Genomic DNA, 55,138 nt, shown 5'->3' with positions numbered 1-55,138 from the left:
AAGCTGTGGCTCGTACCGACCGCCCTCAGTGCACTGGTCGCGCTGATGCTGTCGCTTCTCTACATGGGCGGCATCCTCAGCCCGAACGACAACCTGCACCGGCTGCCCATCGCCCTCGTCGACCAGGACCGCGGCCGCCCACTGCCCGGGCAGCAGGAGAATCTCGGGAAGCAGCTCACCGACTCGATCGCCTCGGGCGGGCCGTCGAACAGCGTCCAATGGCGGCGCCTCGGTCGCGCGGAGGCTCAGGACGCACTGGCCTCGGGCAAGGTCTTCGGTGCGCTGGTCGTACCGAAGGACTTCACCTCGGCCGTCGGGGCCCTGACCACCGAGCGGGCGACGGTGCGGCCGACGCTCACCGTGCTCACCAATCCGGGTGTCGGCAGCCTGGGTTCGTCCATGGCGGCACAGATCAACCAGAGGGCGGCCGCCCAGGCCTCCCGGACCATCGGCAAGCAGCTCGCGGCCTCCACGGACGTCCCGACGACGCGCCTGCTCCTCACCGACCCCGTCACCGTCACCACCCGCGTCGGCCATCCGATCGGCCGGCACAGCGGTCTCGGGCTCACCGCCTTCTACTACGCGCTGCTGCTGGTCCTCAGCGGTTTCATCGGAGGCAACCTCATCCACACCGGCGTCGACACGGCGCTCGGCTATACCGACAGCGAGATGGGTCCCTGGCATGCCCGCCTGCCGACGGTTCCCATCAGCCGCACCCAGACGCTCGTACTGAAGATGCTCATGACGGCCGGAATCTCGGTGCTGACCACCACCCTCGTCATGGTGGCGACGGTCGCGATCCTGGGCATGGACGCCGCGCACCTGCCCCTGTTGTGGGTCTTCTCCTACTGCGCGACGGCCACCATCGGCCTGGGTGTCCAAGCCATCAACGCCGCCTTCGGCGGAATCGGGCAGCTCGTGTCCATGTTCGTCTTCATCGCGCTGGCCCTCCCCTCCTCCGGCGCGACCGTCCCGCTGGAGGCCACACCCGGCTTCTACCGCTTCCTCGGCATCTTCGAGCCGATGCACCAACTCAGCGCCGGCGTACGGTCCATCCTGTACTTCGACGCCCGCGCCGACGCCGGTCTGGCCCGGGCCTGGACCATGATCGCGATCGGCGTCGTCGTCGCCCTGGCGTTCGGATTCGCCATGACCCACTACTACGACCGCAGGGGCCTGCGCCGCCTCACCCCGCAACCCGAGTGAGCGCGGGACGGCCATCGTGTCGCCGGCCGCCGCGCGGAAGACGGGTGTGTTTCAGTAAGCGCCATGCAGGACGCGCAGGCAGACGGCAGCCGTTCCGAGACCGGCCACAGTGAGGAACGGACCAGGGAGGCCGACCGCAAGGGTGGACCCGGGCACACCGTCCTGATAGCGCTGGCCCTCGCCGTCCCGGTCACCAAGGTCGCCTACACGGTCGGAGGCGGCGACGCCGCCCGCGACGTGTTCACCGGCATGGAACTCGGGAACTGGCCGGACGTCCTGATCGGCATGCTGCTGACCGACCCGCTCCTCGGTTCCGTCCTCGGCATCGTCATCTCGCGCGCGGTCTTCGCCCTGTTCGCCGCACGAGGCGCTGTCCCGTTGGGCGGCGGTGCGGGGCGGGCCGCCCAACGGGTGGCGCTGACCGTCGTCAATCCGCTGGCGATCGCGGTGATCGACGCGTGTTTCTTCGGACCGTGGTGGGGGCTCGCCACCGGTCTCGTGGCCTACGCGCTGCGGCAGGGCGTGGTGGTCGAGTACCGAACGGGCAGGCGCCGCCCCCATCACCACCGGCACCACGACACCGGCTACCGGCCACCGTCCTGGTTGCGCCGGGCGGCCGCCGTCGAACAGTGGGTGGCCCTCGCCCTGGCCGTGGTCGTCCTGCCCGGGCTGGCCTTCGCGTCGGCACTGGACGGACAGGCCTGGGCGGCGATCGTCGACTGCCAGGTCACGACCGGCACACGGTCGGAGACCAATCGCCTGATCGAACTGGGCCGCAAGGGCAACGGAGTCGTGGGCTGGAACCTGGACTCCGAGCAGGTCTCCAACGGCGTCGGATGTACGAGCGACGAGAGCCTCTTTGTACGCGAGCCGTGGTGGCGCACCTGACGCACGGCCGTTCCGCGGCGGCTCGGCGACGACGACGCGCGCTGAGCGGCAGGCTGCTGCCCCTGCCGCATGACGCGTCCTGACCTGCCGCCCGCCCGGCGCCCCCGGCAGCGTGCTCAGGCGCCACGGCAGAGGGCATGGTCGACCAGGCCGCGAAGGGCGTCCTCCTGGCGGGCCGCCGTCGCCGGATCCCCTGGCCGGCTGTGCGCGGAGACGGTGACGGCGCGTCGGCCGTCCGTCGTGGTGGCAGCCCGGATGACGTAGCCGAATCCGCTTCCGCCGTGGCCGAGGTAGCCGCCGCCGCAGGAGAGCGGGGTGAAGAACAGCCCCGAGCCGTCGCGTGTACCCGCGGGGTGGCCGCTGCCCTCCGGGACGGGGACGGCGGTGCGCATGGCGGCGAGTGCGGCGGGCGTCAGGAGCCGTCCGCCGGCCAGGGCGGTGAAGAAGTCGTTCACCTCGTCGGCCGTGCCGGTCATCGAGCCGTCCGCACCGCTGTCGAACGGACGGTAGGGGATCGTGGTGTCGATCAGGGGGCCGTCCACGGTGAACTGCTGGTAGTTGGCCGCGTGCGGGTGCGGAAGGTAGGGCGACGTGCCGGGCGTCTCCGTCCGCCGCAGGCCGAGTGGGCGCAGGACGCGGTCGTGGACCTGCTGTTCCCAGGTGCGGCCTGTGACCTTTTCGATGATCATGCCGGCGAGCACGTAATTGGTGTTGGAGTACGCCCAGTCCGTCCCCGGCGGGAAGTCCGGTGCGTGGCGCATGGCCATGGCGACGAGCTGCGCGGGCCGGTAGGCCTGCCATCGGTTGGTGAAATAGGTGCGGGCGCCGGGGTCGGGAAACACGTCGGCCGTGTAGTCGTACAGGCCACTGGTGTGCCGGAGCAGATCGCGGATGGTGACGGCCCGGCCGTCATTGCCCGCGCCGGTGACGACACCGGGCAGCACCTGCTCCACCGGCTGGTCGAGCGTCAGTTGGCCCTCGTCCACCAGTTGCAGCATGACGGTGGCGACGTACGTCTTGGTGATGCTGCCCAGACGCAGATAACCGTTCTCGGGGACGGGACGGCGACTGCCCAGTTCGCTGACACCGGAACGGGCCGTGACGGTCCCGCTCGGGGTCGTCAGACGGACCGATACCCCTGTGACGCCGGTGTCCCGCAGCAGGTCGGCGTCATGCTGCACGGATCGCTCCCCGGCCGAGGGGCGCGGAGTGAGCTCCGAGGCCACGACGGCCGACGAAGCCGACACGGTCAGCGTCAGCACTGCGGCCGTTACCCACAAAGAACGAAGTCTCATGGCCCGAGGCTAGGGAGAACGGCAGCAGCCGTACGACCCGGACGACCCCCCAAAACATCGGGGGCCAACCGGATGGACACGTACGAGCGCGGAGCTGGAGGTCGAGCCCACGTACCTCCATGTGGGCAGGCACACGTGCATGCTCCCGGCGATCGGCTGCGTCAGCCCTCCGAGCGGACCCGTACGAATCGCGCGGTCTCGTGGCGCCCCGCCGCTTGGCGCAGCTCCACGGGAAGTGGCTGGTCCAGCATCCTCACGGGTCCGTGGTCGGCGTGGTCCGTCAGCTCCCCCAGGCGACCCCGCACCAGCTCGCCGACCTCTCGTGACTGTGGCGCGGACAGGCGGGGTGACGTCTTCACGGTTCGGTCGTCGGGAAGCCGTACGAGGAGTGCCTGCGGGCGCTCCGCGGGGCCGAACACGCCGATCAGCAGGCCGTCCGCCGTATCCGCATGCCGGATCTTCCGCCAGCTCCACGTCCCGCCCGCCCGGTAGGGCGAGTTCAGCGCCTTCGCCACGATCCCCTCGACACCCACCGCTCTCAGGTCCACGAACCAGCCACGGGCCGTCTCCTCGTCCTCCGTGGCCAGTACGCGTTGCACGGGCGGGCCGACATCCCGCAACGCGGCCCCGAGCAACTCCCAGCGCTCGCGCAGGGGCCGTCCCCTGACATCCTGACCGGGCACGGCCAGGACATCGAAGGCGATGTACGACACGGGTACGCCCAGTCGCTCACGATCGCGGTGGGACCGGAGCAGATCGGTGAAACTCAAACGCCCTTCGCGGTAGGCGCAGAGTTCACCGTCCAGCACGAGTCCGGGTGGCAGATGCTCCGACACGTACGCGCTGATGTCCGGGAACTCCCTGGAGAGGTCCCGCCGCGAACGCGACTGCAGAACCGCCTTTCCGTCGAGGACGAAGACGAGAGCGCGGAACCCGTCGAGCTTGAGGGAGTACTGCAGCCCCCCGCGCACACTGCCCCGCCCCGGGATCTCGTCCGCGGGCCGGGGGCGCATGACATCGACCGGTGGGCGCAGAACCACTGCCGACGAGCTCTCATCCATGCGGTCAGGTTCGGCCCATCGGGACGCCGGGCCGGGCAGGCGCGCAGTCGGCGGTGTTCTGTCACCGGGACAGCCGCAGGCGCCCCGGTGCCCGGCGTTCATCGGCCCGGGCTGGGAGTCCAACCCCGCTCTGCACGAGCAGGTGGCCGCGATCACGGCCGCTCCGGCATGGGTCTTCGACTCCTTCGGGACCGACCGGCTCCGAAGGGACCACCCGGTGTGGTGGGCGTGGTCGCGCACGCTGTAGCCGGACGTGGGACGAACCGCTGCCGCGTCGCCGTTTCGGCCCGGGCCGAGATGCCGGATCGCTCTCCGGCGCATAGCTTCCAGGTGTGCTGCTCACCCGGCTCGTGCAGGCGTTCTGTCGCTCGGTGGTCCGTGCCGTTCTGGTCTGCGTACTCGGTACGGCGCTCGTGCTCGCCGTGCTGCCACCGCCCTCGTCCGCCGGAAGCCGCACAGCCGCACCGGCCGCGCGCGAGGGTGACCTGGCGTCGAACGGCCTCTACCGGTACAGCTACTCGCTGGGTCTCCACCCCTTCACCAGCCCCCATGCCGTACGTGAACAGCTCACCGGCAACTTCTGGCTGTTCCCGGTGAGCGGTGGCTGCCCGGCCCGTATCCGTACGCGGGACGAGTGCGATCTGCTGGGCACGAATCCGGTGCGGGTGGAGAACATCGCCCACGATCACCTGCAGATCGCCACCCTGCCCGGGCACGATCTCGGCGACGGCCTGCACATCCGCTTCACGTTCACCCGGATCCTGGGCTTCCACTACCTGGTCGTCACCGCCTGGCAGAACAAGCCGACCACATGCACCGAGAAGCGGCTCTGCGACATCGCGAGTCGTGTGGGCGCCTGGGGACTGTGGCGTGTCCTCGCCGAAACGCTCACCGTGTCCGCGTACGCCGCCTGAGCTGACCTCGAGGGCGCGTTCCGCGTACTCCCCTCCGGCTTCGAGTTGCTGGAGCCGGTCGGGGAACGTGCGAAGTACGCGGCAGTCCGGTGGTTCGACGTGCGGGACCACCCCCTCGTGGGAGACGGTGGATCCGGCCCCGTGCCGGCGGTCGCGCTCCGCGCGTCCTTCGGCTTCGTCGGGGCGTTCCGTCCTGCCAGGCCCCTGGCTTTTCTGAGGAGACTCGTCATGAACTGGACTCTTGAGGTCATCCCGGTCCCCGTGACCGACATGGACCGCGCGAAGGAGTTCTACGCGGACAAGGCCGGCTTCAAGGTGGATCTCGACGACGAGGTAGCCCCGGGCATGCGCATCATCCAGGTGACGCCGCCCGGTTCACGGTGTTCCATCGCGATGCTTGAGGGGATGCCCGCGGCCCCCGGGATGAAGGAGATGGTCCCCGGCACCTTGCAGGGCCTCCAGCTCTGTGTCACCGACATCGAGGCGGCCCGCGCGGAACTGGTGAGCCGCGGTGTGGAGGTCTCCCCCGTCCGCCACGTCGGCGCCTCGGGCTGGGAGGACGGCAAGGGCGAGACCTGGAACTCGTTCATGTCGTTCGAGGACCCCGACGGCAACGGCTGGGTGGTCCAGGAGGCCCCGTCGGAACTGTCGGAACGCTGAGCGGACACCGCTCCGTCCCGCCCCGCCGATCGTGCGGGGCAATCACGCCCCGTGGAATCATGCCGCCCCGCTCCCTGCGGCGCGGCATGATCGGGGCATGCTGATCACTCATGAGGGCTGCTCGCCGACGGTCCACCCCACCGCCTATGTCGCTCCGACCGCCACCCTGTGCGGCGACGTACACATCGGGGCCGGGTGCCGCGTGCTGTTCGGAGCGGTTCTCACCGCCGAAGGCGGGCCGGTGGAGGTGGGCGAGGGCAGCATCGTGATGGAGAACGCGGTCCTGCGCGGCACCCCGCGCGATCCGCTGACCCTGGGACGGCAGGTCCTCGTCGGCCCCACGTCCTATCTGACCGGCTGCCGGATCGAGAACGAGGTCTTCCTCGCCACCGGCAGCCGCGTGTTCAACGGAGCACGGATCGGGGCCCGTTCCGAGGTACGGATCAACGGCATCGTGCACCTTCGCACCGTCCTGCCCGCCGATTCGACGGTCCCGATCGGATGGGTCGCCGTGGGCGATCCGGTACGCATCCTTCCGCCGGAGGACCATGACGGGATCTGGGCGGTGCAGAAGGAACTGGACTTCCCCGGTTACGTGTTCGGACTGGACCGCCCCGCCGACGGCGAAAGTCTGATGCCGGCCATCTCCGAACGCTTCGGCCGCGCCCTCGGGCGCCACGGCGGCGACCAGCAGATCTGAGCCCCGTCCGCACGGACGAAGGGCAGCACCTTCCGGGTGATCCCGAGCCGGGCCGCAAACGACGCCGCCGCCTGGTTCAAGGCGACGGCGACGCATCTCCTCGACCGTGTCGACGGATATCTGGACGTGCTCCGTGCCCATGGCGTCGCGTACGAGACGCTGAGGTCGGCCGCACCGGGGCGCGTGGTGCACGAGGACGACGTCCAAGTCGTCGTCGTACCGCACCAGTTGTGACCGCGCGTGCCCCCGGACGTGCCGCGCGTGAAGCTCACCGAGCCCGTGGAAGGACGTCTTCTCGCCGCCCAGACCATGGCCACGCTGACGCATGGTGTGGTCAGCGTCGAGGACGCACCTCCCCCGAGCCGTATCTCGCGATGCTCCGGCAGACCCGGCCCTGCGGGCGCGTAACCGCCGCCGTGCGGACACAGTGGACATGAGCCGAAGCGGAGGCGCTATGGAAGGCAACGACACCGGGACCGGGCTGCACTGTCTGGTGACGGGGGCGACCGGGTACATCGGCGGCCGTCTCGTGCCCGAGCTGCTGGACGCGGGGCACAGCGTGCGCTGTCTGGCGCGCACCCCCGAGAAGCTCCGCGACCACCCCTGGGCGGGCAGGGCGGAGGTGGTGAAGGGCGATGTGACCGACGCGGTGTCGCTCGGCGCGGCGCTGCGGGACATCGATGTCGCCTACTACCTGGTGCACGCGCTGGGCACGGGCCCCGGCTTCGAGGAGACGGATCGCGAGGCCGCTCGCACCTTCGGCCGGGAGGCGCGGGCCGCAGGCGTACGGCGCATCGTCTACCTGGGCGGCCTCACTCCGTCGGATGTACCGGAGGCGGAACTGTCGCCGCATCTCCGCTCCAGGGCCGAGGTCGGCCGAGTCCTCCTCGCCTCGGGGGTTCCGACCACCGCGCTGCGGGCCGCCGTCATCATCGGATCGGGGTCGGCGTCCTTCGAGATGCTGCGCTACCTCACGGAGCGGCTGCCGGTCATGGTCACCCCCAGCTGGGTGTCGACGAAGATCCAGCCGATCGCCGTCCGCGACGTGCTGCGCTACCTCGTGGGCAGTGCGCGGATGCCGGACGAGGTGAGCCGCACCTTCGACATCGGCGGCCCCGACGTCACGACGTACCGCGACATGATGCAGCAGTACGCACAGGTCGCGGGGTTGCCGCACCGGCTGATCCTGCCGGTGCCGATGCTGACGCCGGGTCTCTCCAGTCACTGGGTCGGGCTGGTCACCCCGGTCCCCCGGTCGATCGCCCGCCCGCTCGCGGAGTCGCTGCGCCACGAGGTGGTGTGCCACGAGCACGACATCGCCCGGTACGTCCCCGACGGTCCCGGGCAGCCCTTTCCGTTCGCCACCGCGCTCTCCCTCGCGCTCCAGAGGATCCGCGAGGCCAGGGTGACGACCCGCTGGTCCTCGGCCTCGGTCCCGGGCATCCCCAGTGATCCGCTGCCCACCGACCCCGGCTGGGCGGGCGGGAGCCTCTACAGCGATGTGCGGGAGCGCTACGTGGACGCCACGCCCGAGGCGCTCTGGCGCGTCATCGAGGGGGTCGGCGGCGAACACGGCTGGTACTCGTTCCCCCTGGCCTGGGCCGTACGGGGCCGGCTCGACCGGCTGGTCGGCGGTGTGGGGCTGCGCCGGGGCAGGCGGGACGCCGAACGGCTCAGGGTCGGGGACTCGCTGGATTTCTGGCGGGTCGAGGAGATCGAACCCGGGCACCTGCTGCGGCTGCGCGCGGAGATGCGCCTGCCGGGCAAGGCCTGGCTGGAGATGTACTGCGAGAGCGACGCCGACGGACGGGTCCGATACCGGCAGCGGGCGCTCTTCCATCCGCACGGGCTGCTGGGCCACGCCTACTGGTGGAGCGTCTCCCCGTTCCACGCCGTCGTCTTCGGCGGCATGGCGCGCAACATCGCGCTCGCGGCCACCAGGGACACCACACCCGGACGGGTGAAATCCCCGGCACTCGACTGAACCCCGCGGCCGAGGAGAGCGTCAGGGCGGAAGGTGTCAGCGTTCCGCTTCGACTCCTCCCAGGGGTGCCATCATGACCGTCGCAGTCGTCCTGTTCACCTCCAATCTGCGGCTGCACGACAATCCGCCCCTGCACGCGGCCCTCGCGGCGGCGGACGAGGTGGTCCCGCTGTTCGTCCTCGACGAGCACATCGCGGACGTGGGTTTCGGGGTGCCCAACCGGCGCGCCTTCCTCGCCGACTGTCTCGGTGATCTCGACGCCGGTCTCCGTGACCGCGGCGGACGTCTGGTGATCCGCTCGGGCCGGCCGGCCGAGGAAGTGTGCCGCGTCGCCGACGAGGTGGCGGCCCACGACGTGTACATGGCCGCAGGTGTGACCGCGTACGCGCACCTGCGGGAGGAGCGACTGCGCACCGCTCTGGAGTCGCAGGGCCGTCGGCTGCACGTCCATGACGCCGTGGTCACCGCCGTCGCCCCGGGCGCGGTGACCCCGGCGGGCCGGGGTTCCGACCACTTCGCGGTGTTCACGCCGTACTTCCGGCGGTGGTCGGGTGAGCCCGTGCGAGAGGCGTTCCCGGCCCCGCGCGCGGTACGCGTGCCGCCCGGGCCCGGTTCGGATGCCGTCCCCTCGCGTTCGGCTGTGCCGGGTGTCGCAGAGGGGCTGGCCCGGGGCGGCGAGACCGAGGCGCGCAAGCGGCTCTCCGCGTGGTGCCGCCATGGGATCGCGGAGTACGAGGACCGCCATGACGACCTGGCGGGCGACGCCACCTCGCGGCTCTCCCCCGACCTGCACTTCGGGACCCTCTCCCCCGTCGAGCTGATCCGCCGGGCCCGCGCGGCGGGCGGGCCGGGCGCCGACGCCTTCGTGCGGCAGTTGTGCTGGCGCGACTTCCACCATCAGGTCCTGGCCGCGCGTCCGGCGGCCGCGCACGCCGACTACCGGACGCGTCGGGACCGGTGGCGCACCGAGCGGTCGGCGGCCGACGAGATCGCGGCGTGGAAGGAGGGCCGGACCGGCTGTCCGGTCGTGGACGCCGCGATGCGCCAACTGCGCCACGAGGGATGGATGCACAACCGCGGACGCCTGCTCACCGCGAGTTACCTGGCCAAGACCCTCTACGTCGACTGGCGCATCGGCGCCCGGCACTTCCTGGACCTGCTCGTGGACGGCGATGTCGCCAACAACCAGCTCAACTGGCAGTGGGTGGCGGGTACGGGTACGGACAGCCGCCCCAATCGCGTGCTCAACCCCGTGCTTCAGGGCAAGCGGTACGACCCCGATGGGGCGTACGTACGCCGCTGGGTGCCCGAGCTGAGCGGCATCGAGGGCAGCGCGGTGCACGAGCCGTGGAAACTGCGCGGGCCCGACCGTGCCCGGTACGACTACCCGGAGCCCCTCGTGGACCTGGCGGAGGGGCTCACCCGGTTCAAGGAGGCCCGTGGTCTGTCGTGAGGCACCGCGCAGCGGGCCCCCGTACCCGTAATCCACCGCTCGTACCGCTTCCCTTTCGTACGACTGGGGCCGTGATGTTGTCCTCGGCGGCGCACGACGGCCCGCCGCCGGGGCTCTAGCGTCTCCGGAACCACCCCGAGGCGAGGAGCGGCACGTGAACTGGCTCATCCATGACTATCGCGAGGACGATCTGGCGGCGGTCGTCCATCTCATCGATACGACCGCGGACCTCGGCCAGGAGTCCGTCTTCTCGCTCGCCGAGTGCATCAGCGCACTGACGTCCCGCCAGCCGGCGGTCGTCGCCGTGCACCGCGGCCGGCCCATCGGCGCGGCACTGGCCCATGTGTCGGGTGGCCGGGCGTGGGTGATGCGGATCGCCATCGAACCCGCCTGGCGCGGCCGGGGTCTGGCCAGTGCGCTGCTGGTGGAGCTCGAACGCCGGCTGATCGAGGCGCGGGTGCGGCGCATCGCCTATGTGCTGGCGGAGGAGGAACAGCTCGGCGAGGGGCTGCGGAAGGCCGGATACACGCGGCGGCCCGCCGTCGCCTACTTCGAGAAGGCCGAACCGGCGACGGGCACCCCGGCCGACCTCCTGGAGGAGCTGGGCGGCCGGGTGCTGTCCGGCGATCTGTGGGACAAGGTGGCCGGCATGGAGGCGGAGAAGAGCCTCATCGAGCGCCGTGTCGTGATGCCGCTGGCCGAGCCCGAGCGTGCGGCCCGGCACGGCGTCGTCCCGCCGCGCGCCATCACCCTGTTCGGCCCGCCGGGGACCGGAAAGACCACGTTCGCGCGGGCCATCGCCTCCCGCCTCGGCTGGCCTTTCGTCGAGCTGCTGCCGTCCCGGCTGGCCGACGAGGGCAATCTCGCCGCCGCGCTGCGCACGGCCTTCGCCCGGATCGCGGAGCTGGAACGGGTGCTGGTCTTCATCGACGAGGTCGAGGAGATAGCTCCCGTACGCGGGGAGCGCCCGGAGCCCGGCATGCACGGCGTCACCAATGAACTGCTCAAACTCATCCCCGGCTTCCGCGAGCGGGACGAGCGGCTGCTGGTCTGCGCCACGAACTCCATCCGCTCGCTGGACCCGGCCTTCCTCCGTCCGGGACGCTTCGACTACCTGGTCCCGATCGGCACCCCGGACGAGGCGGCCCGGGCGGCGATCTGGTCGCGCCATTCGGCCCGGCGGGACGACGTCGACGTGGACGCGCTGGTCGCGGCGAGCGAGCTGTTCACCCCGGCCGACATCGAGCACGCGGCCCGGACCGCCGCCCAGGCCGCCTTCGAACGCGACGTCCCCGAGGCCGGCGCGGACACCGACGACTATCTCGCCGCCCTCGGTCAGTGCCGGCCGACCGTCACCCCGGCCGTCATCGCCGAGTTCGCCGCCGACATCACGACGCACGCGCGGACCTGAGCCGTCAGGGCCTGCCCCTCGCCTCCCCTGTGATGCCGTGCCGTCGGCGCGTCACGGAGGGGCGGGGCAGCTCTCCGGGCAGACTTTCCCCATGGCCAACGTAACGAAAGCAGTCCTCGAAGGCGGCCCCGACGATCTTCCCGAGCGGATCGTTTCCGTCGCCGGCCCCGGGCTCGACGTCAAGATCCCGTTCCGCGGTGGGTACGAGCACTTCAAGGCGACGAGCCGTCAGGCGGCGACGCCGGAGGGCCAGTTGCCCGTCTACGAATGGTGGGAGCGCACGGAAGTACCCGGCTAGCACCGTGGGGGGCGGATGCCCCTCAGCGCTCCAGAACGCACCCCGTGGCCGCCCGCGCATAGGAGTGCAGCGCGGTGATGACCTCGGGCCGCGAGCGGCGGCCGGCGAGCACGTCCATCTGGTAGCCGTCCTCCATCGCCACGAAGTTCGAGGCGGTCATGCGCGCGGTGTCCGTCAGCGCGAAGTGGCCCTGGGACTCACCGAGCACCAGGATCCCCTGGTAGACCCCGATCTGGCGTTCCGTGAGGACGCTGTCGAGGGCTGCCGCCTTCGGGTCGCGCAGCGTGCGGGGCCAGTACTCGAAGAGAAGCCGTGGCAGCCGGTCCTGCGGGCCGGCTGCCACGCCTGACGCGATACAGGTGCGCAGCCGCTCCCGCGCGTCCGTGTGCTGCTCGGCCGCAGTGTCGCGGTCCCGGCAGAACCGCTCGATGGCCTGCTGGAAGGTCTCGTACATCAGGGCGTCGAGGTCGTCGTAGTAGTAGAGGACCGCCGCGGGCGTGACGCCCGCCTCCTCGGCCACGTCCCGCAGCCGCAGCCCTTCGAGGCCCCGGTTCAGCAGCGCCCGTCCGGCCGCCTCGCCCAGCTGGGCCCGCCGCGCTTCCTGGTCCTTGTGCCGTGCCATCGTGCCCACTCCCGCTCATTCACTGAAGACGATCAAAAAGATACCGTTCCAGCTCTTGACCGCGCCAGACGCATTTCGTTAAATCAGCGTTTAACGAATCGAGGTGGCCCAGGGCCGCCTCTTGCTGGAAGGCAGCCATGACCACAGACGCCATCGGGGCCGAGCCCGAGCCCTCACCCGCGCCACCCCTCACCGCGAAGGGCCTGCGGGGCGATTCCGTGGGTCTGGTCGCCACGGTCGCCCTCGGACTCGCCTCCGTGGCGCCCGCGTACAGCATCGCCGTCACGCTGGGTCTGGTGACCCTGGTGGTCGGCGACCTCGCCCCGGCCGCCCTGCTCCTCGGCTTCATACCGATCCTGCTCACCGCGTTCGCCTTCCGGGAGCTGAACCGGGAGATGCCGGACTGCGGAACCACCTTCGTATGGAACACGCGGGTGTTCGGCCCGGCCTTCGGCTGGCTCGCCGGCGGCTGGACGGTCCTGGTCGCCACCGTCATCGCGATGACCGCGCTCGCCCAGGTCGGCGCCACCGCCCTCCTCGGCTTCCTGGGCCTCGACGCGGCCTCGGGGAGCACCCCGGTCGTCACAGCCGTCGCCGTTCTGCTGCTCGCCGTGGCGGTCGCGGTCGCCTACCGGGGCGTCCAGCTCGCCGCGTACGTCCAGTACGCGATGCTGGGACTCCAGCTCGTCGCGCTCCTCGCGTTCGGCGTCACCGCGTTCGCCCGCGAAGGCGCGGCCACCCCGTCCCTGAGCTGGCTCAACCCCTTCGGCTTCGACAGTTTCGCCTCGTTCTCGGAGGCGGTCCTGCTGTGCCTCTTCATCTACTGGGGCTGGGACGCGCTGATCACCTTCAACGAGGAAACGGTCGACAGCGCGCGCACGCCCGGCAGGGCCGCCGTGACGTCCACTCTGATCCTCGTCGTCACCTATCTGTTCACCGCCTTCGCCGCGGTCTCCTTCGCCGGCACCGGAAGCTCGGGGCTCGGACTGGGGAACGAGGAGACCGCCGCCGACGTCCTGACCGGCCTGGCGCCCGCGGTGCTCGGTGACACCCTGGCCAAGGTCGTACAACTCGCCATCGGCGTCTCGGCCGTGGGCGCCCTGCTGACGTGCACCGTCTCCACCCCGCGCGCCACCCTGTCGATGAGCGCGCACGGCGCCCTGCCCGCCGCCTTCGGCCGCATACACCCCCGGTTCCGGACACCGGCGTTCGGCACGGTGTTCTTCGGCGCCGCGGCGGCCGTGACGCTGTCCCTCCTCACGCTGGTCTCGGCCGACTTCCTCGGCGACGCCGTCCTCTCGGTGGGGCTGCTGATCGCCTTCTACTACGGCGTCACAGGATTCGCCTGCGCCTGGTACTTCCGCGGACATCTGCGGCGCTCTCCGCGTGACCTGCTGGTCAAGGGAGTCATGCCCGTCGCCGGCGGCCTGATGATGCTGGCGGCGTTCGTGCGCAGCTCGTACGACATGTTCGACCCCGCCTACGGCTACACGTCGCTGGGCGGAGTCGGCGGTGTCTTCCTGCTCGGCGTCGGCTCCCTCGTCCTCGGGGCCGCCGTGATGCTCCTCATCCGCTCCCGGCACGCCCCCTTCTTCCGCGACGGCCGTACGTCCGTCGCCACCCTGTCCCTCACGGAGGACTGACCACTCATGCGCACCCTCGCCATCGCCGCCGTACAGACCACTCCCGTGCCGCACGACCTGCGCGCCACCTGGGACCGCTTCGCCGACCGCGTCCGCGCGGTGCGCGACACGTTTCCCCATGTGCAGCTCGTCGTCGTGCCCGAGCTGATGCTCGCCGCGGAGGCACCGCTGCTCCAGGCACGCGCGGACTGGATGCGGGAGGCCGCCGTACCGGTCCCGGGCCCGCTCACCGACCTCGTCTGCGCCCTGGCCCGTGAGACCGGCCTGTGGCTGGTGCCGGGCAGTCTCTACGAGCGCGCCGACGACGGGCACACGTACAACACCGCGCTCGCGGTCTCCCCGGCGGGCGAGATCGTGGCCCGGTACCGCAAGATCTTTCCGTGGCAGCCCTACGAACAGGCAAGCCCGGGAAACGAGTTCGTCGTCTTCGACCTGCCCGGCATCGGCCGCGCGGGGCTCGCCATCTGCTACGACGGCTCGTTCCCGGAGACCGCCAGGCAGCTGGCCTGGCTCGGCGCCGAGGTCATCCTCCAGCCCACCCTCACCACGACACGGGACCGGGAGATGGAACTGGTCTGCGCGCGTGCCAACGCCTGGACCAACCAGCTCTACGTCGTCAGTCTCAACGCGGCCGACCCGGCCGGCGTCGGCGCCAGCGCGATCGTCGATCCCGAGGGAATCGTGCGCCAGCAGGCCGGGGCGGGCGAGGAGGTCCTGGTCGACGTCCTGGATCTCGACACCGTGACCCGTGTCCGAACATACGGTTCCGCCGGCCTCAACCGGCCGTGGGACCAGCTCGCGCGTTACGGCCACCGGATCCCTCTGCCGATGTACGGAGGGACGTTCCGGCCCACCCCGCACGACCAGGCTCGTACGCAAGGCTAAAAATGATGCCAATACGGACTTTTCACAGCAATAACCTTCTATAGCCCAATGCATTCTTTTCGCCCGAACCGCGACCACTCCCCCTTCACGCAAATCACCCTTTTCGGACTCAGTGGCCAGCGTCACGTCCGGGATTGGCAGGTTCCTGACGTGTGCCCCGCATCCCTTCTGCGGGAAGAGAGTTGACTCCGCGGTTCGGGTGAATTCACCGGCGATCCAGTTCATCGATCTTGCAAATGAATTGTGATCAGGAATTCAGGGCTTGTCCCCTTCGGCTTTTCTCGCCTACGGTCACCCTCAATCCGGATGGAACGCCGAATCCTGCCGCCGTCCGGGAACCCAGACCACTCACGCCCGGCAGGAGCGGGGGACCCAGGTAAGTCGCCGATCCGTTATGCGGAACGGCTCGGGGTTAAGTCGCATGCACCTGCGGCCAGGCATCTCCAGCCTGAACCCGACAGCTCACCTCGTAGGCGACGGAGAGGAATTCGCCATGCCCACGATGGGTAAGCACCGCCGTACCAAGTCCAGCCCCCTGACCCGCGGTCTCGTCGCCGTGACCGCAGGCGGAGCCGTCCTCGCCCTTCCGGTGATCGGCGCCACCACCGCGTCCGCGGCACCGGCCCAATCGGTCGCCGCCGAAAAGTCAGTGGCCGCCCCCGCCAAGGCAATCACCGCGCAGAAGACCGGGATCACCAGCTATTCCGTCGTCAAGGGCGATACTCTGCACAAGATCGCCGAGACGCATTCCGTGAATGGCGGCTGGAAGAAGCTGTACAAGGACAACAAGAAGGCCATCGGCAAGAATCCTGGGCTCATTCGCCCGGGCCTCAAGCTGACGCTTGGCGCCAAGTCCGAAGCCAAGGCTTCCGGTTCCTCCTACGAGCGTGCGTCCGCCGGCAGCGAGCGCGCCGACCGCTCCGAGCGGTCGACCACGCCGGTCGTGAAGACCGCCGCCCCCGCCGCGCAGCCCGCGACCTACACGAACGACCTCGACGGCTGGATCAAGGAATCGCTGGCCGTCATGGCCGAGCACGGCATCCCCGGCACCTACGAGGGCATCCACCGCAACATCATGCGCGAGTCCTCGGGCAACCCGCAGGTCGTCAACAACTGGGACTCGAACGCCGCCGCGGGCATCCCGTCCAAGGGCCTCCTCCAGGTCATCGACCCGACGTTCCAGGCCTACCACGTGCCCGGTACGTCGATGGACAGCTTCGACCCGGTCGCCAACATCACCGCCGCGTGCAACTACGCCGCCGACAAGTACGGCTCCATCGACAACGTCTTCGGCGCCTACTGATCCCCTGGCGAACGGTCACGGTTCACGACTGCCGGGTGGCGAGGGTCCGACAGGCCCTCGCCACCCGGCAGTTCCGCGTACGCGCCGACCGTGGAAGACTCACGTCCATGCCCGAAATCCAGCTCCTGCGCCACGACCACGCCGCCGCCCTGCTCGCGTTCGAGCAGGAGAACCGGGCCTACTTCGCCGCCTCGGTTCCGGACCGCGGCGACGAGTACTTCGCACACTTCGACGCACGCCACAGCAGCCTCCTGGCCGAACAGGCCGAGGGGCTCTGCTATTTCCATGTGCTGGTGGGCGACGGGGGCGAGGTGCTGGGCCGGGTGAACCTGGTGGACGTGGCGGACGGTTCCGCCGAGCTCGGATACCGGATCGCCGAGAAGGCCGCCGGCCAAGGCCTGGCCACGACCGCCGTCCGCCGGATATGCGTCCTGGCCGCCACGCAGTACGGCCTCACCACACTGCGGGCCGCGACCACGCCGGACAACGCCGGCTCACAGGCGGTACTGGCCCGCACGGGATTCGTACGCACGGGAGAGACCGTGCTCGAGGGGCAGCCGGGGCTCGCCTACGAACGGCCGCTGGGCGCGGACGTGCTGCTCCCCTGACACCCGTCACGGGGCCAGGGTTCCTCCGGCGTGAGGGTGGTGACGAGCCGGGGCCGGCCCGCCACCACCACGCAGGGACTGCGCCGCCCGGCGTCAGTCGCGGTCGGTCTCCTCGCGGACGATCGTGCCGCTGGCCGCGTCGACCTCGAATTCGGTCTTGTTCCAGTCCTTGGCCACCACGTCGACCGCCCACACCAGGGTGTCGTCGTCGTTGGTGTCCAGGCCGATGGAGGTGACCGTTCCCTTCTTCTTGGCCGTCGCCACCTTGGCCGCCTGCTCGGGCGTCTGCTTGGCCCTGGCGATCCAGTCGGCCATCTCGGTCTTGTCGGCCGCGTCCTGATCGGTGTCCGGCGACGACTCGATCACCTTGCCGGAGATCGCGTCGATACGGATGGTGTGCGCGGCTCCATCCGTCTCGACGACCTCGGCGACCCACCGGGGACCGGTGCCGCTGCCGCTCGGGCTGGGGCTGCCGCTCGGCGAGGCACTGCCGCCGGGGCTGGGGCTGCCGCTGGGACTGGCCGTGCCACCGGGGCTCGCGCTACCGGTCGGCGAGGCGCTCTCGCTCGCGTCGGTACGCCGGTCGGTGTCGTCGTCCAGGCCCTCGAGGTCGAGCTCGACCAGCTTGCTGCCCGGTACGGCCCCGACCGCGACCTTGGCCGCCTTGTCGTAGGTGACCTTGGTGGTTGCGAGGAGCTCCTTGCGCTCGGTCTGGTCCTCGGTCAGCTTCGGGCTGCCGGAAGGACTCGCGGACGGGGAGGTCGTCTGCTTCGGGATGACCTTGGCGGCCTCCGATGTAGCCGCCCCTGTCTGGTCACCACTGTCCTGCCCGCATCCCGCGACCAGCGCGGAGGCGACGACGGCGGCGCACAGGGCACCGGTGATACGGAGGCGGCGGGCGCGCGGGGAGACAGTGGTTTTTCGTCGGAATTCAAGGCTCATACACGCATGACTAGCCCCCTCACCGGCAGGTCATGTTGTCCTGCGGGCCGGGTCACCCGATCGAACGCGCGTCTCCGCCCGTTGGCGGTCATCCGCTCCGGGCGCGCCGTGGTCGCGGGTGCGAAACAATGGGGGGCACAGCCACGGACACGGCTTCCGCCGACGTCCGGTCGGGAGGCCCTCATGGATTACGCGGAGAGTTACGAGCTGATATTCCAGACCCACGGCGCGGCGGACGACGTGGTCGTGGTCCGGATGACCGACCGGTCCGGGGCGGGTGGATACCCGGTGTACGAGGACGACACCGGCATCGTGCGCGCGGAGATCAGCGACCGCGGTGAGGTACGCATGGTGGCGAGCGGCGGCCACCAGGCGCCCGGGATCCCCCTGCTCGCGCGGGCCCTGAGCGAGGGACCGCCCCGCGCCCGCTGAGCGGCCGAGCACGCGCACCGCGGCGCGCCACGCGCCGCGGTGCCGCTGTGTGCTGTCTCTTCCACAGCTACTGACGGTCAAAGTCCGTTCATGCCCGTTCTTCGTCTGAATCTGTTTACATTCCGGCACCCCAGCCGTAATCTGAGCGCGAAACCACAGACTCGGGCATGGAACGGATACGAAACCACATGTACGCACCGGAGCGGCAGCAGGAGATCCTCCGCCTCGCCCAGGAGAGCGGACGCGTCGACGTGCTCTCCCTCGCAGAGGAGTTCCAGGTGACCGCCGAGACCGTGCGGCGCGACCTGAAGGCGCTGGACCGGGCCGGGCTGCTGCGCCGGGTGCACGGCGGCGCGATTCCGGCCGGGCGGCTCGGCTTCGAGCCCGACCTCGCCGAGCGCGACGCGGTGGCCGCGGACGAGAAGGACCGCATCGCGGCCGCCGCCCTGGGCGAGCTCCCCGTGGACGGCAACGTGATCATCGACGCGGGCACCACGACGGCCCGGCTGGCCGCCGCCCTCCCACTCGACTCCTCCCTGACCGTGGTGACCCACGCACTGCCCGTGGCGGCCCGCCTCGCCGACCATCCCGGAATCGCGCTGCACCTGGTGGGCGGCCGGGTCCGGCACCGCACCCGTGCGGCCGTCGACGCCTGGGCGCTCAGTGCGTACGCCGAGATCAACGCCGACGTCGTCCTGCTCGCCACCAACGGGTTCTCGGCCGACGGCGGCCTGACCACCCCCGACCTGGCCGAGGCCGCCGTGAAGCGCGCCATGATCTCGGCCGCCCGCCGGGTCGTGCTGCTCGCCGACTCGGGCAAGTTCGGCCAGGAGCACTTCGCCCGCTTCGGCGACCTCTCCCACGTCGACCTGCTCATCACCGACACGGGGCTCAGCCCCGAGAACGCCCTCGCCATCGAGAGCCGGGGCACGGAAGTGGTACGCGCATGATCCTCACCGTCACCCCCAACCCGAGCCTCGACCGCACCTACGAGCTCCGGGACCTCACCCGAGGTGCGGTCCTGCGCGCCACCGGCGACCGCGTCGACCCGGGCGGCAAGGGCATCAACGTCTCCCGCGCGGTGGCGGCGGCGGGACACCGTACGGTCGCCGTCGCCCCCCTGGGCGGGCCGGAGGGCGCACTGCTCGCCCGCCTGCTCGGGGAGCACGGCATCGAGGCCGCCGGTGTGCCGATCGCGGGCAGCACCCGCGTGAACATCACACTCGTCGAGCCCGACGGCACGCTCACCAAGGTCAACGCGACAGGGCCCGAGATCACGGACTCCGAGGCCGAGACGCTGCTGGAGACGGTGCGGACCCGGTCGTCGGACACGGACTGGATCGCCTGCTGCGGCAGCCTGCCGAGGGGCCTGCCCCCCGAGTGGTACGCCGAACTCGTGGCACGCAGCCACCGGGCCGGTGCGCGAATCGCGCTCGACAGTTCGGGCGCCGCGCTGCTCGCCGCACTGCGCGAGCGGCCCGATGTGATCAAGCCGAACGCCGAGGAGCTCTCCGAGGCGGTCGGGCGGCCTCTCGCGACGGTCGCAGACGCGGTCAAGGCCGCGGAGGAGCTGCGCGGGCGCGGGGCACAGGCCGTGCTGGCCAGCCTCGGAGCCGATGGACAACTGCTGGTGGACGGCTCGGGGGCGTACTTCGGGAGTGCCCGGGTGGACACCGTACGCAGCAATGTCGGCGCCGGGGACGCCTCGCTCGCCGGCTTCCTCACCGCAGGGGGCGCCGGCCGGTCCGCGCTGGCGGCCGCCGTCGCCCACGGAGCGGCGGCCGTCCAGCTCCCCGGCAGCGTGATGCCCACACCGGCCGACATCGACATGTCGTCGGTCGTCACGACCACGGACATCCCCCTGGACCGCGTGCTCACGGAGCCCGCGCCATGACGTCCGCATCCCTGAGAACGAGCCCGCAGACCCACGTCCCCCCGGCCGCCGCCACGGCGGTCCACGAGCAAGGAGCCCCGCGATGAGTGAGCTGATCACCGCGGACCTGGTCGACCTCGATCTGTCCGCCGAGACGAAGAACGCCGCAGCGAGGTCGCTGGCCGAGCGGATGGCCGCCGCCGGGCGCGTCACCGACCTCGACGGCTTCCTCGCCGACGTGGCCGCCCGTGAGGCGCAGATGCCGACCGGTCTGGACGGTGGCATCGGCATCCCGCACTGCCGCAGCGAGCACGTCAACGCGCCGACGCTGGCCTTCGGGCGCAGCGGACAGGGCATCGACTTCGGTGCGCCGGACGGGCCCGCGGACCTGATCTTCCTCATAGCGGCGCCCGCCGGAGCCGACGACGACCACCTCACGATCCTGTCGAGCCTGGCCCGGCGGCTGATGGACCCCGCGTTCACCTCCGCACTGCGCGCGGAGGCCGACCCCGCGGCCGCGGCGGCGCTGATCCGCGGCGACGAACCGTCCGCAGCGCCGAAGGCCCCCACTCCGGTGACGGAGACAAAGACGGAGACGAGCGAGTCCGGGCGGACCTCACCGGTCGCGGCGGCTCCCGAGCCGTTCCGGATCGTCGCCGTCACCTCCTGCCCCACGGGCATCGCCCACACGTACATGGCCGCCGAGTCCCTGGAAGCGGCGGCGCGCGCGGAGGGCATCACCCTCAGCGTCGAGACGCAGGGTTCGGCCGGATTCCAGCGGCTCGACCCGTCCGTCATCGCCGCCGCCGACGCGGTGATCTGGGCGCATGACGTCGACGTACGCGAGAAGGCGCGGTTCGGCGGCAAGCCCGTCGTCGACGTCGGGGTGAAGGCGGGGATCAACCGGCCCGCCGAACTCATCGCCGAGGCCCGGCGCAAGGCCGAACGGGGCGAGATCAGGGGTGTCGCGGACGACGGTGGTACGGAGACGGGCGCGGCCGGGTCCGGCGGCGGCAGCGCGCACGTCGGTGTCCGGCTGCGTACGTACCTGATGTCCGGCGTCAGTTACATGGTGCCGTTCGTCGCGGCGGGCGGACTCCTGATCGCCCTGTCGTTCGCCATCGGCGGCTACGAGATCGCGAACGCCAAGTCCGTCGCCGATCACTTCGTGTGGGGTGAGGCCGACAGCTGGGCCGCTCTCCTCAACCAGATCGGCGGCGCCGCCTTCGGCTTCCTGGTCCCGGTGCTGGCGGGTTACATCGCGTACGGGATGGCGGACCGTCCCGCCCTCGTCCCCGGGTTCGTCGGCGGCGCCATCGCGCTGACCATCGACGCGGGTTTCCTGGGCGGCCTCGTCGCCGGTCTGCTGGCCGGGGCGGTGGTGATGGCGATCCAGCGGGTGAAGGTCCATCCCACGCTGCGCGGCATCATGCCGGTGCTGGTGATCCCACTGGTCGCCTCGGCGGTGGTCGGCTTCCTCATGTTCGTCGTCGTCGGCAAGCCGATCGCCTCGCTACAGAAGGCGCTCACCGACGCGCTCAACGGGCTCTCCGGTTCGAACGCGATCATCCTCGGCGTGGTGCTCGGCCTGATGATGTGCTTCGACATGGGCGGTCCCCTCAACAAGGTCGCCTACGCCTTCGCGGTCGGCGGACTCGCCGACCCGACACCCGGCAGCCTCAAGGTCATGGCGGCGGTCATGGCAGCCGGAATGGTGCCTCCGCTGGCGATGGCGCTGGCCACCACCGTGCGCGGCAGGCTGTTCACCAAAACCGAGCGGGAGAACGGCCGCGCAGCCTGGGTGCTCGGTGCGTCGTTCATCAGCGAGGGCGCCATCCCCTTCGCGGCGGCCGACCCACTGCGGGTGATCCCGTCGGTGATGGCCGGCGGCGCGGTCACCGGCGCCCTGTCGATGGCCTTCGGCTGCACCCTGCGGGCACCGCACGGCGGCATCTTCGTCGTCCCGTTGATCGGCCAGCCGTTCCTCTACCTGCTGGCGATCGCTGCGGGTACGGCGGTGGCGACCGCGCTCGTCGTCGTCCTCAAGGGCATGCGCCCCACCACGCAGGACCCCGTGCCCGCGGTCGGCGCTCCGAAGGTTCCCGTCGCCGCCTGAGCGCGGCGCGCGGCACACCGTCCGGTTTCCCGGCTTCCGCAGTTCCGTATCCATCCCACAGGAGTGATCGCATGTACCAGTGCACCGTCGCCGTAGGTTCCCGCAGCGGACTGCACGCCCGCCCGGCCTCGTTGTTCGTCCAGGCCGCGGCCCGTCAGCCGGTGAAGGTGACCATCGGCCGGGAAGGACAGGAGCCGGTCGACGCCCGCAGCATGCTGTCCGTGCTCGCTCTGGCGGCCCAGCACGGAGACTCCATGGTGCTGTCGGCCCTGGGTGACGGGGCAGAGGCGGCGGTGGACGAGCTCGCCGCTCTTCTCGCGCGGGATCTGGACGCCACGGTCTGATCCGTCCGTCCTCGCCTGCTGTGGCGCCGCTGCCCCCGGCCGTTCACGGCCGGGGGCAGCGGTGTGCGTCAGCGGCCGAAGGTGTCGGGCACCGGCAGGGTGTCCCAGCGGTTCAGCGGCCAGGCGACCACCACCGCGCGCCCCACGACGTCGTCGACGGGCACCATGCCGCGGTAGGGATCCTCCTGGTGGTAGCGCGAATCCCCGGACGCCTGACGGTGATCGCCCATCACCCAGACCCGGCCGTCGGGCACCGTGACCTTGAACTGGCCCGCGTCATCGGTGCTGCAGGGGGTGTTGCCGGGGTAGACGTACGGTTCGTCCAGCGGCTTCCCGTTGACCTTCACCGGCCCGTCGCCCTTGCACTCCACGGTGTCGCCGGCGACCCCGATCACCCGCTTGATGAGGTCCTTCTCCTCGGCGGACGGCATGACCCCGACGAAGCCGAGCACCTTCTGGAACGCGTTCGGGGGCTCGGTCGGCACCCCCCTCAGCCAGTCGGACGGATCGTGGAAGACGATCACTTCTCCGCGCTCGGGCTCGGACCCGAACCACGGGGTCAGTTTGTCGACGAGGACCCGGTCGCCCTTCTGGAGCGTGTTCTGCATGGATTCCGACGGAATCGAGAACGCCTGGAGCAGGAAGGTCTTGATGAACAGTGCCAGCAGCAGGGCGACACCGATGAGGATCGGGAGTTCCTTCCACAGGGGGCGCTGCTTCTTCGTCCGCGTCCTCGTCCGCCGTGCGCCCGTCAGCACCATCAAGCCGCTCCTCGCCCCGTGTTCGTCGCCGCCCCCGCGTGGGCAGCACCGGCTCACTCTAGGCGCGATCACTGTGGTGAACGAGCAGATGAGGCGGGCGACCGGGCTTTCACAGGAACGTCAGTGACGAGCCTTCACGCTGCGCTACGGTGCCGGGGGCGGCGGTGCGGACGGCTCCGGGCTCTGCGGATCGGGGACCGTGGCGCCGTCTCCCGCCCGTACCGCCTCGACGACCGACTGGTGGAACGCTCTGCTGGCCTCTTCGGTGGGGCAGTGCACGGGACTGCCGGCGAGGGTGAACCAGTCCGAGGCTCCGCTGAACTGCACGGCCACTTCGGCCTCGCCGTCGGCCCATGTCGTGTGGACGGTGAGATCGCCGCCCACGATTCCTGCTTCTTCGGTGCGGACTCCGCCGGCTCCCGCGAAGACACCGCTGGTCGTCCACGATGCCCAGCTCATGAGGCGACGCCTTTCGGACAGTGACAAACCTGTCAAGCGGACTTCTCCGAGTATGACACCGCCATTCGGAGCACGCACGGGCGTGCCCCCGGACCGTGCGGCCCGGGGGCACTGGCGCGTCGCCGATGCGGACGGCGGGGTCCGTCACCTGCGCTCCAGCACACCCCTGACGAAGGCCGCCTGGCCGGCGTGCTGGAGATCGTCGGCAAGGACGCTCACCAGCCGGACGCCCAGGGTGACCGGCGGTGACCAGCGCTCGTCCACGACGCGTTCCAGCGCTCTGCCGTCCAGGCCCCGGATGAATCCGACGCTCTGCTCGTGGACCGCGTCGTAGTAGCCGAGAAGCAGCTCGGCCGAGTCCACCTGTACCGCGGCGACCTCCTTGGCGCTCTGCCCGTACCCGGTCGCGTCCTCGGCGAAGGGCAGGCCGAACCGGGAGGCCCAGCCCTGGGACAGCCACACCTGCTCGGTTCCCGCCGCGTCGGCGACATGGTCGTCCTGGATGCGTGTGAGGTGCCAGACGAGCCAGGAGACCGAGTTGGCGCCCTCATCGATCCGGGCGTTCAGGTCGTCGGGTGAGAGGCCGTCGACCGCCGTGTGCACCGCTTCCCGGATGCGCTCGAACGCGTCGGCCAAGATGCCTGCTGTGTTCATACGTCCACCTTGGCCGGTGCCTCCGGGCGGGCGGGCGTCCGACACGCGGCCGGCACGTCAGACGAGCAGCCCCAGCAGATGGGCGCAGGCCGTCCGCTCGTCCGGGTGCCGGGCGACGACTTCGTACGTACCGCGCTCGAACACCCCGGTCTCCCACACCGCGTCGGGCGCCTTCCGCAGGAACAGGAAGTCGGTGGGTGTGGGGACCGGTTCGTGGACGCCCTCGATGCGGTAGTAGCTGTCGGGCACGCCTGCCGCCCGCAGCGCGGCCCGCAGGCGGGGGCGGTCCATGGGCCTAGGCTCCGGCGGGCTTCAGGTAGTCGTGGTCCAGGAGCCACTTCACGTTCAGCCGCTGCCCCTCGCCCGGGTTCAGGAAGACCGCGTCGAGCTTGATCTGCTGACCGCCACCAGGCTGTTCGAACCACGGCGCGATGCTGCCCTGCCAGACCCAGAACGGCTTGGCGACCTTGTAGACGCGGTAGTCGCAGGCGACGGCCGCGTCACGGGTGTTGAGGCTCTGCGGGGGCAGCGCGCGCTCGGCGTACGCGTCACCCGCCGGGGCGAGATAGCTGCCGTACTCCGAACCGAACCGGTCCAGCCGCTGACCCGGCCGGAGCTTCGCGGGTTCCTTGTCGAGCTCGCCGTTGACCTCGCCGAAACCGTCGTTGGGCGGGTACTTCCAGCTCCCGGAGTCGGCCGGCCCTTCCCAGTACTTCTTGAGGAAGTCGGCGGGCGAGAGGTCCCCTGTCCTCTCGTAGCCGTTCAGCAGCGGACCGACGGGGGCCTGCTTCTTCTTGGGCAGCCACTTGGGGCCGAGTCGCGCGTCCCCCTGGAACTCACCGGTGCAGGGTTCGTGCCGCGGCGCCGCGGCCGGCCCGCTGTTCTCGTGGTGGGGCGCGGCGCTCGCGGCGGGCGCGGCCAGCAGTCCGGCGGTGATGCCGAGCGTGGCAAGTACGGTGCTCATACGGTTCATTGGCGGGACACCTCGGGATTCGACGACCGGTCAGGCAGCTGACGCAGAGTAACCCCTTGATCGCCATGGGTGCCCGCACCATGCCGGGATACGCCCCGAACGTGCGAGAGCGCTCCCGCGCCGGGGTGTCCCGTCCCGGCGCGGGCGCCGCGGTGCTCAGCCGCCGGCGGGATCCGGCACGAGGCCGTCGGCGACCAGGCCCGCGAATACGGCGTCGCTGAGCGCCTTGAGGGCGGACTGCGGGCGGACCATCACGGTGAACTCCTTGACGCGGCCCGCCTCGTCGAACTGGAGCAGGTCGATCCCGTGGACCTCCTTGCCGTTCACCGTGGCCCTGAAGACGAGGATCTCCGACGGAGCCTGATCACCGGCGGCGGTGTCCACCGCGCCGTCGAGCCGTCCGACGTAGCGGAAGTCCTCGAACGTCCGCAGCAGTACGCCGAAGAGGCCCAGCACCATGGGCCTGCCCTCGAACGGCGTGAACTTCACCGGGCTGTAGAAGCGGACGTCCTCGGTGAACAGGTCCTCCAGGGCGGCCGGATCACGCTTCTCGACGGCGGTACGGAAGCGTTCCGCGGTGTCGGCAGTCGTCATGGCTGTCTCTCCTCGCACTCGTCATACTCAAGGATCTGACTACTCAATTTCCTGACTATGATGCAGGCGGAACCGACACGACGGAAGGGAGTGGCCCGTGGCCTTGCGTCACGCCGTACTCGCGGCGCTGCTGGACGGCGAGTACAGCGGCTATCAGCTGGCCAAGGCGTTCGACATCGGCGTCGCGAACTTCTGGCACGCACTCCCCCAGCAGCTGTACGCGGAACTGTCGAAGCTGGAGCAGGACGGACTGGTCGCCGGGCGGCAGGTGGTGCAGGAGACCCGGCCCAACAAGCGCCTGTTCCGGGTCACCGACGCGGGCCTGGCGGAGCTGGAACGGTTCGCGGCCGCCACTCCGAAGGCCGCGTTCATGCGGGACGATCTCCTCGTCAGGGTCCAGGCCGTCGACCGGGTCGACGCCGGGCCCGTGATCGAGCAGCTGGAGGAGCGCGCGGCGCTCGCGGACGCCAAGATCGAACTCTTCGGCAAGCTGCTGCTCCGGTTGCGCGGCCCGGTCGACGAGGAGGAGTTCCTGCGCAGCGGTGAACGGATCGGGCCGTATCTGACCTGCCTGCGCGGGCTGGGCTTCGAGCGGGGCAACCGGGACTGGTGCCTGCGGATCGCCGATGTCCTGCGCAAGCGGATGGGGCATGATCGTCGCCCATGACGAACTGGTGGGCGCAGGCGGGTCATGGGGTGCGGTTCGACTGGGGGCCCGCCGGAGCGGCCCGCCTCGCCGAGGACGCCGACTGCCTGGTCGTGGTCGACGTGCTCTCCTTCACGACGTCGGTCACGGTCGCCGTCGAGGCGGGGGCCCGAGTCTTCCCCTACCCCTGGCGTGACGAGAGCGCCCGGGTGTTCGCCGGCCGGATGAACGCCGATCTGGCCGTAGGGCGCCGAGCGGCCACCGCGGCGTCACCGTGGTCACTGTCTCCGGCCGCCCTGCGCCGCGCGCCCTTCACTCCCCGACTGGTGCTGCCCTCGCCCAACGGGTCCACCATCGCCGCCGCCGCGGGTGAGTCAAAGGTGCTCGCCGGGGCCCTGCGGAACTCCGACGCCGTGGGGCGGTGGCTCGCGGACCGGGGTTACGGGACCCCGGGGCGCCCGGTCGCGGTGATCGCCTCGGGAGAGCGCTGGCCCGACGGCAGCCTTCGCCCCGCCCTGGAGGACCTGCTGGGCGCCGGGGCCGTGATCGCCGCGCTGCGCACGCACGGGAGGGACCGGCTCTCGCCCGAGGCGGCGGCGGCCGCGACCGCGTTCACGGGCACCGCGGACGTCGCGGCCGCGGTCACCCAGGGCGCCTCGGGGCGGGAGCTCGTCGACGGGGGTTACGGCGAGGATGTCGTCGTGGCGACGGAGCTGGATCGCAGCACGGTCGTCCCGGTCCTGACGGACGGGGCGTTCGGCGGCGCCTGACCGTTCAGGGCCCGGTGACTCCGTCCAGGCGTTCGCGCAGCAGGTCCGCGTGGCCGATGTGCCGCGCGTACTCCGCGATCATGTGGACGTGGACGAGGCGCAGCGAGTAGACCGCGCCGTTGTGGGTGAAGGTGTCGTCGAGCGAGGCGTCGGCGACCACCTCGTCCGCCAGACGGATCTCCTCGACCAGTCGCGCGTAGTCCTCCTCGGCTCGCTCCGGAGCCAGAGCCTCGAAGTCCGCGTCCTTACCCAGCTCCGGCGCGTACATCGGCGCGAGCGGCAGAGCGGCGAACCGGTCGCGGAACCAGGTGCGTTCGACCTTGGCCATGTGCCGCACCAGGCCGAGCAGCGTGAGGTTGGAGGGCTGGACGGCCTGTTCGGCCAGTTGTTCACCGGTGAGTCCCGCGCACTTCTGCAGGAGCGTGTTGCGGTAATAGGCGAGGAAGCTCTCCAGTGTCTCGCGCTCGTCCGCGACGAGAGGTCCGGACGTCCGGGTGACTTCAGGCGCTGTCCATGTCATCGAGCGATCATGCCCGTTGACCGCGCGTTCGCGCGACCCTGTCCACCGGAAGCGCGGTGCTCGTCGATGTCGTCGGAGGTCCAGTCGGCCGCCGACGATCCCAGCCCGCCGAGGAGACCGCACACCAGGAAGAGGACGACCAGCGCCTTCGCGGCCCCGCTCATGATCAGCGGCCTGGTCGCGGAGCGGGTCTGCTGACGCGTCACGGAGAGATCGTCGTCGCCGAACAGGCCCCGCGGGTAGGCCGGCGTGAGCATCAGGGCGTAGGCGGAGAAGCGCATCTGGTAGCGCAGCGTCGCCGCGGTCGCCTCGAAGAGCGGGCGGGGCATCCGGCCCAGGACCAGCGTGATGAGCCACCAGAGGAACGACAGCGCGAACCAGCCGCTGGTGGCGAGCCCCTGCACGATCGCCGCCGGAATCATGAGGAACAGACGGAAGAAGACGGCGAGCCGGTTGAGATCCGTCGGGCGCACCTCGATCCGCACGGGGTAGTCCGGCGGCGGATCGAGGGCGAACGGCGGGTACCGGTCGATGAGCAGCATCTCGCTCGCGGCGACCCGCATGTGGTAGCCGAGGTATCCCCTGAGGTAGGTGAAGACGGGGCCGGGCAGCCGCCCCAGGACGAGTGCGGCGAACCAGCCGAAGATCACCGTGAACACGGCTGCGATGTAGAGGACGAACAGCACGAGGAAGTGCGGGATCAGCAGGAGAAGACGCAGCAGGACGGTGAGCCTGCGCTGCCGTGCCGGCTCGATGACGTCGAGGACGGGCAGGAATTCGTCCGGGTCCCCCGCGACGCGGCCCGGACTCCACTGACCGTCCGCCATGGCTCCTCCTCGGCAGGTGAGCCGCACGGCTTCGGTGCGTACGACGTCACCCCACGCTGGGTGGGCGTGGGGTGACGCGCAAGCGGTCACGGGCCGAACGGGTGCCGCGTCGGCACCATGGGCGGGAACACGGAGGTACGGGTCCGAGGCCCGTACCTCCGTGCCGTCCCTCACTCCAGGAGGTCTCCGTACGCGCCCAGGGCCAGCGCGATGTCGGCCTGTGCCCAGAACCGGTGGTACGTGAAGACCGGAGCCGCTCCGCCGTCGAGATAGCTCTGGACCTTCGGCCAGTTCGGGTCGTCCTTGTAGAAGGACCGGATGGAGGCGAACGTCGAGCCCGCGCCGACGGTGTCGCCGTTGGGCATGGCGCCCGTCCAGCCGCCCGGCACGTACACCGGGTCGTCGAACCGGTTGTAGTCGGCGCGGGTCTCGGGGACGGCCACCCCCGCGTCGTCCTGGTAGTGGTCCCACATGCCGTCGAGCAGCGCCTTCGCCACGGTCTTCGCCGCCGCGTCGCCTGACTTGGCCGCGTAGTAGGTGAGCGTCCTGGCGTAGGCGCCGGCCACACCGACGTCGTTGGTGTAGTCGGCGACGGTGACGTGGAGTCCGCTGTTCGCGCCGGGGCTCGACGCGTTCCAGGTGTCGGGCGCACCCGTCCACTTGAGGGTGGACGGAACCCGGTACGTACCGTCCGGGTTGATCGTGGTCTCCGACAGCGCCCAGTCGACCCACTTGTCGAGTACGGCCTTCGCGTCCGCGTCACCCGACTCGTGGTAATACTCCGCGACGCGCTCCATGGACCACGCCTGGAAGCCGAACCACTGGTTGGACGGCGGGTCGTGGTAGACCGGCTTCTCGTCGTAGAACATGCCGTGGAAGGTCGGCGTGCCGGCAGGCGGCTGTGCGTAGCTGCCCTTCCAGCTGTTGGTGGCACCGCCCGCGATGGCGCCTTCGTCGGACTGGAGCCAACGGTAGAACTCCAGCTGCCGGTCCAGGCTCTTCGCCCAGTCCTGCTGTCCCGTCGCCGACTTGGGCTTGAGGTCGGGTACCGAGCTCAGCGCGTACGCCGCCATCGGGTTCTGGTATCCGCCGTGCGCGTGGCTGCTGCCGATGCGCCAGGACCAGCCGGCCGCGGTGTCGGTCGCGCCGCCCCAGGCGTAGTACCACGACATCAGATAGTGCGAGCTGTCCTTGCCCGTGCCCGCCGGGCAGGCACTCGGGCCGACGCAGCCGCCGACCTTCTTGAAGTACTTGTCGAACATGGCGTAGCGCAGGTAGTCGCCCATCTTGGCGGCCTTGCCGACCGTCGCGGAGACCTCGCTCGCCCTGCCCTGCTCCTTGGCCCACACATCGGCCCAGTAGGCGGCCTGCACCGCGCGCGCGTCGGCGTCGGGGGCGTTGGTGAACTTCCACTGCTTGGCGTAGGAGGCGTCCCCGGTGAACAGGTCCAGGTAGCCGTTCTTGCCGCCGTAGGCGAACCTGTCGCAGGTCGGGTGGGTGACGGTCTCCCAGACCGACTCCTGGGGTCCGCGCTGGAAGGTGTTGATGTACGAAGGCCCGGTCTCGGCGGGCCCGGCCGAGCACGTGCCGGGTGTGTTGCCGAAGCCGTAGACGTTGTCGACGTCCTGAATCCAGTGCATGCCGTAGATGTCGTCGGTGCCGTACGCGCTCTTCAGCTCACCCGCGAGAGGGTCGGAGCCGGAGGCCACCGACGGATCGAGGACGGCGGGGTACTGGGTCGGCGCGTCGTGCTCCGGTGCGTAGGTGGCGGGCTTCGACGCGTTGTAGAAGCCGTTCGTGGGCTGGTCGGCGTGGGTGGGGATCATGTACTTCTCCATGGTGTCCCACGCACCGTTGAACTTCGTCCAGTCCCCGGTGATCTTTCCGTACATCGCCTGCAGCCAGATCAGATAGCTGTACGCCTCCGACGTCGTCTCGTGCCCGTGGTCGGGGGCCTCCACGATCAGTGTCTCGACGGAGTGGTACGGAATGCCCTCCGGCGAGAAGTAGCCGTTCGCCGGGTCGGTGATCTTCCCGTACAGATCGAGGAAGCGTGCGTCGTACGTCTTGGCCGCGGCCAGCTGCGTGACGGTGACCTGGGCCTTGGCGTGGCCGGGAGCCGTCACGGTGAAGGTGGCGGCGCCCGTGCCCGCGCTGTCCGCGCTCACGGTCACCTTCTGGGGCGTGGACCAGTTCGACGGTGTGAAGGAGAGGCTCGCGCCGCCGGTGACCGTCAGTCCGGTGTTGCCCGCGGTCCGGGCCACGCCGACGGTGACGGGGGCGGCCGGTGCGGTGGACAGTGAGACGCCGAAGGTCCCCGACGTGCCCTGCCGGACGCCCAGTTGGGCCGGCGTGGCGACGACGGCGGGGCCGGCGACGACCGTGATGCCCGCGGGCGGTGACTCGGCCAATCCGCCCAGACTGTCGTAGGCCCGTGCGTAGACGGAGTGCCCGCCCGCCGACAGCCCCGCGGCGGTATAGGAGTACGGCGAGGTCGTGTCCGTGCCGAGGAGGGTGGTGTCGTCGTAGAACTCGACCTTGCTGATGGTCGCGCCGTCCGCGGCGGCGGCCGTCGCGGCGAGCGGCACCGGGTCCCCGGCCGTGAAGACGGAGCCCGCTGCCGGGCTGGTGAGGACGGTGATCGGCGGCTGGTGGGCGCCGGCGCAGGTCGTGCCGTTGACGGCGAAGCCGGTGGGGGCGGCGTTCGTACCGCTGTAGGTGAACTGCGCGCCCGTCGATACCGCGGCTCCCGGGGCGATGGTCCCGTTCCAGGAGGCGTTCTTGACGGTGACGTTCTTCCCGGACTGCGACCAGGTGCCGCTCCAGCCGTTGCTGAGCGTCTGGTTGCCCGCGTAGCTGTAGGTGAGGGTCCAGCCGTCGACCGGGGTGGAGGCCCGGTTGGTGACGTTGAGTTCGGCGGTGAAACCCGAACCCCAGTCATTGGCCTTGTAGTCGACGCTGCACTGCACGGCGGCTGCCTGGGCCGGGGCGTCTGCTGCCGCGGTCATGCCCAGAGGGAGGGCGAAGGCGGCGGCGAGCGCCGTCCATAACCTGCGCGATGTCGTTCCGGTTCTGCCGGATCTCCTTGGTACCCATGCTCTTCGTGCGCTTCCCGATGGCATGCGCAGGTCCTCCTCGCGGCTCGGCGACATGGGGGGTGTGCGGGGTTGAGCACAAGCCTTGAACCAGTGGGAGCGCTCCCAGCATGGGGATGGGGAAAAAGGGAGTCAAGAGACTTGAAGAGTCGAATAAATTCGATAGCAAGAGATCAGAACGGGTCTGTTGACCGTTACGAATTGACGCTCTAACGTCATGCCACACCAGTGGGAGCGGTTCCATCAGTCGACGTGCCGTAGGGGGCACGTCTGGTCTGTAAGGAGTCGCTTCATGCGACACCCCCCGCATTCGCCACATCTACGGCACGTGTTCCGCTTGGTCCTGGCAACTGTTCTCGCCGCGGTCGGCATCACCGTCGCCCCCGTGGTCACCGCCTCCGGCTCCGCACCCGTCTGCACGGTGGAGTACACGACCACCGGCCAGTGGGACGGCGGATTCCAGGGGTCCGTCACGCTCACCAACCTGGGTTCCTCCGTGAGCGGTTGGAGTCTGGGATTCGATCTGCCCGGCGACCGGAAGGTCACGCAGGGCTGGAACGCACGGTGGTCGCAGTCGGGCAGGACCGTCACCGCCGCGAACGAGACCTGGAACGGCACGCTCGCGACCGGCGCGAGCGTCAGTGCCGGCTTCCTCGCCTCGGGAGCCGGTACGGGATCGGCACCCGCCGCGTTCACACTCGACGGGACGCCGTGCGGCGGCGACCCCGGCCCGACCGACCCGCCGGACCCGACCGATCCACCCGACCCACCGGCCGGTCCGCCGGTACTGAAGGTGTCGGGCAACAAGCTCGTCGACCAGACCGGCGCCACCCGCCGCATGCTCGGCGTCAACCGCTCCGGCGGGGAGTTCATGTGCGTACAAGGACATGGAATCTTCGACGGGCCGGTCGACGACGCCTCTGTCCAGGCGATCGCCGACTGGAACGCCAACACCGTCCGTATCCCCCTGAACGAGGAGTGCTGGCTTGGCCTGACCAACATCGATCCGCGCTACGCGGGCAACAACTACATCAACGCCGTGAAGGACCTGGTCCAGCGCGTCAAGGCCCACGGCATGACACCGATGGTCGAACTGCACTGGACCTGGGGGCAGTACACCGGCAACTCCGCGGGCTGCTCCGATGTACACGCCAGCTGCCAGAAGCCCATGCCCGACGCGCGGTACACACCGGCCTTCTGGTCCTCGGTCGCCTCGGCCTTCAAGGATGAGCCGACCGTGGTGTTCGACCTGTTCAACGAACCGTATCCGGACCGCGCCACACCCACCCTCGGCCAGGCCTGGACCTGCTGGCGGGACGGCGGGAGCTGCCCGGGCATCGGTTACGAGGTCGCGGGCATGCAGGACCTGGTCGACGCGGTACGGGCGACCGGCGCCAGGAACCTGATCCTGGCCGGCGGGCTCGCGTACTCCAACGACCTCGGTCAGTGGCTCCAGCACAAGCCGGCCGACCCGGCGGGCAATCTCGCCGCCGCCTGGCACGTCTACAACTTCAACGTCTGTGCGAACGAGACCTGCTGGAACTCCACGCTCGCACCGGTCGCCGCCGAAGTCCCCCTCGTCGCAGGCGAGATCGGCGAGAACACCTGCTCCCACGGCTTCGCCGACCGGGTCATGCGGTGGTTCGACGACCGCGGACTCTCCTATCTCGGATGGACCTGGAACACCTGGGACTGTTCCTCGGGTCCGGCCTTGATCAGCAACTACGACGGCACCCCCACCCCGTACGGAATCGGGCTGCGCGATCATCTGCGCGCCCTCGACAGCTGAGGAAACGGAACTCTCATGAGCCGCACGAGCCGCACCCCCGTCCGCAGATCACGCACCGCCCTCATCGCGGCGGGAGCTCTGGTCGCCGCCGCGGCGGGCACCGCCGCCGCAGCCGTACCGTCGGCGGCGGCAGCCGCCGGATGCACCGTCGACTACAAGATCCAGAACCAGTGGAACGGCGGCTTCACCAGCGCCGTGACCGTCACCAACACCGGAGACGCGGTCAACGCCTGGCAGCTCCAATGGTCGTTCGCCGCCGGCGAGCAGGTCTCCCAGGGCTGGAACGCCACCGTTTCGCAGAGCGGCACCGCCGTCACCGCGAAGAACGTCTCGTACAACGGTTCGCTGGCCACCGGTGCCTCCGCCTCCTTCGGCTTCAACGCCACCGGCAACGGAAACAGCACCGTGCCCGCGACGTTCAAACTGAACGGGGTCACCTGCAACGGCGGCCCGACGGACCCGACCGACCCCACGGACCCGACCGATCCTCCGACGGGTGACCGCGTCGACAACCCGTACGTGGGCGCCGACGTCTATGTGAACCCGGAGTGGTCCGCGAAGGCCGCGGCCGAGCCCGGGGGCTCCCGCGTCGCCAACGAGCCCACCGCCGTATGGCTCGACCGCATCGCCGCGATCGAAGGCGTCAACGGCGGCATGGGCCTGCGCGACCACCTGGACGCGGCCCTCGCGCAGAAGGGCTCCGGCGAGCTCGTCGTCCAGCTCGTCATCTACAACCTGCCGGGACGCGACTGCGCGGCGCTCGCCTCCAACGGCGAGCTCGGGCCCACCGAGATCGGCCGGTACAAGACCGAGTACATCGACCCGATCGCGGCGATCCTCGCCGACCCGAAGTACGCCGGGCTGCGCATCGTCAACACGGTCGAGATCGACTCGCTGCCGAACCTGGTGACCAACACCGGCAGCCGCGCCACCGCCACCCCGGCCTGCGACGTCATGAAGGCCAACGGCAACTACATCAAGGGCGTCGGATACGCGCTCAACAAGCTCGGCGACGCCCCCAACGTCTACAACTACATCGACGCCGGACACCACGGCTGGATCGGCTGGGACGACAACTTCGCCCCGTCGGCCGACATGTTCAAGGCGGCGGCCACCGCCGAGGGCGCCACGGTCAACGACGTGCACGGGTTCATCACCAACACCGCCAACTACAGCGCGCTGAAGGAGGAGAACTTCTCCATCGACGACTCCGTCAACGGAACCTCCGTACGGCAGTCGAAGTGGGTGGACTGGAACCGCTACACGGACGAGCTGTCCTTCGCCCAGGCCTTCCGCGCCAAGCTGGTCTCGATCGGCTTCAACTCCGGCATCGGCATGCTGATCGACACCTCACGCAACGGCTGGGGCGGCACCGCCAGGCCCACCGGACCGGGGGCGACGACCAGCGTCGACACCTACGTGAACGGCGGCCGTTACGACCGGCGCATCCACATGGGCAACTGGTGCAACCAGTCCGGAGCCGGCCTCGGTGAACGACCGCAGCCGGCACCGGAGCCCGGCATCGACGCCTATGTCTGGGTGAAGCCCCCGGGCGAGTCGGACGGCTCCAGCAAGGCGATCCCGAACGACGAAGGCAAGGGCTTCGACCGGATGTGCGACCCGACGTACACGGGTAACCCCCGTAACGGCAACAGCATGTCCGGCGCGCTGGCGAACGCCCCCGTCGCCGGACACTGGTTCTCCGCCCAGTTCCAGGAGCTCATGAAGAACGCCTACCCGGCGCTCTAGCGGCGACGACGGCCGGGTCGCGGTGCTCCCCCGACGCGACCCGGCCGGTACTTCCGGATACGGGCGATCAGTGCCCGGCCACGAGCCGGAGCGGACGCGCTCCGGCTCTTTCGGGCGGCGGCCGGAGCCGGGGCCGGAGCCGGCGGCGGCGGGGGTACCGGCGCCGGTGCCGGTGCCGGGGAGGCCTCTCCGAGGGTGTGATAGCGATGGCTGAGCCGGCGGCCCACCAGCAGATACCCGAGCAGGGCGCCGGACGTATTGAGGATCACGTCATCGATGTCGAAGGCCCGGCCCGCGACGAGCGCCCCCTGGATGAGCTCGACCACCACCATGACCGCCACCGTCAGGAGCGCCATGCGGATCATCCGCAGCCTGCGCGCCACCAGGATCGGCAGCAGCACACCGAACGGTGCGCCCAGCAGCAGATTCCCGCCCGCCTGCTTGCAGGCGGCGAGGAAGGTGTAGTCCTCGGCGTACTGCCGCAGCGACCGTCCGGGCCGCAGGTTCGACGTCACGAGGTCTTCCGAGGCCGGTGACGGCGTGAGCGTCACATGGGCCAGGACCACGGAGAAGGCCACCAGCCCGAGGACCGCAGCCACGAACATCGCCGCCCGGACCAGCAGTCGGCCCCAGCGTCTCTTTCCGGTCCGTTCCGTCTCAGCAGTCATGGGCGAAAGACTGCCCCGAACTTCCTTGACCACACGCGAGGTCGGGTACCCGCGGTCGGCGGGGCCGGCCTGCCTGCGACGATGAGGGCATGAGCGCACAAGACAAGGACACGTTGCTGGCCGAGGCCGTACGGCTGCGGGTGGAGGGCCGCCCCGAACGGGCCAGGGAGCGTCTTCTCGCGCTCACCGCCCAGTTCCCCGACGCGGCCGATGTGGCCTATCAGACCGCATGGGCCCATGACGTGCTGGGACTGGAGGCGGAGGCGGTGTCGTACTACGAGCGCGGCCTCCAGCTGCCCGGCCTCACCGAGGAGGACCGCCGGGGCGCGCTCCTCGGTCTCGGCAGCACGTACCGCGTACTGGGGAGGTACGGGCAGGCAGTCGAGACGCTCCGCCGTGGTGTGGCGGAATTCCCGGACGACGGGGCGCTGCGGAGTTTCCTCGCCATGGCGCTCTACAACATCGGCGAGCACCACGAGGCGATGGAGATTCTGCTGCGCCTGGTGGCCGCGACGAGTACCGACCCTCACGTGGCGCGCTACCGGCCGGCCATCGAGCACTACGCGGCGGACCTCGACGAAAGCATGTGACGCCTACGGAGCCGGGCGACGCCCCGGTGCGCGGGCCAGGGAAAAGCGGGCCGGGGAAGAAGGGATGCCCCGGCCGGATCGGGGGAATCCGGCCGGGGCGGCTCAGGGGGTGGGCGCGAAGGGCCTCCGCTTTCGGCAGGGCCGTTCACCCACACATAGATGAACGGTAAACCATCCTGCCCGGTTCCCAAGAATCGCCACCCCCGGATGTGACCGAGAGCACCGACCGGGAACCGTCACCACCCCTCACCAGGTCAGCGAGCCTCCCGGAAGAGGACGTGCTGCCCCGCCGCCGGGTCGTACTTGCGCAGCTGCAGCCGGTCGGGGTTGTTACGACGGCTCTTGCGCGTCACATAGGTCTGCCCCGTTCCGGCGGTCGACCGGAGTGTGACTACGGGCCTGGTCTCACTGCGTGCCATGGGCACCTCCAGATGCGTGCGCCGACCCCCTCCCGCGATGGGAATGGGTGTCGTTTTCGTTCATTCTGGTGACGTAACGCCGGACGGGGCGGCGCCATTCCCGGACCAGCCCCCAGGGGGCGCGCGCTGACGAAAATCTCGCGCGGGCGTGCGCCGAATGCCCGGAACCTCACCAAGGGGCTCCTCAACGCCCCTTAAAAGGCAAGGGTGTTCGGAAGAGCCTCACTTCGCGAGGCCCATGGCATATGCCAGAAGCAACAACGTATCGAGTGTTGCCAAATCCCTTACGGCCTCCCGCAGCCTGTGCAACAGTCGTCTCGGTCCACCTTGAGACCTGGCCGCCGCGCCTGTATCGGAGTACGAGATGCCGTCCCATCTGTTCGCGGACCGCCCCGCACCACAGCCTCCCGAGCGAGATGCCGTCGATGCGTTGATCCACCGGGCCCGTCGACTGCGCGGAGATGTGGACGCCGTGCGGCGGGACGCCGTGGTGATCGACGAGGACGATCCTCAGCTGCGCTGGCAGCGCGCGCTCTGCGACCTCGCGGTCCACCATCTCGACGACCTCGACGGACATCTGGGACAGCTCAGGGAAGGGCTGCCGGTCCAGGCGACCGCGGAGCCGGAGCCGACGAGCGCCGAGGGGCGCGGAACCGACGCACAGCCCGGCTCGCTGCTCAGCAGAGTCGGCAGCGCCGAATGGAATCTGCTGACCGACGAGGTCAGCTGGTCCGAGGAGCTGTACGAGATCTTCGGCAGGGCCCCCGCGTCGGGGCCCCTGTCCCTCGACGAGCTGCCGTCCGTCCTCCTCCCCGAGGACCAGCCACTGCTCACGTCGATGGTGACGGCCTGCCTGGTCGACGGCAAACCGATAGACGGCGAGTTCCGCATCCTGCGGAACACCGGTCATGTGCGGACGCTGCACATGATGGGGGAACCCGTGCTCGACGCCGACGGCTGCACCGCCTCCATGTGGGCGGTCCTGCGCGATGTCAGCGAGCTGCGGCGCAGCCAGGGCGTCGTCGTCAGGACCCGCGACTCGGTGAACCACGAACAGCACAGGGCGCGGACCGAACACCGGATGGCCGTCGAGTTGCAGGAGGCCGTACTGCCTCCGTGGCGTGGTTCGCTCCGGCTGCCGCGGCAGGGAGCCGGAGCTCTCGACCTCGCCGGCCACTATCTGCCGTCGGAGTCGAGCGACCTGATCGGCGGCGACTGGTACGACGCGCTGGAGCTGCCGGACGGCAGGACACTGCTCACGGTCGGCGATCTGACCGGCCACGGCATCCCGGCCACCTCGGCCATGGCGATGCTCCTCGGCGCGCTGCGCGGCATGGCCGTGGCCGGGATCGAACCCGGAGCCCTGATGGGCCATCTCAACCAGCTGCTCGAATCGACGGTTCAGCCGGCCCTGGGCAGCGCCGTGTGCTGCCGCTTCGACCCCACGACCGGCACCCTCGCCTGGGCACAGGCGGGGCACCCCGCGCCCCTGCTGTTCCGCGACGGAACGGGGCGTCCCCTGCCCCGGCCCGACGGCGTACTGCTCGGCGCGGCCTCCGGGGTCGCCTACGAACAGGACCAGGTGCGGCTGCTGCCCGGAGACGTGCTGCTTCTGCACACGGACGGCCTGACGCGTCGCAGGGACCGGGGTGCGGGCCCGGAGACACTGCTCGCTCTCGCGCCGCGCTTCGCACAGGCCCGCACGGCGCAGGACTGTGTACGAGCCGTTGTCGAGGAGTTCGGCGGGACCGAGCGCCTGGACGACGCGTGTGTGTTGGTTGCCCGCATCGGAGGATGAGGCGGGCGGACGAACGGGGGCAGTCGCCCGCGTCGTCCGGCTTCAGATCTGGCTGCCCCGGGACTTCTTGAACGTGCTCTGGGGCAGGGCCATTTCGATCTCCTCGCGCAGATCCTCGATCTTCGCGTACCCCGCGAACTGGCCGGTGAGCCGGTACATCTCGCGGAGCCTGTCCCAGGTACGGTGCGAGGAGGTCTCCCCCATCGACACCAGGGCCAGCCGTGCGTACCGGTCGGCCTGCTCGGGGTCGTCGGCGATGAAGCAGGCCGAGGCGAGTGAGATGTAGTCGAAGATCTTGGACCGCTGACGACCGTTGATACGCAGGTCCAGCGCCCGCTTGGCATGGCGCTGCGCGGTGGAGGCCGCCGCCGGATCGTGCTCGGCCAGCGTACGGAACGCGAGTGCCTGCATACCGTGCATGTCCGCCTCGTCGAACATCTGCATCCAGCTGGGCGGCGGAACGTCTCCCTTGTCGGAGACGAAGAGCTCCTCGGCCTCCCCGAGGGTGCGCCGCATGGCCTGGCCACGCCCCATGGACGCCTGGGCCCATGCCTCGATGGTGTGCAGCATGGCCCGGGTACGGGGCAGTGTCTCGTCGCCGGAACCGGACTTGGCGAGCTTCATCAGGTCCAGGGCGTCGTCGGGACGGCCCAGGTGCACCATCTGGCGTGCCGCCCTGGACAGTGCCTCGCCCGCGCGTGGACGGTCGCCGCCCTCGCGCGCCGCGTGGGCGGCGATGACGAAGTACTTCTGGGCCGTGGGTTCGAGGCCCACGTCGTGGGACATCCAGCCCGCGAGCACGGCGAGATTCGCGGCGACGCCCCACAGGCGGCGCTGGAGGTGGTCGGGGTGGCGGTAGGAGAGCATGCCCCCCACTTCGTTGAGCTGGCCCACGACCGCCTTGCGCTGGAGGCCGCCGCCGCGGGAGGCGTCCCAGGCGCGGAACACCTCGACCGAGCGTTCGAGTGCCTCGATCTCCTCGGAGCCGATGGGGGCCGCCTCGTACCGGTCGAAGCCGGCGTTGTCGGCGTACATCGCGTCATTGAGGCGTGGAGCGTCGGCCGCCGGAGCGGGGTCGGAGTGCAGCCAGTCGTACATGGCGCTGGTGAGAGCTGAGCCGGCGGCGAGCGCGGCGCCCGCGCCCACCAAGCCGCGTCGGTTGAGCATGAGGTCCATTCCCGTGAATTCGGTGAGGACCGCTGCCGTCCGTTCGGGCGCCCACGGCAGGCCGTCGGGATTCTTCTCCGTCCCCGCGTCCCGCCGTTTCCCCACACGCCCGCGTCGGCCGAACCCGAGGTCCTCGATGGTCACGACACGGCCGAGTCGCTCGGTGAACAGAGCTGCCAGCACTTCGGGCACGGGATCGCGTGGGGACTCCCCCATGTCGATCCAACGCCTGACCCGCGAGGTGTCGGTCGCCAGTTGGAGGTGGCCCATGGCCGCCGCCTGTCGGTTCACCATTCTCGCGAGTTCGCCCTTGGACCATCCGGCCAGGCCGAACAGGTCGTTCAGGCGGGTGTTGGGTTCTCCGCTCACGTCAAGCCCCCAGGTTCTCGGCTGACTTGACACTAACCCCCTGGCAAAGGCGGGTCGACTATTCGCCAGGGTTCGCCAGGGTGCGCCAGATGGTCTGCCACCCGCGGCCCGGTGTAAGGTAGGAAAGCGCCACCCCGCCCGGCAGCCCTAGGTACTCCCCAGGGTGCCGGACGGCCGCCGGCCGGGGCGGCGCACGCAACTTGTCGGCGCACGAAGGGATCTGTCTCGCTCATGTACACAGCATCGTCCTCCGTGTCCGCCCCGCCCCGCCCGCTCCGTCCCATGGGGGCGGGTGGCGGGCCGTATCTCGACCCCCACGCCGCGCCGGCGCCCGGCCTGGGTCGGATGAGGCGGCCGGCGGGGCTGGGTACACAACCGCTCAGCGGGAGAATCGACTTGTCCGGCCCCCAGGGCGCACAGCTGAGGATGGCCATCGCCTCGGTGCACCGCATCTGCCCTGAGTTCAACCCCGTGCAGGTGCTGCGGCGCAGTGGCCGGTCCGTCCTCATCGTCGGCACGACCGGGCGCACCACCGCCGTGGCCAAGTGCTTACTGGACCACTCCCCCGCGTGGACGGAGCGGTTCCGCCACGAAATAGCTGCATACCGCGCCTTCGTCCGCCATCGCCCACCGGTGCGGGCACCCCGGCTCATCGCCGCGGACCCGGAGAACTGCACGCTGGTGATCGAGCGCATGCCCGGACGGGTCGCGGCTCTGACGAGGCATCCGGTGGAGGCCCCGCCGAGAGCGGATGTGCGGGCGGCTCTCGGAGCGATCAGCCGGCTCAACAGCTGGCGGCCGCCCGCGGGCCTGTTCGAGGCTCCGCTCGACTACGCGTCACGGATCGCCCGCTATCACGAGTTGGGGCTGTTCACCGACCGTGACCTCGGTGATCTGCAGAAGCTGCTGCACGGTCTGGCCCACGCGGGCAACAAGCAGGTCATGGGGCAGTTCTGTCATGGCGACGCGCTCCTCTCGAACATCCTGCTGTCGCCCACCGGTCCTGTGCTGGTCGACTGGGAGCACGCGGGCTGGTATCTGCCGGGGTACGACCTGGCGACGCTGTGGGCGGTGCTCGGTGACGCCCCGATGGCGCGGCGTCAGATCAGTCAGCTGGCCCAGGTCAACGGCCCGGCGGCGCGTGACGCGTTCCTGGTGAACCTCATGCTCGTACTGACGCGGGAGATCCGTACGTACGAGACCGCTGTCCAGCGGACCATGCGGGAGGCGCCGCCCGCGGGCGGCGGCCAGGAGCGGCCGGGTGCTCTCTCGTCGGGCGAGGAGCAGCGGCTGTTGCTGCGCAGGCTGCACGACGACTGCGCGATGGCGCGCCGGGCCGTGCGTGCCGCTGTGGGGACCCGCTGACCGCACCGACGGGGGAAGAGCGTGCTGCGGGACCGGTGCCGACACACCGGTTCGGCAGCACGCTGTTCGCTGTCCGGGGCTCAGGTCCGGGGCCATGACGCACCCCTTCCTGCGGATGTCACTGAGTGCCATAGTGGGGGCATGAATTCGCCGATCACGGCCGGGACCTCGCACGCTTGGGCGGCACTGGGTGCCGATTCGTCTCTGGTCGACCGGGTCTCCTTCGGGGGCCCGTCCGGAGGGCTGCCGGCCCGGCTGCCTGTCATGGAGCTGGCGCGAGCCACCGTCGCGGTGTGCTCGCTCGCGGCTGCCGAGCTCACGTCCGTACGCACGGGGCGCCCTGTTCCCCGGGTGCGGGTCGATGACGAGGCAGTCGCCGCGGCGTTCCTCAGCGACCGGCTGGTGCGGGTCGACGGGCAGGCGTGGTCGACCTTCTCGCCGCTGTCCCGGTTCTGGCGGGCGAGCGACGGATGGGTTCGTACGCACGCCAACTACCCTCACCACCGGGCCCGATTGCTCGCCGCTCTCGGGGTGCCGGGGGACGCCGGCGAGGGCGCGGTGGACGCGGTGGCCCATGCGATCGCGGGGCTCACCGCGGCGAAGGTGGAGGAGACCGGGTACGCGGCGGGCGGTCTGGCCGTCGCGGCACGCAGCCCCGAGGACTGGGCCAGGAGCGAGCAGGGAGTACTGGTTGCGGGGCAGCCGCTGCTGACGACGACGCGCATCGATGATGCCCCGGCCCGGTCGCTCGGTGATGCCGCGCTGCCGTGCGCGGGGCTGCGCGTCCTGGACCTGACCCGCGTGCTGGCCGGACCGGTCGCCACCCGCACGCTGGCGTTGCTCGGCGCTGACGTGCTGCGGATCGACGCCCCACAGCTGCCGGAAAGCCAGGAGGCCCACAACGACACGGGGATGGGGAAGCGCTCGACCACCCTGGACCTCGGGGAGGCCGCCGACCGCAGGCTCTTCGAGGAACTGCTCGGTGAGGCGGACGTGGTGGTCACCGGTTACCGGCCCGGCGCGCTGGACCGGTTCGGACTGGCACCCGAGGCGCTCGCCGAGCGCCGTCCGGGTCTCGTGGTCGCCCAGCTCTCCGCGTGGGGCCGTTACGGGCCGTGGCACGAGCGGCGCGGCTTCGACAGCCTGGTCCAAGTGGCCACCGGCATCGCCGAACTGGAGGGGTCCTCGGCCTCGCCCGGCGTGCTGCCCGCCCAGGCGCTCGACCACGGCACCGGTTATCTGCTCGCGGCCGCGGTGCTGCGCGCGCTCACCGAGCAGCACCGCACGGGCGGCACGCGCCTGGCCCGTCTGGCCCTGGCGCGGACCGCGCACTGGCTGATCCACGACCTGGCACCCGCTCCCGGCGAGGACGAGGGCTTCGACGCCGAGCACCGGCTGACCGGGACCGACAGCCCCATGGGGCGGCTGCGGCACGTGCTGCCGCCGGTGTCGTACGAGGGGAGCCCGGTGAACTGGGCACGCCCGCCGGGCCTTTGGGGGACGGACGCCCCGGTGTGGGACGGCGCCTGACGAACACCTTCGGGGTGGTGCGCCCGTCCCACCTGCGCGGTCGTGGGCGCCCCCCTGAGGCTGTCGTCAGCGTGCTCGCACCACGTCCACGTCCGAGGTCCTCACGAAGCCGACGCGGTGGCCGATCTGGACCGTCACGTACTTCTCCTTGCCGCTGAAGTAGGTGTGGTCGTACGGCTTCGACGAGTCGATCGTCGGTGCGTAATAGTACCCGGCAGGCGCTTCGCCGCCGCCCGGGAACGCCTGGCCCGGCTTGATCGTGTACGGGAGCGCCGTACCGATCCGCTGGCCCGTGAAGTCGGCCGGGTAGTCGGCCTTGTCCGGGTAGGCCACCCCGTACACCGGCACCTCGCCCCTCCCGGCCTTCGGTTTCACGACGTAACCGGAGGTCGGGGTGGTGACCCCGGCGCCGGGCGGGGTCCGGAACCACGCCTTCTGGCCGTACCACCAGATCGCCGTCCAGCCCTCGGCGCGGTCGGCGACCACGGCGCGCTGGGTGGCGGTGATCTTGCTGCCCCAGTCGGCGGCGCAGTCGGTGCCGGGAGAGCCGTCGGGGTGGAGTCCGGGGTCGGAGAACAGCGGTGAGGCCTCGTCCGGCGCGGTGTGCAGCGGGACGGCGCTGCTGCCCTGGAGCGGCAGGTCGACGCCCTTCTCGCAGTCACGGAACGCCTGCTTGTTGCTCGTGAAGTCCGCGCTGACGGTGATGAGTTCACTCCTGGGTGAGGCGCTCGGCACGGTCGGCCTGCCCAGCAGTGCCATGAAGCGGTTCCAGTCCCAGTACGGGCCCGGGTCCCAGTGCATGTTCCTGGTTCCGCCGGTACTGGTGGGCGGCACCGAGTCGTGGCCGATGATGTGTTCGCGGTCGAGCGGGATGTCGTACTCGGCCGCGAGGTGGCGCACGAGCTTCGCCGTCGACCGGTACATCTCGGGGGTGTACCACTTGGCGCCCTCGGCGGCGACGCCTTCCTGCTCGATCCCGATGGAGTGGGTGTTGAGGTACCAGTTGCCCGCCTGCCAGGCGACGTCCTTGTTCTTCACCATCTGCGTGACGTGACCGTCGGCGGAGCGGACGACATAGTGGGCCGATGCCTGTTTCAGCGGGTTCTGGAAGATCTTCAGCGTCGTCGCGAAGTCGACCTCGGTGTCGTGCAGCACGATGAACCTGATCTTGTTGGTCCTGGGCCGGTCCGACGTGTCGTAGTTGCCGTACGTCGCCTTGTCGGCCGGGTCGCCCGTCTGCTTGTAGGCCGCGGGCACCCAGTCGCAGTCGAGGGAGCGCGGGCACTCCGGCCGCGTCTCCTGCGCACCGGCCTGGGCCACCGGGGCCATCAGTGCGACGCCGAGCGCCCCCACCGTGGTCAGAGCGAGAGCGAGTCTGGTCCTTTGCCTGGACGTCATGACAACCCTTCCGAGAACCGGTGGTGAGCGCACACACTCTGTGGCGGGTGGTGATGGCGCGTCAAGTGTGCTGCGGGGATGGCAGAACGAGCCACTGGACCAGACCACTGACAGTGCGTCTGACCTGCGGCCGGAAAGATCCGTCCGGGGCGCTGCCCGGTTCCGTTACCTGAGCTTTACGAGACCTCCGGCGACCCGCCTGAATTATGTGACTAATGCGGGTTGTGCGTGCCCCGGATGGCCGAGGGGTAGTGCTGGCGCGGACAGCACCGGTCCGCGCGAACAGCGCGCGGATGTACTCGGAAAGGCCGCAGGCACATGGCACAGCCCTTCTCACTGCCGGACTTCTATGTTCCGTATCCGGCACGGCTCAATCCTCATGTGGAGGAGGCCCGGCGGCACACCAAGGAGTGGGCACGCCGGATGAACATGCTGGAGGGGTCCGGCGTCTGGGAGGAGAGCGATCTCGACGCCCATGACTACGCACTGCTCTGCGCGTACACCCACCCCGACTGTTCGGCCGACGCCCTCTCGCTGGTCACCGACTGGTACGTGTGGGTCTTCTTCTTCGACGACCACTTCCTGGAGACCTTCAAGCGGTCACTGGACCGGGAGGGCGGGAAGCGGTATCTGGACCGGCTGCCCGCCTTCATGCCGATGGATCTGGCCGAGGGGTTCCCGGAACCCGAGAACCCGGTCGAGGCCGGGCTCGCCGACCTGTGGGCGCGTACGGTGCCGTCCATGTCGGACGCCTGGCGCGCCCGGTTCGCCGAGAACACCGAGCATCTCCTGAACGAGTCCCTGTGGGAGCTCTCCAACATGGACGAGGGGCGGATCGCCAACCCCGTCGAGTACATCGAGATGCGCCGGAAGGTCGGCGGGGCGCCCTGGTCGGCGGGGCTGGTGGAGTTCGCGGCGGACGCGGAGGTCCCGGCCTCGGTGGCCGGATCACGGCCGCTCGGGGTGCTGCGGGACGCCTTCTCGGACGCGGTGCATCTGCGCAACGACCTCTTCTCGTACCAGCGCGAGGTGGAGGACGAGAAGGAGAACAGCAATGGCGTGCTGGTCCTCGAACACTTCCTCGGGTGTACGACGCAGGAGGCCGCCGACGCCGTCAACGACCTGCTGACGTCGCGGCTCCAGCAGTTCGAGAACACCGCGCTCACGGAGGTGGGCCCGCTCTGCGCCGAGAAGGGGCTCACGGCCGCCGAGACGGCCGCCGTGTTCGCGTACACCAAGGGCCTCCAGGACTGGCAGTCCGGCGGGCACGAGTGGCACATGCGGTCCAGCCGCTACATGAACGGCGGCGGCGTACCGGCCGGGCCCGCCGATTCCGGCTGGGGCATGGCCGCCGCGTCGGTCCGTCTCACCCCGCGTGCGGAGGCGGCCCGCCTGCGCAGCCATACCCATGTGCCGTTCCAGCAGGTCGGCCCGTCCATCCTTCCCGACTTCGATCTCCCGTACCCGCTCACCCTCAGCCCGCACCTGGCGGCCGCCAGGGACCGGAACATCGTGTGGGCGCGGCGGATGGGCATGCTCGAACCGGTTGCCGGACGGCCCGGATCACATGTCTGGGACGAGCGCCGGGCGCGCAACATCGATCTGCCGCTCTGCTCGGCGGGCCTCGATCCGGACGCGACGCCGGAGGAGCTGGATCTGTCGTCGAACTGGCTGACGTGGGGCACGTACGGCGACGATCTCTATCCGGTGATCTACGGGCGCACCCGCGACCTGGCCGGGGCGTGGGCGGCCAATGAGCGGCTGCGGCTGTTCATGCCGCTGGACGGCGGGCCCGTTCCCGAGCCGTCCGACGCGATGGAGCGTGGTCTCGGCGATCTGTGGGAACGGACGGCCGGGCCGATGGACGACGCTTCGCGGCGTACGTTCCGCACGGCGGTGGACGACATGCTCAACAGCTGGCTGTGGGAGCTGGCCAACCAGGCGCAGAACCGCATTCCGGACCCGGTCGACTACATCGAGATGCGGCGGTTCACGTTCGGCGCGGACATGACGATGCGGCTGTGCCGGCTGTCGCACGGCGACCAGGTGCCCGCCGAGGTCTACCGCAGCGGACCGATCCGTTCGCTGGAGAACGCCGCGGTCGACTACGCGACGCTGCTCAACGATCTCTTCTCGTACCAGAAGGAGATCGAGTACGAGGGCGAGGTGCACAACGCCGTCCTGGTCGTGCAGAACTTCTTCGGGGTGGACTATCCGACGGGCGTGTCCATGGTGCACGAGCTGATGAAGGGACGGATGCGGCAGTTCCAGCACGTCATCGAGCACGAACTGCCGGTGCTCTACGACGACTTCGCACTGGGGGTGGAGGCCAGGGAGATCCTGGACACCTATGTGCTCGATCTGCAGAACTGGCTGGCCGGGATTCTCAACTGGCACCGCTACTGCGTCCGCTACAACGACGCCGACCTGCGGTCGGGTACGGGTGGCGCGCCGTGGCACCTCAACGGGCCTACGGGGATCGGCACCGCGTCGGCCAGGGCGGTGATCTCCCTGCTGACGCCGAGCCCCGTGAGCACGTAACGGCCGCGGGCGTGTCAGCCCTGCTGGAAGAGCTCTGCGGGGAGCGGCTTCAGCAGTGCGTACAGATCGTCGGTGATCGGCCGGTCCCAGCTGGCGATGGTGACCAGGACGCCGTCGCTCCGGTCGAACTGGACGCAGGAGATACGGCTCTCGGAGAGCTTGACGCGCCGGACGATCAGGAGGTTGTCGCCCTGCATGACCGGGGAGTCCTCGGTGCCTGTCACCTCGACCGGCTCGTCGTTCTCCAGTGCGAGCAGCAGCTGGGCGACCTCGAAGGGGACCTGGCCCTCTTCGGTCTCGCGGGCGGGCGAGCCCTCGGGCAGATTACCGATGATCATCGCCGGGCCGCGCCCGCCGAACAGGTCGTACCGCAGAAACACGCCCTGGCAGGTCCCGTCGGGGGCAGGAAGCAGACCGGCGCCGAGGTTACCGGGCCAGTCCCCCGGGTCCATGGCCAGGACGTCGAAGTCCGGGCCCGCGGGTGTGGCGGCGCTACGGCGGCGGAGGAAGGACATGCCGACATGGTACGTGTCCCGGCTCACGTTGCGGAGCCGGGCCCGGCCCCCGGGTGGCTGTGACCGGCGCTTTCGGGTGACCGGTGACGGGACGGGCCGCCGCCCGGTGTGCGGGTCAGGCCGACTCCGCGGCCAGCCGCTCCAGCACGCCCACGGCCTCGGCAGCCCGCTCGTGGGGGACGAACAGGTGGTCGTGGTGGTAGCCGGCGACCACATTGCAGCTCAGTCCGGCATCCGTCAGGGCGAGAGCCACGGCGGCGGTCAGCCCTACGGCGTCCAGCGCCGAATGGACCCGGAGGGTGATCCAGCCGGCCACGTAGTCGTGCGCGAGACCGGCCGCGTCCGCTTCCGCTTCCGCCAGGACCAGGGTCAGCCCTTCGCGCTCCGCGACCGTGACGACGGGGGTGGTGCCCTCGGGCACCACCCCGTCCGGCGCCGTGGTGAATACGTAACGGCCCGGGTTGAGCTCGGGCCGCATGCTCCTCAGCAGGGTTCTCAGATCACGCTCGCCAGTCATGGGCGCCAGGCTACGGTCGCGCTGCGCGGTGGCGCTCATGGTGGCGGGCCACCCGGGCGCGATTGCCGCAGGAGGGTGTGCACCACTCCTGCCGGGGGTGCTCCTTGAGGAAGTAGCGCACGCACCTCGGCGCGTGACAGGCGCGCAGGGCGTTCCGGTCCGGGCCGGCGAGGAAGCCGATCGCGGCGCGGGCGAGGGTGGCCGCCACGATGTCCGGACCGGGCCCGGGGGTGGCGGTGGCCGGGCGGTCGGCGGACGTCGGTTCGCCGCCCTCCGGCCACTCCAGGACCGGCACGGTGGGGACGGCGGCAGCGGCGGCGTTGAGCCGTTCCAGTGCCTCGGCGACGGGCGGCAGCCGCCGCGCGTCGGCCGTGCTCGGCTCACCGGGGCGTACGGCGTGCGCGAAGAGCGCGCGGACCGCGGCGCGCAGGGCCCGGACGTCGCCGAGGGTGGCCGCGTCGGCCTGCCAGCGGTCGCCCGGCACCCCGCCGAGGGCCTCGGGGTGTTCCCGGACCCAGTGGGTGAGGCCCGCGGGGGTGTCGAGGTCGTCGGCGACGCCGCCCTGTCCGTCGTGGCGGACGGTGAGGGCGAGACCGAGGGTGAGCCGGGTTCCGGGCCGGGTGTCGGGCATGGCCCTGACGATAGCGCCGGCCCCGGCCCTTGAGGCCCGCCATCTGCGCCGTCCCGGGGAGGCGCCCGTTCAGCTCTCCGGAGGGCGGGACCCGACGAGCCACATCGAGAAGAACTGCGCCCCTCCGCCGTACGCGTGACCGAGCGCCTTCCGTGCCCCGTCGACCTGATGATCGCCCGCCCGTCCGCGTACCTGAAGGGCGGCCTCCGCGAAGCGGATCATGCCGGAGGCCCCGATGGGGTTGGTGGACAGGACCCCGCCCGAGGGGTTCACCGGCAGATCGCCGTCGATTTCGGTCGCACCGGACTCGGTGAGCTTCCAGCCCTCGCCCTCGGCCGCGAAGCCGAGGTTCTCCAGCCACATCGGCTCGTACCACGAGAACGGGACGTACATCTCGACGGCGTCGATCTCCCTGCGTGGATCGGTGATGCCCGCCTGCCGGTAGACATCGGCCGCGCAGTCCTTTCCGGCCCGCGGCGAGACGAAGTCCTTCCCGGCGAACAGCGTCGGTTCACTGCGCATGGCTCCGCCGTGCACCCAGGCGGGCGGATGCGGCGAACGGGCCGCCCCGGCCCGGTCGGTGAGGATCATGGCGCAGGCGCCGTCGGACGAGGGGCAGGTCTCGGAGTAACGGATCGGGTCCCAGAGCATGGGGGCGGCCTGGATCTTCGCCAGGGTGATGTCCGGGTCGCGGATGTGCGCGTACGGGTTGAGCAGCGCGTTGCGCCGGTCCTTGTACGCGACGAGGGAGCCGACCGTGTCGGGCGCTCCGGTGCGGCGCATGTACGCGCGGACGTGCGGTGCGAAGAAGCCGCCCGCACCGGCCAGCAGCGGCTGCTGGAAGGGGACGGGCAGCGAGAGCCCCCACATGGCGTTCGATTCGGACTGCTTCTCGAAGGCGAGGGTGAGAACGGTGCGGTGGACGCGGGCGGCGACGAGGTTCGCGGCGACGAGCGCCGTGGAGCCGCCGACCGATCCGGCGGTGTGGACGCGGAGCATGGGTTTGCCGACGGCACCGAGGGCGTCGGCGAGATAGAGCTCCGGCATCATGAGGCCCTCGAAGAAGTCGGGAGCCTTCCCGATGACGACGGCGTCGACGTCGGCCCAGGTCAGTCCGGCGTCCTCCAGCGCGCGTACGGCGGCCTCGCGGACCAGTCCGGCGATGGAGACGTCGTGCCGGGCGGCGACGTGCTTGGTCTGGCCGACGCCGACGACCGCTACGGGTTCCTCAGACATGGGCGCTCTCCCCTTCCAGTACGGCGACCAGGTTCTGCTGCAGGCAGGGGCCCGATGTGGCGTGGGCGAGCGCCCGGTCGGACTCGCCGCGGTGGATGCGCGCGGCGGCTTCGCCGAGGCGGATGAGGCCGGTGGCCATGACGGGGTTGGCGGCGAGCGCGCCCCCCGACGGATTCACGTCCACGTCGTCGCCCAGTCCGAGTGCCGTGCGCAGGACGACCTCCTGGGAGGTGAAGGGGGCGTGCAACTCCGCTGTGTCCACCGGGCGTTCGAAGGCACCGGCGCGTTCGGCCGCGAGCCGGGTGGAGGGTGAGTCGGTCAGATCGCGGACGCCGAGGGCGTGGGCCTCGATGCGGTGGTCGATCCCGCGTATCCAGGCGGGGCGGGCGCACAGGGCGCGGGCCGTGTCCCCCGCGGCGAGGATCACGGCCGCCGCGCCGTCGCCGATGGGCGGGCAGTCGCCGGTGCGCAGCGGTTGTACGAGATAGTCGCCTGCCGGGACGCTGCCGCTGAGCTGGGCGTGCGGGTTGGCCGTCGCGGCGGTGCGGCTGCGGGCGGCGATCCCGGCGAGCGCCGGTTCGTCGGTGGCCCCGGAATCGATGAGCGCCTGGGCCTGGAGTGCGGCGAGCGCGACGGAGTCGGGCCAGAGGGGGGCGACGTAGTAGGGGTCGAGCTGGCGGGTGAGGACATCACGGACCTCGCCGCACGAGGACTTGCCGTAGGCGTAGACGAGCGCGGTGTCCGCCTGGCCGGTCCGGATCTTCACCCATGCCTCGTAGAGGGCCCAGGCGCCGTCCATCTCGACGTGCGACTCGGAGATCGGCGGGTGGGCGCCGACGCCGTCGAGCGCCATGGTGAAGGAGAACGCGCGGCCCGCGAGGTAGTCGGTGGAACCGGAGCAGGTGAAGTCGATACCGCTGGCCTTCAGGCCCGTCGTGTCGAGGACCTGATGCAGGACGGGCATCAGCATCTCGACCTCGGAGAGTTCGTCGGTGCGCCGCCGGTGGTCGGTCTGCGCGAAGGCGACGATCGCCACGTCTCGCATCTACAGCAGCTCCTTGTACGTGTCGTAGTCGGCGTCGGGTTCGCCGGTGGGCCGGTAGTGGTCGGGGTGGCGGCTGCCCGGAGTCCAGACGGGTTCGACGCGCAGCCCCATGCGCACCTGGTCGTAGGGGATGCCTCCGATCCGCGCGTGCAGGGCGAGGTCGGCGCCGTCGAGGGCGATGTGGGCGTAGACGTAGGGGACGTCGATGGCGGCGTTCTTCGCCTTGATGTTGACGATGCAGAACGTCGTGACGGTGCCGCGCGGCCCCACCTCGACCCGTTCGTCGGTGGCGACTCCGCAGGTGGGGCAGGCGCCGCGCGGGGGGACGTAGACCTTGCGGCACGCGGGGCAGCGTTCACCGACGACCTGCCGCCCGGCCAGCGCTTCGAGGTAAGCGCTCTGGGCGCGGCCGGGGTGGTACGTGTAGTCGAGCCGGGCCGGTGTGACGATCCCGGTGACCGGGTCGGCGAACTCACCTGTGTGCGGCACGGGTTGTGGGTTCGCGCTCTCGCTCTCGTACGGTTCGAAGCAGGCGATGTCCGTGATGGCGCCGGTGCGGGCCGGTGCCCAGCGGATACGGACCCGCATGCCGGTGCGGACCGCTTCGGGGCCGGGTGCGTCCAGGACGTGGAGCAGCGCCGTGTCGGCGCCGTCGAGCCGGACGAGCACCCAGGCGAACGGCGTACCGAGGGGCTGGTCGCGGCGCGGGGCCGGGTTCCAGGCCCAGGTGGTGACGGTGCCGGTGGCCGCGACCTCGACGAGGTCGCTGATCTCCTCGGCGGTGACGGGGTCGTATTCGACCGGTGGGACGAGGATCTTTCCCCGGCGGGTGCGGACACCGAGGACGGTGCGCTGGCGCAGTCCGGTGAGGAAGGCGCTCTGGACGGGGCCCAGCGAGCGGGTGAAGGGGAACTCCACCACCAGGGGTGCGCTGAGGACGTCGGGCACGGTTGTCTCCTTGGTTCAGGAGCGCCGGTAGACGGGCGGGCGCTTCTCGGCGAAGGCGCGGGCGCCTTCCTTGGCGTCGTCGGTGGCGAAGACCGGCCAGCCCCGTTTCAGTTCGGCGGCCAGGCCCTCGCTCTCGGTCATCTCCGCGGTCTCGTACACCGACGCCTTGACCGCCTCGACCGCGAGGGGTCCGCAGGCGTTGATCTGCTCGGCGACGCGGAGTGCCTGCTCCAGCGCGGTGCCGTCGGGGACGACCCTGCCGACCAGGCCGACGGCGGCGGCTTCCTCGGCGCTGTACGGGCGCCCGGTGAGGAGCATTTCGAGGGCGTGGGTGCGGGCGATCTGGCGGGGCAGCCGCACGGTGGAACCGCCGATGGGGAAGAGGCCCCGCCTGACCTCGAAGAGGCCGAAGGTGGCGCCCGCGCCGGCGATGCGGATGTCGGTTCCCTGGAGGATCTCGGTGCCGCCCGCGACGCAGTGACCTTCGACGGCGGCGATGACGGGTTTGCGGGGGCGGTGGTGGCGCAGCATCGCCTTCCAGTGCAGATCGGGGTCGGCCTCCATCCGGTCCCGGTACCGCTCGCCCTCCATCCCCCGGCCCGCGAGGGCCTTGAGGTCCATGCCGGCGCAGAAGGAGCCGCCCGCGCCGGTGAGGACGACGGAGCGGACCGTGTCGTCCGCGTCCGCCGCGAGCCAGCCGTCGTACAGCCCGACGAGCATCGGCAGCGAGAGTGCGTTCTTCGCCTCCGGCCTGTTCAGCGTGAGCACCAGCGTGGCGCCTTCGCGCTGCACGGTCAGGTGTTCCGTACCGCCCATTGCCTGCCTCCAGTCTCAAGACCTAGAACAGGTTGCAGTAGGAGGGGCCGCAGTTCAATAGTTTTCTGACAGGCAGTCAGATTACTTCCGTGCCCCCTCTTCCCAGTTGCGCCGGTCGGCGCTCTAATGACCGCCGAGCCGTCAGTCACCCCGGGGTCAGGAGGAACGGTGGAGTTCAACCTTGCCGACCTGTTCGAATCGGTCGTCGACGCCGTCCCGGACCGTGAGGCGCTCGTCTACCTCGACCATCCCGGCTCCGGTGCCGAACGCCGTCTCAGCTACGCCCAGTTGGACACGGCAGCCAACCGGATCGCCCACCATCTGCTCGACGCGGGCATCCGCCCCGGCGAGCACCTGGGGCTGCATCTCTACAACGGCATCGAGTACCTCCAGACCGTGCTGGCCTGCCTCAAGGCCCGCATCGTGCCGGTGAACGTCAACTACCGTTACGTCGAAGAGGAGTTGGTCTACCTCTACCGGGACGCCGATCTCGCGGCGCTGGTCTTCGACGCCGAGTTCGACGAGCGGGTGACGGCCGCCGCTCCGCAGGCGACGAAGCTGCGCCATCTCATACGCGTCGGAGGTTGCGCCGCCGACGGGGCGGCCCGCCTCGATGCCGTGCCGTTCACCGGGGCGGAGGCAGCGGGCTCGCCCGCCCGCGGTTTCGCACCGCGCTCGGCCGACGACCTGTTCATCATCTACACCGGCGGTACCACCGGCATGCCGAAGGGCGTCATGTGGCGGCAGGAGGACCTGTTCTTCTCCGGTCTCGGGGGCGGCGCTCCGACGGGCGAGCCGGTGAAGACCCCGCAGGAGCTGGCCGAGCGGGTGGCCGCGGGCGGTGACGGCATCACCTTCTTCCCCACTCCCCCGCTGATGCACGGCACGTCCACCCTCACCGCCTTCATCGGCTTCAACTTCGGCCAGCGCGTCGTCGTCCACCGCAAGTTCGCCCCGGAGGACGTGCTGCGGACGATCGAGAAGGAGAGGGTCACGAGCGTGTCCCTGGTCGGCGACGCGATGCTGCGCCCGCTGATCGACGCGCTCAAGGGGCCGCTGAAGGGCGTGGACTGTTCGTCGATGTTCTCCGTCTCCAGCTCGGGCGCGATCATGTCGGACTCGGTCCGCGCGGAGTTCCAGGCACTCGTGCCGACGGTGGCGCTGCTCAACAACTTCGGCTCCTCGGAGTCCGGATTCAACGGCACCGCGACGGCCGACTCGGGTCCGGCGAAGGGCTTCCGGGTCCAGGTCAACTCCCGTACGGCGGTCGTGGACCCGGTGACGTACGAGCCGGTGGTCCCCGGCGAGCCGGGGCGGATCGCCCAGCGCGGCCACGTGCCGCTCGGGTACTACAACGACCCCGTCAAGACGGCCGAGACCTTCTTCCAGAAGGGGCCGGAGCGCTGGGTGCTGCTGGGCGACATGGCGACCGTCGACGACGCCGGCATCGTCACGGTCCTCGGGCGCGGATCGCAGTGCATCAACACCGGTGGTGAGAAGGTCTATCCGGAGGAGGTCGAGCAGGCGCTCAAGGCCCATCCGGATGTGTACGACGCACTGGTCACGGGCGTGCCCGACGCCCGGTGGGGCCATCGGGTCGCTGCCGTCCTGCAACTGCGCGAGGGGGCAGGACCGCTGGACCTGGACGCGGTACAGACGCACTGCCGCGCACGGCTGGCCGGATACAAGATTCCCCGCAGTGTCGTTCTCGCCGATCGCATACGCCGGTCACCGAGCGGCAAGGCGGACTACCGGTGGGCCAAGGCGTTCGCGGCGCGGAGCTGACGCCCCTGGGCTCTCACGCCAGGCCGAACGCCCAGAGCTCCGCGAGGAATTCCTCCGGCCGGGCGCTGTGCACCAGGTGCCCAGCGTCGATGGTGACGAAGCGGCAGCCGGGGATCTGTTCCGCCATCCAGGCGAGCTGTTCCTGGTCGATATGACTGCCGGGACCGCCGCCGATGACGAGCGTGGGCGCGGTGATCTCCCCGAGGCGCTCGCGGCCCGCCGGATCGGGTTCGTTGAGCTGGGCGTCGATGGACGGTACGACCGGCCAGTCGAAGTCGAGTGTCCCGTCCGGGCGTTCGGCCGGAGGCCGGGGCGGGTCCAGCGG

55 protein-coding genes and 1 riboswitch (2 of these 56 only partly in view) are annotated in these 55,138 nt (G+C 70.5%); of the genes, 30 read left to right on the top strand and 25 right to left on the bottom strand.

Annotated elements, in window-relative coordinates; translation table 11 throughout:
- A protein-coding gene (locus AC07FA_RS16770; RefSeq protein WP_479076215.1) for a YhgE/Pip domain-containing protein crosses the window boundary here: on the top strand, positions 1-1,206 show its 3' portion. 69 nt of this gene lie to the left of the window's left edge; 1,206 of the gene's 1,275 nt are visible here — the last part of the coding sequence; the start codon falls outside the window, past its left edge; its stop codon occupies positions 1,204-1,206.
- Between the two features lie 63 nt (positions 1,207-1,269).
- Positions 1,270-2,094, top strand: a complete 825-nt coding sequence (locus AC07FA_RS16765) for a hypothetical protein (RefSeq protein WP_479076214.1) — start codon at positions 1,270-1,272, stop codon at positions 2,092-2,094.
- 116 nt (positions 2,095-2,210) lie between these two features.
- On the opposite strand, the gene AC07FA_RS16760 is transcribed toward AC07FA_RS16765, so the two are convergent.
- Together AC07FA_RS16760 and AC07FA_RS16755 are read right to left on the bottom strand one after the other, a co-directional pair.
- Positions 2,211-3,389, bottom strand: coding sequence for a serine hydrolase domain-containing protein (locus AC07FA_RS16760; RefSeq protein WP_479076213.1), 1,179 nt, complete (start codon positions 3,387-3,389; stop codon positions 2,211-2,213).
- A gap of 161 nt (positions 3,390-3,550) precedes the next feature.
- Positions 3,551-4,450, bottom strand: a complete 900-nt coding sequence (locus tag AC07FA_RS16755; protein ID WP_479076212.1) for an ATP-dependent DNA ligase — start codon at positions 4,448-4,450, stop codon at positions 3,551-3,553.
- Between AC07FA_RS16755 and AC07FA_RS16750 the strand changes: the two genes are divergently transcribed.
- The 9 genes from AC07FA_RS16750 (at position 4,449) to AC07FA_RS16710 (ending at position 11,870) form a co-directional block, all read left to right on the top strand.
- Positions 4,449-4,697, top strand: a complete 249-nt coding sequence (locus AC07FA_RS16750; protein ID WP_479076211.1) for a hypothetical protein — start codon at positions 4,449-4,451, stop codon at positions 4,695-4,697. The genes AC07FA_RS16755 and AC07FA_RS16750 overlap by 2 nt on opposite strands.
- An 85-nt stretch (positions 4,698-4,782) precedes the next feature.
- Positions 4,783-5,364, top strand: a complete 582-nt coding sequence (locus AC07FA_RS16745; protein WP_479076209.1) for a hypothetical protein — start codon at positions 4,783-4,785, stop codon at positions 5,362-5,364.
- Positions 5,365-5,592: 228 nt separating this feature from the next.
- Entirely contained in the window at positions 5,593-6,024 is a 432-nt protein-coding gene (locus AC07FA_RS16740; RefSeq protein ID WP_479076207.1) for a VOC family protein, read from the top strand.
- 97 nt (positions 6,025-6,121) lie between these two features.
- Positions 6,122-6,724 carry a gamma carbonic anhydrase family protein gene (locus AC07FA_RS16735; RefSeq protein WP_479076206.1) on the top strand — a complete coding sequence of 201 codons (603 nt, stop codon included), beginning with the start codon at positions 6,122-6,124 and terminating at the stop codon, positions 6,722-6,724.
- Positions 6,725-6,760: 36 nt separating this feature from the next.
- Positions 6,761-6,958, top strand: coding sequence for a hypothetical protein (locus AC07FA_RS16730; RefSeq protein ID WP_479076622.1), 198 nt, complete (start codon positions 6,761-6,763; stop codon positions 6,956-6,958).
- A 220-nt stretch (positions 6,959-7,178) separates the two neighbouring features.
- On the top strand, positions 7,179-8,708 hold the full coding sequence (locus tag AC07FA_RS16725; RefSeq protein ID WP_479076205.1) for an SDR family oxidoreductase: 1,530 nt from the start codon (positions 7,179-7,181) through the stop codon (positions 8,706-8,708).
- Positions 8,709-8,781: 73 nt separating this feature from the next.
- Positions 8,782-10,161, top strand: coding sequence for a cryptochrome/photolyase family protein (locus tag AC07FA_RS16720; protein WP_479076204.1), 1,380 nt, complete (start codon positions 8,782-8,784; stop codon positions 10,159-10,161).
- A 154-nt stretch (positions 10,162-10,315) separates the two neighbouring features.
- The gene (locus tag AC07FA_RS16715) at positions 10,316-11,572 is read left to right on the top strand and encodes an ATP-binding protein (RefSeq protein WP_479076203.1); all 1,257 of its coding nucleotides are present in this window, start codon (positions 10,316-10,318) and stop codon (positions 11,570-11,572) included.
- 91 nt (positions 11,573-11,663) lie between these two features.
- The gene (locus AC07FA_RS16710) at positions 11,664-11,870 is read left to right on the top strand and encodes a DUF5988 family protein (protein ID WP_479076202.1); all 207 of its coding nucleotides are present in this window, start codon (positions 11,664-11,666) and stop codon (positions 11,868-11,870) included.
- A 22-nt stretch (positions 11,871-11,892) separates the two neighbouring features.
- On the opposite strand, the gene AC07FA_RS16705 is transcribed toward AC07FA_RS16710, so the two are convergent.
- Positions 11,893-12,492 (bottom strand): TetR/AcrR family transcriptional regulator, encoded by a 600-nt coding sequence (locus AC07FA_RS16705; protein ID WP_479076201.1) that lies wholly within the window; start codon positions 12,490-12,492, stop codon positions 11,893-11,895.
- A gap of 137 nt (positions 12,493-12,629) precedes the next feature.
- Here AC07FA_RS16705 and AC07FA_RS16700 point away from each other — a divergent pair, with 137 nt between their 5' ends.
- The 4 genes from AC07FA_RS16700 (at position 12,630) to AC07FA_RS16685 (ending at position 16,931) form a co-directional block, all read left to right on the top strand.
- Entirely contained in the window at positions 12,630-14,135 is a 1,506-nt protein-coding gene (locus tag AC07FA_RS16700) for an APC family permease (RefSeq protein ID WP_479076200.1), read from the top strand.
- Positions 14,136-14,141: 6 nt separating this feature from the next.
- The gene (locus AC07FA_RS16695) at positions 14,142-15,020 is read left to right on the top strand and encodes a carbon-nitrogen hydrolase family protein (protein ID WP_479076199.1); all 879 of its coding nucleotides are present in this window, start codon (positions 14,142-14,144) and stop codon (positions 15,018-15,020) included.
- Positions 15,021-15,355: 335 nt separating this feature from the next.
- A riboswitch (cyclic di-AMP (ydaO/yuaA leader) is annotated at positions 15,356-15,511 on the top strand.
- Positions 15,512-15,513: 2 nt separating this feature from the next.
- Positions 15,514-16,323 (top strand): transglycosylase SLT domain-containing protein, encoded by an 810-nt coding sequence (locus tag AC07FA_RS16690; protein ID WP_479076198.1) that lies wholly within the window; start codon positions 15,514-15,516, stop codon positions 16,321-16,323.
- A gap of 107 nt (positions 16,324-16,430) precedes the next feature.
- Positions 16,431-16,931, top strand: coding sequence for a GNAT family N-acetyltransferase (locus AC07FA_RS16685; protein WP_479076197.1), 501 nt, complete (start codon positions 16,431-16,433; stop codon positions 16,929-16,931).
- Positions 16,932-17,024: 93 nt separating this feature from the next.
- Here the strand turns inward: AC07FA_RS16685 and AC07FA_RS16680 are convergent, their stop codons facing one another.
- Positions 17,025-17,873: a PepSY domain-containing protein gene (locus AC07FA_RS16680; protein ID WP_479076196.1), complete on the bottom strand. Its 849-nt coding sequence runs from the start codon at positions 17,871-17,873 to the stop codon at positions 17,025-17,027.
- Between the two features lie 183 nt (positions 17,874-18,056).
- Here AC07FA_RS16680 and AC07FA_RS16675 point away from each other — a divergent pair, with 183 nt between their 5' ends.
- From AC07FA_RS16675 to AC07FA_RS16655, 5 genes are all read left to right on the top strand, one after another.
- Positions 18,057-18,305 (top strand): DUF6296 family protein, encoded by a 249-nt coding sequence (locus tag AC07FA_RS16675; RefSeq protein WP_479076195.1) that lies wholly within the window; start codon positions 18,057-18,059, stop codon positions 18,303-18,305.
- A 188-nt stretch (positions 18,306-18,493) separates the two neighbouring features.
- On the top strand, positions 18,494-19,255 hold the full coding sequence (locus tag AC07FA_RS16670) for a DeoR/GlpR family DNA-binding transcription regulator (RefSeq protein ID WP_479076591.1): 762 nt from the start codon (positions 18,494-18,496) through the stop codon (positions 19,253-19,255).
- Entirely contained in the window at positions 19,252-20,199 is a 948-nt protein-coding gene (gene pfkB / locus AC07FA_RS16665) for a 1-phosphofructokinase (RefSeq protein WP_479076194.1), read from the top strand. The genes AC07FA_RS16670 and pfkB overlap by 4 nt, the downstream gene beginning before the upstream one ends.
- 82 nt (positions 20,200-20,281) lie before the next feature.
- The gene (locus AC07FA_RS16660) at positions 20,282-22,294 is read left to right on the top strand and encodes a PTS fructose transporter subunit IIABC (RefSeq protein ID WP_479076193.1); all 2,013 of its coding nucleotides are present in this window, start codon (positions 20,282-20,284) and stop codon (positions 22,292-22,294) included.
- Positions 22,295-22,365: 71 nt separating this feature from the next.
- Positions 22,366-22,638, top strand: a complete 273-nt coding sequence (locus AC07FA_RS16655; RefSeq protein ID WP_479076192.1) for an HPr family phosphocarrier protein — start codon at positions 22,366-22,368, stop codon at positions 22,636-22,638.
- Between the two features lie 68 nt (positions 22,639-22,706).
- Here AC07FA_RS16655 and lepB read toward each other — a convergent pair whose 3' ends face one another.
- The 6 genes from lepB to AC07FA_RS16625 form a co-directional block, all read right to left on the bottom strand.
- Complete coding sequence (gene lepB, locus AC07FA_RS16650) at positions 22,707-23,399, bottom strand: signal peptidase I (protein ID WP_479076191.1); 693 nt, start codon at positions 23,397-23,399, stop codon at positions 22,707-22,709.
- A 144-nt stretch (positions 23,400-23,543) separates the two neighbouring features.
- The gene (locus AC07FA_RS16645; RefSeq protein WP_479076190.1) at positions 23,544-23,858 is read right to left on the bottom strand and encodes a hypothetical protein; all 315 of its coding nucleotides are present in this window, start codon (positions 23,856-23,858) and stop codon (positions 23,544-23,546) included.
- A 144-nt stretch (positions 23,859-24,002) separates the two neighbouring features.
- Positions 24,003-24,512 carry a mycothiol transferase gene (locus AC07FA_RS16640; RefSeq protein WP_479076189.1) on the bottom strand — a complete coding sequence of 170 codons (510 nt, stop codon included), beginning with the start codon at positions 24,510-24,512 and terminating at the stop codon, positions 24,003-24,005.
- A gap of 57 nt (positions 24,513-24,569) precedes the next feature.
- Positions 24,570-24,803, bottom strand: a complete 234-nt coding sequence (locus tag AC07FA_RS16635) for a hypothetical protein (RefSeq protein ID WP_479076188.1) — start codon at positions 24,801-24,803, stop codon at positions 24,570-24,572.
- 4 nt (positions 24,804-24,807) lie between these two features.
- On the bottom strand, positions 24,808-25,485 hold the full coding sequence (locus AC07FA_RS16630) for a TNT domain-containing protein (protein WP_479076187.1): 678 nt from the start codon (positions 25,483-25,485) through the stop codon (positions 24,808-24,810).
- Positions 25,486-25,641: 156 nt separating this feature from the next.
- Complete coding sequence (locus AC07FA_RS16625; protein ID WP_479076186.1) at positions 25,642-26,079, bottom strand: nuclear transport factor 2 family protein; 438 nt, start codon at positions 26,077-26,079, stop codon at positions 25,642-25,644.
- Positions 26,080-26,176: 97 nt separating this feature from the next.
- Here AC07FA_RS16625 and AC07FA_RS16620 point away from each other — a divergent pair, with 97 nt between their 5' ends.
- Positions 26,177-26,746: a PadR family transcriptional regulator gene (locus AC07FA_RS16620; RefSeq protein WP_479076185.1), complete on the top strand. Its 570-nt coding sequence runs from the start codon at positions 26,177-26,179 to the stop codon at positions 26,744-26,746.
- Complete coding sequence (locus AC07FA_RS16615; protein WP_479076184.1) at positions 26,743-27,495, top strand: 2-phosphosulfolactate phosphatase; 753 nt, start codon at positions 26,743-26,745, stop codon at positions 27,493-27,495. The genes AC07FA_RS16620 and AC07FA_RS16615 overlap by 4 nt, the downstream gene beginning before the upstream one ends.
- A 4-nt stretch (positions 27,496-27,499) precedes the next feature.
- Here the strand turns inward: AC07FA_RS16615 and AC07FA_RS16610 are convergent, their stop codons facing one another.
- The 3 genes from AC07FA_RS16610 to AC07FA_RS16600 all read right to left on the bottom strand — a co-directional run bounded on the left by AC07FA_RS16610 (position 27,500) and on the right by AC07FA_RS16600 (position 31,850).
- Entirely contained in the window at positions 27,500-28,015 is a 516-nt protein-coding gene (locus tag AC07FA_RS16610) for a DinB family protein (RefSeq protein ID WP_479076183.1), read from the bottom strand.
- Positions 28,012-28,842, bottom strand: coding sequence for a DUF4389 domain-containing protein (locus AC07FA_RS16605; protein WP_479076182.1), 831 nt, complete (start codon positions 28,840-28,842; stop codon positions 28,012-28,014). The genes AC07FA_RS16610 and AC07FA_RS16605 overlap by 4 nt, the downstream gene beginning before the upstream one ends.
- A 170-nt stretch (positions 28,843-29,012) precedes the next feature.
- The gene (locus AC07FA_RS16600) at positions 29,013-31,850 is read right to left on the bottom strand and encodes a glycoside hydrolase family 48 protein (RefSeq protein ID WP_479076181.1); all 2,838 of its coding nucleotides are present in this window, start codon (positions 31,848-31,850) and stop codon (positions 29,013-29,015) included.
- Between the two features lie 379 nt (positions 31,851-32,229).
- On the opposite strand from AC07FA_RS16600, the gene AC07FA_RS16595 reads away from it, so the two are divergent.
- Both AC07FA_RS16595 and AC07FA_RS16590 read left to right on the top strand, forming a co-directional pair.
- Positions 32,230-33,726 carry a cellulase family glycosylhydrolase gene (locus tag AC07FA_RS16595; RefSeq protein ID WP_479076180.1) on the top strand — a complete coding sequence of 499 codons (1,497 nt, stop codon included), beginning with the start codon at positions 32,230-32,232 and terminating at the stop codon, positions 33,724-33,726.
- A 15-nt stretch (positions 33,727-33,741) separates the two neighbouring features.
- Positions 33,742-35,475 (top strand): glycoside hydrolase family 6 protein, encoded by a 1,734-nt coding sequence (locus tag AC07FA_RS16590; protein ID WP_479076179.1) that lies wholly within the window; start codon positions 33,742-33,744, stop codon positions 35,473-35,475.
- On the opposite strand, the gene AC07FA_RS16585 is transcribed toward AC07FA_RS16590, so the two are convergent.
- Positions 35,472-36,143 (bottom strand): VanZ family protein, encoded by a 672-nt coding sequence (locus AC07FA_RS16585; protein WP_479076178.1) that lies wholly within the window; start codon positions 36,141-36,143, stop codon positions 35,472-35,474. The two genes, AC07FA_RS16590 and AC07FA_RS16585, sit on opposite strands and share 4 nt — an antisense overlap.
- 89 nt (positions 36,144-36,232) lie before the next feature.
- On the opposite strand from AC07FA_RS16585, the gene AC07FA_RS16580 reads away from it, so the two are divergent.
- Positions 36,233-36,733 (top strand): tetratricopeptide repeat protein, encoded by a 501-nt coding sequence (locus AC07FA_RS16580; RefSeq protein ID WP_479076177.1) that lies wholly within the window; start codon positions 36,233-36,235, stop codon positions 36,731-36,733.
- A gap of 254 nt (positions 36,734-36,987) precedes the next feature.
- Here the strand turns inward: AC07FA_RS16580 and rpmG are convergent, their stop codons facing one another.
- Complete coding sequence (gene rpmG / locus AC07FA_RS16575; protein ID WP_479076176.1) at positions 36,988-37,152, bottom strand: 50S ribosomal protein L33; 165 nt, start codon at positions 37,150-37,152, stop codon at positions 36,988-36,990.
- A gap of 364 nt (positions 37,153-37,516) precedes the next feature.
- On the opposite strand from rpmG, the gene AC07FA_RS16570 reads away from it, so the two are divergent.
- Entirely contained in the window at positions 37,517-38,950 is a 1,434-nt protein-coding gene (locus AC07FA_RS16570) for a PP2C family protein-serine/threonine phosphatase (RefSeq protein ID WP_479076175.1), read from the top strand.
- Positions 38,951-38,992: 42 nt separating this feature from the next.
- Here AC07FA_RS16570 and AC07FA_RS16565 read toward each other — a convergent pair whose 3' ends face one another.
- Positions 38,993-40,486: a DNA-binding protein NsdB gene (locus tag AC07FA_RS16565; RefSeq protein WP_479076173.1), complete on the bottom strand. Its 1,494-nt coding sequence runs from the start codon at positions 40,484-40,486 to the stop codon at positions 38,993-38,995.
- 231 nt (positions 40,487-40,717) lie between these two features.
- Here AC07FA_RS16565 and AC07FA_RS16560 point away from each other — a divergent pair, with 231 nt between their 5' ends.
- Together AC07FA_RS16560 and AC07FA_RS16555 are read left to right on the top strand one after the other, a co-directional pair.
- Entirely contained in the window at positions 40,718-41,851 is a 1,134-nt protein-coding gene (locus tag AC07FA_RS16560; RefSeq protein WP_479076172.1) for an aminoglycoside phosphotransferase family protein, read from the top strand.
- A gap of 141 nt (positions 41,852-41,992) precedes the next feature.
- Positions 41,993-43,381 carry a CoA transferase gene (locus AC07FA_RS16555; RefSeq protein WP_479076171.1) on the top strand — a complete coding sequence of 463 codons (1,389 nt, stop codon included), beginning with the start codon at positions 41,993-41,995 and terminating at the stop codon, positions 43,379-43,381.
- Between the two features lie 66 nt (positions 43,382-43,447).
- Here AC07FA_RS16555 and AC07FA_RS16550 read toward each other — a convergent pair whose 3' ends face one another.
- Positions 43,448-44,779: an N-acetylmuramoyl-L-alanine amidase gene (locus AC07FA_RS16550; RefSeq protein ID WP_479076170.1), complete on the bottom strand. Its 1,332-nt coding sequence runs from the start codon at positions 44,777-44,779 to the stop codon at positions 43,448-43,450.
- A gap of 318 nt (positions 44,780-45,097) precedes the next feature.
- Here AC07FA_RS16550 and AC07FA_RS16545 point away from each other — a divergent pair, with 318 nt between their 5' ends.
- A complete protein-coding gene (locus tag AC07FA_RS16545) occupies positions 45,098-47,320 on the top strand; it encodes a terpene synthase family protein (protein WP_479076168.1) in 2,223 nt (740 codons plus the stop codon).
- A 14-nt stretch (positions 47,321-47,334) separates the two neighbouring features.
- Here AC07FA_RS16545 and AC07FA_RS16540 read toward each other — a convergent pair whose 3' ends face one another.
- The 7 genes from AC07FA_RS16540 to AC07FA_RS16510 form a co-directional block, all read right to left on the bottom strand.
- Positions 47,335-47,835, bottom strand: coding sequence for a hypothetical protein (locus AC07FA_RS16540; protein WP_173310419.1), 501 nt, complete (start codon positions 47,833-47,835; stop codon positions 47,335-47,337).
- A gap of 115 nt (positions 47,836-47,950) precedes the next feature.
- Complete coding sequence (locus AC07FA_RS16535) at positions 47,951-48,352, bottom strand: ACT domain-containing protein (RefSeq protein ID WP_479076166.1); 402 nt, start codon at positions 48,350-48,352, stop codon at positions 47,951-47,953.
- A 10-nt stretch (positions 48,353-48,362) separates the two neighbouring features.
- A complete protein-coding gene (locus AC07FA_RS16530; protein ID WP_479076165.1) occupies positions 48,363-48,983 on the bottom strand; it encodes a CGNR zinc finger domain-containing protein in 621 nt (206 codons plus the stop codon).
- A 69-nt stretch (positions 48,984-49,052) separates the two neighbouring features.
- Positions 49,053-50,219, bottom strand: coding sequence for a thiolase domain-containing protein (locus AC07FA_RS16525; protein ID WP_479076163.1), 1,167 nt, complete (start codon positions 50,217-50,219; stop codon positions 49,053-49,055).
- Positions 50,212-51,264, bottom strand: coding sequence for a thiolase domain-containing protein (locus AC07FA_RS16520; RefSeq protein ID WP_479076162.1), 1,053 nt, complete (start codon positions 51,262-51,264; stop codon positions 50,212-50,214). Before AC07FA_RS16520 ends, AC07FA_RS16525 begins: the two co-directional genes overlap by 8 nt.
- Positions 51,265-52,212: a Zn-ribbon domain-containing OB-fold protein gene (locus AC07FA_RS16515; RefSeq protein WP_479076161.1), complete on the bottom strand. Its 948-nt coding sequence runs from the start codon at positions 52,210-52,212 to the stop codon at positions 51,265-51,267.
- 15 nt (positions 52,213-52,227) lie between these two features.
- Positions 52,228-53,028 (bottom strand): crotonase/enoyl-CoA hydratase family protein, encoded by an 801-nt coding sequence (locus tag AC07FA_RS16510; RefSeq protein ID WP_479076159.1) that lies wholly within the window; start codon positions 53,026-53,028, stop codon positions 52,228-52,230.
- A gap of 168 nt (positions 53,029-53,196) precedes the next feature.
- On the opposite strand from AC07FA_RS16510, the gene AC07FA_RS16505 reads away from it, so the two are divergent.
- A complete protein-coding gene (locus tag AC07FA_RS16505; protein ID WP_479076158.1) occupies positions 53,197-54,813 on the top strand; it encodes an acyl-CoA synthetase in 1,617 nt (538 codons plus the stop codon).
- 13 nt (positions 54,814-54,826) lie between these two features.
- On the opposite strand, the gene AC07FA_RS16500 is transcribed toward AC07FA_RS16505, so the two are convergent.
- Positions 54,827-55,138, bottom strand: partial view of an alpha/beta fold hydrolase gene (locus AC07FA_RS16500; protein WP_479076156.1) — the end only. It continues 1,224 nt past the right edge of the window; the window shows 312 of its 1,536 coding nt (coding positions 1,225-1,536); the start codon falls outside the window, past its right edge; its stop codon occupies positions 54,827-54,829.

This window comes from Streptomyces sp. NPDC045968 (genome assembly GCF_056430475.1).
The sequence above is the reverse complement of the archived record's forward strand: the minus strand, read 5'-3'. Positions and strand labels throughout refer to the sequence as shown.

Coding starts and splice junctions, on each gene's coding strand:
- AC07FA_RS16585 (WP_479076178.1), bottom strand. CDS start 36,143: ATGACTGCTGAGACGGAACGGACCGGAAAGAGACGCTGGGGCCGACTG.
- AC07FA_RS16720 (WP_479076204.1), top strand. CDS start 8,782: ATGACCGTCGCAGTCGTCCTGTTCACCTCCAATCTGCGGCTGCACGAC.
- AC07FA_RS16615 (WP_479076184.1), top strand. CDS start 26,743: ATGACGAACTGGTGGGCGCAGGCGGGTCATGGGGTGCGGTTCGACTGG.
- AC07FA_RS16635 (WP_479076188.1), bottom strand. CDS start 24,803: ATGGACCGCCCCCGCCTGCGGGCCGCGCTGCGGGCGGCAGGCGTGCCC.
- AC07FA_RS16560 (WP_479076172.1), top strand. CDS start 40,718: ATGTACACAGCATCGTCCTCCGTGTCCGCCCCGCCCCGCCCGCTCCGT.
- AC07FA_RS16530 (WP_479076165.1), bottom strand. CDS start 48,983: ATGCCCGACACCCGGCCCGGAACCCGGCTCACCCTCGGTCTCGCCCTC.
- AC07FA_RS16670 (WP_479076591.1), top strand. CDS start 18,494: ATGTACGCACCGGAGCGGCAGCAGGAGATCCTCCGCCTCGCCCAGGAG.
- AC07FA_RS16555 (WP_479076171.1), top strand. CDS start 41,993: ATGAATTCGCCGATCACGGCCGGGACCTCGCACGCTTGGGCGGCACTG.
- AC07FA_RS16520 (WP_479076162.1), bottom strand. CDS start 51,264: ATGCGAGACGTGGCGATCGTCGCCTTCGCGCAGACCGACCACCGGCGG.
- AC07FA_RS16675 (WP_479076195.1), top strand. CDS start 18,057: ATGGATTACGCGGAGAGTTACGAGCTGATATTCCAGACCCACGGCGCG.
- AC07FA_RS16590 (WP_479076179.1), top strand. CDS start 33,742: ATGAGCCGCACGAGCCGCACCCCCGTCCGCAGATCACGCACCGCCCTC.
- AC07FA_RS16595 (WP_479076180.1), top strand. CDS start 32,230: ATGCGACACCCCCCGCATTCGCCACATCTACGGCACGTGTTCCGCTTG.
- rpmG (WP_479076176.1), bottom strand. CDS start 37,152: ATGGCACGCAGTGAGACCAGGCCCGTAGTCACACTCCGGTCGACCGCC.
- AC07FA_RS16655 (WP_479076192.1), top strand. CDS start 22,366: ATGTACCAGTGCACCGTCGCCGTAGGTTCCCGCAGCGGACTGCACGCC.
- AC07FA_RS16640 (WP_479076189.1), bottom strand. CDS start 24,512: ATGAACACAGCAGGCATCTTGGCCGACGCGTTCGAGCGCATCCGGGAA.
- AC07FA_RS16510 (WP_479076159.1), bottom strand. CDS start 53,028: ATGGGCGGTACGGAACACCTGACCGTGCAGCGCGAAGGCGCCACGCTG.
- AC07FA_RS16535 (WP_479076166.1), bottom strand. CDS start 48,352: ATGACTGGCGAGCGTGATCTGAGAACCCTGCTGAGGAGCATGCGGCCC.
- AC07FA_RS16605 (WP_479076182.1), bottom strand. CDS start 28,842: ATGGCGGACGGTCAGTGGAGTCCGGGCCGCGTCGCGGGGGACCCGGAC.
- AC07FA_RS16710 (WP_479076202.1), top strand. CDS start 11,664: ATGGCCAACGTAACGAAAGCAGTCCTCGAAGGCGGCCCCGACGATCTT.
- pfkB (WP_479076194.1), top strand. CDS start 19,252: ATGATCCTCACCGTCACCCCCAACCCGAGCCTCGACCGCACCTACGAG.
- AC07FA_RS16750 (WP_479076211.1), top strand. CDS start 4,449: ATGCGGTCAGGTTCGGCCCATCGGGACGCCGGGCCGGGCAGGCGCGCA.
- AC07FA_RS16610 (WP_479076183.1), bottom strand. CDS start 28,015: ATGACATGGACAGCGCCTGAAGTCACCCGGACGTCCGGACCTCTCGTC.
- AC07FA_RS16525 (WP_479076163.1), bottom strand. CDS start 50,219: ATGTCTGAGGAACCCGTAGCGGTCGTCGGCGTCGGCCAGACCAAGCAC.
- AC07FA_RS16700 (WP_479076200.1), top strand. CDS start 12,630: ATGACCACAGACGCCATCGGGGCCGAGCCCGAGCCCTCACCCGCGCCA.
- AC07FA_RS16760 (WP_479076213.1), bottom strand. CDS start 3,389: ATGAGACTTCGTTCTTTGTGGGTAACGGCCGCAGTGCTGACGCTGACC.
- AC07FA_RS16660 (WP_479076193.1), top strand. CDS start 20,282: ATGAGTGAGCTGATCACCGCGGACCTGGTCGACCTCGATCTGTCCGCC.
- AC07FA_RS16545 (WP_479076168.1), top strand. CDS start 45,098: ATGGCACAGCCCTTCTCACTGCCGGACTTCTATGTTCCGTATCCGGCA.
- AC07FA_RS16690 (WP_479076198.1), top strand. CDS start 15,514: ATGCCCACGATGGGTAAGCACCGCCGTACCAAGTCCAGCCCCCTGACC.
- AC07FA_RS16680 (WP_479076196.1), bottom strand. CDS start 17,873: ATGAGCCTTGAATTCCGACGAAAAACCACTGTCTCCCCGCGCGCCCGC.
- AC07FA_RS16765 (WP_479076214.1), top strand. CDS start 1,270: ATGCAGGACGCGCAGGCAGACGGCAGCCGTTCCGAGACCGGCCACAGT.
- AC07FA_RS16540 (WP_173310419.1), bottom strand. CDS start 47,835: ATGTCCTTCCTCCGCCGCCGTAGCGCCGCCACACCCGCGGGCCCGGAC.
- AC07FA_RS16625 (WP_479076186.1), bottom strand. CDS start 26,079: ATGACGACTGCCGACACCGCGGAACGCTTCCGTACCGCCGTCGAGAAG.
- AC07FA_RS16580 (WP_479076177.1), top strand. CDS start 36,233: ATGAGCGCACAAGACAAGGACACGTTGCTGGCCGAGGCCGTACGGCTG.
- AC07FA_RS16685 (WP_479076197.1), top strand. CDS start 16,431: ATGCCCGAAATCCAGCTCCTGCGCCACGACCACGCCGCCGCCCTGCTC.
- AC07FA_RS16550 (WP_479076170.1), bottom strand. CDS start 44,779: ATGACGTCCAGGCAAAGGACCAGACTCGCTCTCGCTCTGACCACGGTG.
- lepB (WP_479076191.1), bottom strand. CDS start 23,399: ATGGTGCTGACGGGCGCACGGCGGACGAGGACGCGGACGAAGAAGCAG.
- AC07FA_RS16725 (WP_479076205.1), top strand. CDS start 7,179: ATGGAAGGCAACGACACCGGGACCGGGCTGCACTGTCTGGTGACGGGG.
- AC07FA_RS16600 (WP_479076181.1), bottom strand. CDS start 31,850: ATGACCGCGGCAGCAGACGCCCCGGCCCAGGCAGCCGCCGTGCAGTGC.
- AC07FA_RS16705 (WP_479076201.1), bottom strand. CDS start 12,492: ATGGCACGGCACAAGGACCAGGAAGCGCGGCGGGCCCAGCTGGGCGAG.
- AC07FA_RS16645 (WP_479076190.1), bottom strand. CDS start 23,858: ATGAGCTGGGCATCGTGGACGACCAGCGGTGTCTTCGCGGGAGCCGGC.
- AC07FA_RS16740 (WP_479076207.1), top strand. CDS start 5,593: ATGAACTGGACTCTTGAGGTCATCCCGGTCCCCGTGACCGACATGGAC.
- AC07FA_RS16570 (WP_479076175.1), top strand. CDS start 37,517: ATGCCGTCCCATCTGTTCGCGGACCGCCCCGCACCACAGCCTCCCGAG.
- AC07FA_RS16630 (WP_479076187.1), bottom strand. CDS start 25,485: ATGAACCGTATGAGCACCGTACTTGCCACGCTCGGCATCACCGCCGGA.
- AC07FA_RS16695 (WP_479076199.1), top strand. CDS start 14,142: ATGCGCACCCTCGCCATCGCCGCCGTACAGACCACTCCCGTGCCGCAC.
- AC07FA_RS16755 (WP_479076212.1), bottom strand. CDS start 4,450: ATGGATGAGAGCTCGTCGGCAGTGGTTCTGCGCCCACCGGTCGATGTC.
- AC07FA_RS16735 (WP_479076206.1), top strand. CDS start 6,122: ATGCTGATCACTCATGAGGGCTGCTCGCCGACGGTCCACCCCACCGCC.